We start from the raw sequence: 56373 nt of genomic DNA on the forward strand, positions 1-56373 counted from the left end.
GCCTTGAAGGGAATGGCGGCGGTGGGAATCGGTGAACTGTTCGGAGGGGAGCCGGCTCTCTTGATGGCTACGGGAGTGGCGGCCATCATCGGGCACAACTGGCCCGTGTTCCTCAATTTCCGCGGGGGAAAGGGGATCGCCACCACCATCGGCGTGACCGCCCTGCTCACCTTTAAGGCCGCCCTTTTGTCGGGAATTTTCGCGGTACTCGCCATCTTGTTAACCCGGTATGTTTCAGTGGGGTCCCTGTTGTTCACCGGGCTGTTGCCGATCCTGATCGGATGGATGGACTATCCGCCGGCCTATTTCTGGATCAGTCTGGTCATCACTCTGCTCGCCTATCTCCGGCACCGGGACAACATCAAACGCCTGCTGAACGGGACGGAGAACCGCATCGGAGCAAGGAAATGACGGGAGGGGATGGAGAAGATGAAAGCGGCCGTGTTGGGAGCCGGCAGTTGGGGAACCGTACTGGCCTCTTTGTTGGCGGATAACGGATTTGCGGTGACGATCTATGCCCGGAATCCTTCTGTCGCGGAAGAGATCAACCGGCGCGGGACCAACGCGAAATACCTGCCCGAATTTCACATCCCGGACGGGGTGGGGGCGACCACATCCCTGGAAGAGGCCGTCTCCGACCGGGAGATGATCATCGTGGCGGTCCCTTCCCATTCGGTTCGGGAAGTGGCCCGGGCGGCCGCTCCCCATCTGCGCGGCCGCCCTTTGGTGGTTCACGCGACCAAGGGGTTTGAACCGGTCACCCTCAAACGGATTTCCGAGGTCCTGGAGGAGGAGTTTCCCCCATTCCTCGCCGATCGGATCGCCGTGCTCTCCGGACCCAGCCATGCGGAGGAAGTGGCCCGCCGTTCGCCGACCGCCGTCGTGGTGTCGTCGAAGAGCCGGGAAACGGCGGAAGCCGTCCAATCCCATCTGATCAACAACTATTTCCGGGTATACACCAATCCGGACCTGATCGGCGTCGAGATCGGCGGGGCGTTGAAAAACATCATCGCGTTGGGGGCCGGTCTGTCCGACGGGCTCGGTTTCGGCGACAACGCCAAGGCGGCGCTGATGACCCGCGGTTTGGCGGAAATCGCGCGCTTGGGGATGGCCATGGGAGCCCGGCCGATCACCTTCGCAGGCCTGGCCGGGGTGGGGGATCTGGTGGTCACGTGCACCAGCCGGCACAGCCGCAACTGGCGGGCGGGATACATGCTGAGCCAGGGGAAAGCCCTGGAGGACGTGCTTGCGGAAATGGGAATGGTGGTGGAAGGGGTCAAGACGACCCGGGCCGCCCATCGGTTGGCGCAATCTTACGGGGTGGAGATGCCGATCACGGCGGAACTGCATGCCGTGCTCTTCGAGGGGAAGGACCCGTCGCAGGCGGTGGAGGATCTCATGGGACGGGGAAAAACCCACGAAATGGAGGAAATCGTGGAAGGGTGGCTCAATCTTTTGGGCGGATGATCGGTTACCAAGCAGGGGATGACCTTCATATCCTGAAGTATAACCATTACCCGATGCTCGGCTTGAGGAGTTCGGGGTGGGGATCAGTCACAGCGAGGATCGGGTAATGGATCAGATAAAGGGGTAACGCGCCTGGCGCGTTACCCCTGTTTTTGTTGCAGGTCGTCGCTTGACGGCAGTTGCCGCATCCACTGCGACAGCAGGTTTTGCACCAGCGGGGACTGGAGCAGGGCCATGATCTGATTGAAGTCGATGTTTCCCGGAAAGGACGCCGGCGAGTCGGGGGAATCGCCGCCGGAGGGGGATTCGCCCTGCTGCCACCCGGAAGGGGATTGTTTGTTGCGGGGAGGAAGCAGGCGAAGGAAGGGGCGCTCCGGTGTCCGCCGCCTCTGAACCATCAGCGTCTGGGCGATCTCGAACATCTGATAGAGGGAGTCCAGAATGTTTTCCAATCGCTCCAGGGATGTGCTCAGCTCCTTGATCATCGAGCGGACCGTGAGAAAATGGCTGAGGATGTTGGCCAAATTGAGGGAGGAGAGGGGAGCGGGTCCGACGGCCGGGAGCCGTTCAGATTTTGCCGCCTTTTTTCGCTTCCGTTTCCTGGAGATTGCCGGTTGAATCGGTTTGCTCATGCTGCCACCTCCGCTTGCGGGCTCCTGTCATCCTATCCTATGCGCATCCCCAGGAAAGGGCAGGGCCGCAGCCCGCCCAGCGGGTGGGCGGCTGCGGAATTCCCCTTCAGGGAGATTCGTTTGTCCCGGCCGGGTGTGGTAAACTGAATAAGCAGATGCACAGGGGGAGGATCCGAGATGGTCGATGCGATGATTGCGATCGTGTTTTTGTTTTTGGCCAATTTTTTGATCGCCTGGGCCAGACAGCGAAAAAAGGGGTGGCTGCGGTTCTTTCTTTCCGCCGCCGCTTTTCTGATGCTTCTTCCGGCTTTTTTGTTCGGCCTGCGGGCGCTGCTCTGACCCGGAACCGGAGGAAAGGAGGACGACCGGTGAACGGATGGATGCGGATCCTTGCCGGATGCCTGCCGGCCCTGTTGCTTTTGGCGGCAGGATGCATGTATCCCGAGGAAAGGAGGCTGCAGACGGACCGGCTGCCGGAGCATGTGGCGATGGTCCAATCGGCGGCGGATCAGTACTGGGAGCAGAACAGACGGTTTCCGATCAAGGAGGATCCCGGCCGGGCGAAGGCGTCCCCTTATGAGAAGTATGTCGTCGATTTTTCCAAACTGGAGGGGTACATCGGCCAGATTCCCCCCAGCGCTTTCGAGATGGGAGGCCATTTTCTTTATGTCCTGGTGGTTTCCGAAAACAAGATGCAGGTCCGGCTGGTGGATCTGAGGGTGGCCGACCGCCTGCGCGACCTGCAGGTGGCCGTCGATGCGTTCCGGGATAAAAAGAAACGGCTCCCCACCGCCGCATCCGCGGGGGAGGGCTTTTATGCCGTCGATTTTCAGGCGATGGGGTTGGAGGAGGAAAGAATCCCGAGCCCCTACACGGCGGGATTGTCGCTGCCGCTGGTGATGGACCGACAAGGAAGGCTGTACGTGGATTACCGGCCGGAAATTTTGCGCCTGTTGCAGGAAGGAAAACGGAAAAGGGATGAAGCGGGAGATCTCCGCGAGTGGCTGATCCGGGATTCGATTTTCGTCCCCGCCCGTTCCCCGGCGATGCGACTGAAGGACGGCGAGCCGGTGCTCGTCGAGGAGGGGGCCGGTTGAAAAAGGTCTTGGCATATTTGTCCCGCCCCCCTCATAAAACAGTTAGCAGAAAAGGATTCCACGGGAAGGGAATGGAAGGCCATGGGGGACACGTTGTTCTTGCTGTTGGTGGCCGTCGCCGCTTTTGTGCTGGGGCGCCTTTCCGCCTCCGTCAAAGTGGTGGGCTTCCGGGCGAAACTGGATGATCCGGGGGAGCCGCGCCGAGGGATGTCCCGCTCTTTGAAAGGGGAGTGAACCGCCGGCAGGCGGTTCTGTTTTTATCCGCCGCCGCATTCATAAAGGGGAAGGGACCTCATATATTTATAGTGTCCAAATCGTGCGGAGGAGGCGAAGGGGCAAAGGAGCAGTCGGCGTTTTATTCGCGCATACCTTGAAGGAGGGGAAAGCATGGAAAAAGTTGATATTTTTAAAGATATCGCCGAACGAACCGGCGGCGATATCTACATCGGAGTGGTCGGAGCGGTCCGCACCGGCAAATCGACGTTCATCAAACGGTTTATGGAAAAGGTGGTGATTCCCAATATCAGCGAGGAGGCGGACCGGATCCGGGCCACGGACGAGTTGCCGCAGAGCGGGGCCGGTCGCACCATCACCACCATCGAGCCCAAGTTCATTCCCAACCAGGCCGTCAACATCCATGTCAGCGAAGGGCTTGACATCAACGTCCGGTTGGTGGACTGCGTCGGGTACGCCATCGAAGGAGCCAAAGGATATGAGGATGAAAACGGTCCCCGCATGATCAACACTCCCTGGTTTGATGAGCCGATTCCCTTCCAGGAAGCGGCGGAAGTGGGAACGCGCAAAGTGATTCAGGAGCATTCCACCTTGGGCGTGGTGGTCACGACCGACGGTTCGATCACCGACATTCCGCGGGAAGCCTATGAAGAGGTGGAGGAACGGATCATCGAGGAAATGAAGGAAGTGGGCAAACCCTTCATTGTGCTTTTGAACTCCACCCATCCCCACAGCGAATCGGTCCAGGCCCTGCGCGAGGAACTGGCGGTGAAGTACGATGTGCCGGTCATTGCGCTGAGTGTGGCCACCATGATGGAAGATGACATTTTGAATGTGATGAAGGAAGTGCTGTTTGAGTTTCCGGTTCATGAAGTGAATGTCAACCTGCCCGGCTGGGTGATGGTGCTGGATGAGGAACACTGGCTGCGCAAAGATTTCGAAAATGCCGTGCGCGAGACGGTGAAGGACATCCGCAGGCTCCGCGATGTGGACCATGTGGTGGGGCAGTTTGACGGCTATGAATTCATCGAGCGGGCCGCCTTGTCGGGAATGGACATGGGGCAGGGGGTGGCCGAGATCGATCTGTATGCCCCCGACAATCTGTACGATCAGATTTTGACGGAGATCGTCGGGGTGGAGATCCGCGGCAAGGATCACCTGCTGGAACTGATGCAGGAATTCAGCAAGGCCAAGCGCGAGTACGACAAGGTGGCGGAAGCCCTGAAGATGGTCCGGACCACCGGCTACGGCGTGGCGCCTCCCTCCCTGGAGGAGATGACGCTGGATGAACCCGAGCTGATCAAGCAGGGCCCCCGTTTTGGCGTCAGACTTCGGGCGACGGCTCCGTCCATTCACATGATCCGGGTGAATGTCCATTCCGAGTTTGCCCCGATCATCGGCTCCGAACGGCAGAGCGAAGAGTTGGTCAACTATCTGATGCGGGATTTTGAGCAGGATCCCCTGCGCATCTGGGAGTCGGACATTTTCGGACGTTCCCTTCATTCCATCGTGAGGGAGGGAATCCAGGCGAAACTGTCCATGATTCCGGAAAACGCCCGCTACAAGTTGCAGGAAACCCTTGAGAGAATTGTAAATGAGGGGTCCGGTGGATTGATCGCCATCATCCTTTGAACTTTTTAAAAAGCGCTCATTGAGTGCTTTTTTTGCTGAAAAAAGGCGCCTCCTTCCCTCTTGATAACGCCTTGCGGTCTGTATTACTATAGGTGTGTCCCACGATCGTTTGGCTCGGTGGAAAAGGGTATAGGCCAGCCGCGGAACGGGTAAACATGAGTTAGAGCGATCGTGGAACTCATATGGAGGTGAAGCTTGTGAACAAGGCGGAGTTGGTCGCCCGGGTGGCGGAGAAAACGGAGATGACCAAAAAGGATGCGAGCCAGGCGGTGGAAGCCGTTTTTGAAACGATCAAGGAAGCGCTTCGCGCAGGGGACAAGGTGCAGTTGATCGGATTCGGCAACTTTGAAGTGCGCAAGCGCGCCCCGCGCAAGGGACGCAATCCGCAAACCGGGGAAGAGATTCAGATCGCCGAAAGCAAGGTTCCGGCCTTCAAACCGGGCAAAGCGTTGAAGGAAGAAGTAAACAGCCGGTGAAGATTTCTACATAACGCCCTACTGGAAACGGCCCTTTTAAGGCGGATCCAAAGCACCGCGGCTCCGCGCCCGATTTGAGCCGGATAGGTTTTCCGGCACTTCTCCGCAAAGGCCCCTCGGGGCCTTTTTGTTTTGCGCCGTTCGTTGCTACAATAGGAATGAAGGCCTGCGGCGGGACGCAGGCCCAGGCTTGTCTGTGGTATAATCATCCGGAAAGCCTTTTTGGCGATGCGGCCCGATCGGCCGACAAGTATTGGAGGCGAAGATCGATGGGAGTGGATCATGCAAAAATTGAGCAGGCCGTGCGGATGATCCTGGAGGCTGTGGGAGAGGATCCGGATCGCGAGGGACTGGTGGAGACTCCTGCGCGGGTCGCCCGCATGTACGAGGAGATCTTTTCCGGCCTCGGCCAGGATCCCCGCGATTATTTTTCTGTGATTTTCAGCGAGGATCACGAAGAATTGGTTTTGGTGAAGGATATACCGTTTTTTTCCGTATGCGAGCATCATCTGGTTCCCTTCTTCGGGAAGGCCCATGTCGGATACATCCCCCGGGGGGGACGGGTGACGGGCCTCAGCAAGTTGGCCCGGGCCGTCGAGGCGGTCGCCCGCCGTCCCCAGCTGCAGGAGCGGATTACTTCCACGGTGGCCGATGCGATCATGGAACGGCTGGAGCCGCACGGGGTGGTCGTGGTGGTGGAGGCGGAGCACATGTGCATGACCATGCGCGGAGTGAAGAAGCCCGGTTCCAAGACGGTCACCTCGGCCGTCCGGGGCATCTTCAGCCGGGATGCCGCCGCCCGGGCGGAAGCCTTCAGCCTGATCGGCTACCGGTAAAAGGAAGGAAAAAACTTTTGGCAAACCCCTTGACATCTGAAGTTGAACGCGCTATATTAATAAGCGTCACTCCAATGAAAGATGTCAAGGATGTCGGGCTATGGCGCAGCTTGGTAGCGCGCTTGCATGGGGCGCAAGAGGTCGTCGGTTCAAATCCGGCTAGCCCGACCAAGAAAAGACCCTCCGTTTCGGGAGGGTTTTTTCATGCCGATGTGAAACCATTATTCAGGATCTGCCTGGAGGGAGGTGGGAGCGGTGGAGGGAATGATGTACGGCGATTTTGTGGTGATCAAAGCGAAGGAGAACGGGGTCAATGTCATCGGCCTGACCCGCGGAAAGGATACCCGGTTTCATCATTCGGAAAAGCTGGATAAGGGCGAAGTGATGATCGCTCAATTCACCGAGCACACCTCGGCGATCAAAATCCGCGGCAAGGCGGAGGTCCTGACCCGCCACGGAAGGATCGAGGCGGGAGAGTCCTGAGAAAAGTCATGGCGCGCCGGCTTGGCCATAAAATGTTAATAGAAGGAACAAGGGGAGGGAAATCCGGTGACCCGTTTGGCCCGTCATCTGTTTGCCTCCGTCTTTCTGTCGGCCATGCTGGCGGCGCTGCTCTCCGTTTTGCCGTCGTTGTCCGATCCCGCGGGGAGTCCCTCCGATAAGCCGGTTTTCAGTCCCCTGTCTCCGGTTTGGATTTCGAAGGACACGCTGGTTGATTTTTTGGCGGGTCAGCCGGTGTCCCTGCGGATCCTCCGGGCATCCTGGGAGGACGGTTACCTGTCCCTCGATCTGGAATCGGATAAGGATCTGGATCGGGAGCGCGTCTGCGCCGATCTGTTCACTCTGACCCGAAACTCCTTGGTTGTGGCCAAAAATGTGAAGCAGCTTCGCTTTCGGGTCTACCGTCCCGGGGACGGGTCCCCGTGGCTGACGGTGGAGGCGGATCGTCGGGACCTGTCCCGGGACCCCGGGATGGAGAACAGGGAAGGGCTGTCTTACCGCGAATACTTGGAAGGGACCTTCAAGGTGCGGTATGCGGACCCTTCTTCCGGTTGAGGAAGGCGGTCGCTTCCCGCATAAAGGGGAGTATGGTATACTGGTAAAGGAACTTTTCCTTGTTTCCACCATTTTCAGTTTTCCTGACAATCATGGCCGCGGCGTGCGTGTGGTTTCCGCGACATGATCGGATAGCTCCCGGGGGAAGTGATCAGGGATCCGGCGGGAGGGCCACGGGAGGAAATCGCCGAAGGGGAATCCGTGGAAAGCGATCCGGCGAGGGCCGGGGCTGAGAAACCTTAATGGAGGGCGCGACATGTCCATACATGGCGAGATGGACCGGGTCATCGGTGAAATCGCCGCACGCACCCGGGATCCCTTCGTGGAAAGACATATCGGCCGACCGAAGACTTCGGCCTTTTTCGTTAAGATGCTCTATCTGCTCCTTAAATCCTTTTCTCTTCCAAGCGAGCGCATCCGGCTCCACTGCGTGGCCACCACCTTGCTTCAAATGGGGCTGGATCTTCACGAGCGGGTTTCCGTCGGGCCCGAACGGGCGGAACAGGGGATGCGATCCCGCCAATTGTTCGTGTTGGCGGGCGATTATTTTAGCAGCCTGTTTTACCGGCTTTTGGCCGAGCGAGGGGAGATCCGGACCATTTCCCGGCTGTCGGAAGCGGTTTGTGAAGTGAACGAAGCCAAGATGGAATTGTATGCCCTCTCCGACGGCCGACAGGTGTCACCGCCCACGTATCTCGGCCTCATTCGGCGCATCCGGGGGAATCTGCCTTCCGCCTTGTCCGATCTTTTTCATGATGGGAAAAGATCGGACAACCCGTGGCGGGAGTTGGCTCCCGATCTGACCGTTCTCGATTGGTTGGCCGATGCGGATGCGGAATACCCGGGCGCCGCGCCGGCGTTTGCATCCGGCGAATTGCGGCTGGAGTTGATCCGGTCGCTCCTGGCGAGCGTAAGGCGGGAGGCGGCGGCGGTCGCCCACCCGGAAGTTCGCCGGGAACTGCTCCGAATGATCGGTGAACGCTTTGATTCGTACTTGACAGAGCCGCTGGCGCGAGAGGGATGAGCGAAATGATGCACAAGGAATCTCCTGTCCCGTCCAAGGAACAGTTTGTTTACCGGGTGTTTGAAAGCATCGCCAAAGACTACGACCGGATGAACACGATCTTGAGTTTCGGCCGTCACAAGGCCTGGCGCCGGTTTGCCATGGAGATGATGCGGGTCCGCCCCGGGGATTCCGCCATCGATGTCTGTTGCGGCACTTGCGATTGGGCGATCGCCCTGGCGGATGCGTCGGTGACGGGAGAGGTCGTCGGCTTGGATTTCAGCGGGAACATGCTAAAGGTGGGACAGGAAAAGGTGGAAAGGCGGGGACTGGGGGAAAGAGTCCGTCTGGTCCGGGGAAACGCGATGGAGCTTCCCTTCCCCGACGACACCTTTGACCACGCCACCATCGGCTTTGCGCTCCGGAACGTGCCCGATTTCCGGCACGTGCTGCGGGAGATGACCCGGGTGGTGAAGCCGGGGGGACAGGTGGTTTCCCTGGAGCTGTCCAAGCCGACCTGGCCGCCGTTTCGGGCGGTATACTACGTCTATTTCCGGCGCATTCTCCCCCTGTTGGGCAAGCTGCTGGCCGGCCGCTACGAGCAGTACCGCTGGCTTCCCGAGTCGCTGGTCCATTTTCCCGGTCATCGGGAATTGGCCCGGATCATGGAGGAGGAAGTGGGGCTTGCGGATGTGCGGGTGTATCCCTTGACGGGAGGAATCGCCGCGGTGCATATCGGGCGAAAGAGAGAGAAGGCAGAGGAAGAAGGTAGAGGATGACGATGGGTTGGATCATCAACCGGGTAATAGTGATCCTTAACATGATCAAGTTTGAACATACGGTTTTTGCCCTGCCCTTCGCTTATCTCGGTGCGGTGCTGGGCAGTCTGGTGGTGATGGACCGGCTTCCGTCCTGGGGACAGATCGGATGGGTCACTTTGGCGATGGTGGGCGCCCGCAGTGCGGCGATGGCCCTCAATCGGCTGATCGACCGGCACATCGACGCCAAAAATCCCCGGACGGCCAACCGGGCCATTCCGGCGGGGCAAATTTCCGTTCCGGCGGTTTGGTGGTTTGTGATCGTCTCTTTCCTGATGCTCTTTATCGCCGCCTACAACCTCAACAAGCTGGCCGTTCAGCTGTTTCCCCTGGCGGTGTTTGTGCTGGTGATCTATTCCTACACGAAGCGGTTCACATGGGCTTGTCATCTCGTGCTGGGCGCCGCCCTCGGTCTGGCCCCCCTCGGGGGATGGGTGGCGACGACGGGACAGATCGACGGCGTCGCGCTCTTGCTGTTCGCCACCGTGGCTCTGTGGACCGCCGGTTTTGACGTGATTTACGCTTGCCAGGATGAAGCGTTTGACCGCAGGGAGGGGTTGTATTCCATTCCCGCCCGCTTCGGGCTGAGGCGCGCCCTTCTAATCTCCCGCTGGCTTCACGTGGGAACCGTCCTGGGACTGTTGCTTCTGTGGCTGCTTACCCCGCTCGGCGGATGGTTTTTTGCCGGCGTGCTGGCGGCCGCGGCCATCCTGATCTATGAGCACCGGATCGTCTCGCCGGATGATTTGTCCCGGCTCAATACGGCCTTCTTCACCATGAACGGCGTCATGAGCGTGGTGGTCTTTTTGTTTGCGATGGTGGACGTGATCTGGGGATGAAGCGGCTGGTGATCGGGATGACGGGGGCGAGCGGCGCTCCCTATGCCCTTTGCCTGATGGAGGAACTGCTCCGACAGGGGCACGAGGTTCACGTCACGGTGACGGAGGCGGGATGGCGGGTGCTCAAGGAGGAGCACGGCTGGAGGGTGGAACGGCGGGAGGAAGCGCTTCGGGAGGCTTTAAAGGCCGATTCCGGGCTTCTTCATTATTATCCGGTCCGGGATATCGGTGCGCCGATCGCCTCCGGTTCCTTTCCCTGCGACGCCATGGTGGTGATTCCCTGTTCGATGGGGACCCTGGCGAAGATTGCCCAGGGGATCTCTTCCAATTTGCTGGAACGGGCGGCCGACGTGATGCTGAAGGAGGGGCGGCCGTTGATCGTGGTTCCCCGGGAAACGCCCCTCAGCCTGATTCATCTGGAAAACATGGCCAAATTGGCGAGATGCGGGGCGACGGTGCTTCCGGCGATGCCCGCCTTTTATCACGGCCCCCGCAATTTGGAGGACATGGTTCGATTTGTTGCCGGCAAGGTGCTGGATCAGCTGAACATACCGCACCGGCTGTACAAGCGATGGGAGGGTTCCTGTTGAGACCGATTCGGATTGGGCGCATCGCCTTTACCAACATTCTTCCGATCTATCATTTTTTTGATCCGTCGGGATTGAATGTCGAGATGATTCACCAGGTGCCGAGCCAGTTGAACCGCGGCATGGCTGCGGGAGAGATCGACATGGGCCCCATCTCTTCTTTCGCCTACGGGGAAAATCACACCCGGTACACCCTGGTTCCGCATTTGTCCGTCAGTTCGAGAGGGCCGGTGAGGTCGATCTACCTTTTCACGCGCCAGGCGGAACTGTCCGATCTCCGCTCCGCCCGCATCGCCGTCACCAACACCTCGGCCACGTCCGTCGCTCTTCTGAAGATTCTCCTCCAGTATTTCGAGGGGGGAGATCCCGAATACCTCACCATGCCCCCGTCGCTGGAGGAGATGATGAAAGAGGCGGATGCGGCCCTGCTGATCGGGGACGACGCGGTGCGGGGAGCCTGGGAGAATCCGGGTTATCGGGCGCTGGATCTCGGCGAGGAATGGTACAAGCGGACCGGGTTGGACATGACCTTTGCCGTGTGGGCGGTCCGGGACGAGGTGGCCGAGCGGCTCCGGGATGAAGTGGCGGTGATTGCTTCCCGGTTGATCGGGAGCAAAGAGAAGGGCTTGAAGGATCTGTTCCCGGTGGTGGAGGAGGCCCGCCGGCGTTTGGGGGGCAGCCCCGAATTTTGGTTCCGGTATTACACCGGGCTGTGTTATGATTTGGGTGAAAGGCAGCTGGAAGGATTGAGAGCGTATTATCGGTATGCCGGAGAGCTGGGGTTGCTTCCCGGGGAGGTCAAGATCCGGGTCATGGATCTTCCGGCGGGGACGCCCTGTTAGGAGGGGAGATGCCTCCGGGCCGAACGCTGCGGTCTCTTCATCTTCCGCAAATCGTCAAAGAAGGGATGGAAGGGTGCAACGGCCCCCTCATCGGGGAAGCGGATTTTTTGTGCCCGTTGTGGATGAAGCTCTTGGATATTTATGAAGAACTTCGAAGCGATTTAAAAGTCATCGAAGAAGAGCTGGCCGCCACTCTTGTCACGGACCAGGCCGGGTTGAACCGATCCTCCGGTCACCTTCTGGAGGCCGGGGGAAAGCGGATCCGCCCCCTCTTTGTGCTTTTGTCCGGACACTTCGGCCAATACGACATCAACCGGCTGAAACGGGTGGCCGTTCCGCTGGAATTGATCCACATGGCCACGCTGGTTCACGATGACGTGATCGACGACGCGGATACCCGCCGCGGCCGAAAGACGGTGAAGGCCCAGTGGGACAACCGGGTGGCCATGTACACCGGCGATTACATTTTTGCCCGTTCGCTGCAGGTCGTGACGGAAATTGAAGATCCCGCTGTGCACCGGATTCTTTCCCGCTCGATCATGGATATGTGCCGGGGAGAGATCGATCAGGTCCGGGACTTCTATGACGCCTCCCCGTCCCTCCTCCGCTATTTCCGGCGGATCAAACGGAAGACGGCCCTTTTGATGGCCGTCAGCTGCCAACTGGGAAGCTTGGTCAGCCGTGCCGAAGAGTGGATTGTCCGAAATCTTTATCTCTACGGCTATTATGTGGGCATGGCCTTTCAGCTCACCGATGACGTGCTGGACTTCATCGGCGACGAGTCGGTGTTGGGAAAGCCGGCCGGCAGCGATCTGCGCCAGGGAAACGTGACCCTGCCGGTGATTTATGCCCTTCGCACCTCGGAACCCCGGGAGAAGGAGCGCATATTGACCTATCTGAAGTCCAACGGGAAAAAGATTCCCCTTTCCACCGTGCTGGACATCGTGCGCCGCTCGGGAGGGATCGATTATGCGATGGGCCTTGCGGAACGATACCTCCAAAAGGCGCTTTCGGTTTTAAGCCGTCTCCCTTCTTGCGGAGCGCGGGATTCCCTGGAGCGCATCGCCCGGTTTGTGGGCAGCCGCTCCTATTAGGGTTTGCTTTTCGGCCGGGTTTTTGGTACAATCCGATTGCCCCTGAAGCGACATCCATTACATATGTTGTTGGAAACGGAGGATTCGTGCATGGAAAGGACGTTTCTCATGGTCAAACCCGACGGCGTCCAAAGGGGTTTGATCGGCGAGATCGTTTCCCGGTTTGAGAAGAAGGGTTTCAAACTGATTGCGGCCAAATTGATGACGGTGTCCCGGGAACTGGCCGAGGCCCATTATGCGGAGCACCGGGAAAAGCCCTTTTTTGAGGAATTGGTCGGTTTCATCACCTCCGGACCGGTGTTCGCCATGATCTGGGAAGGGGAGAACGTGATCTCCGTCGCCCGTCAGATGATGGGGAAAACCAATCCCGCCGACGCGGCCCCCGGGACGATCCGCGGCGATTACGGCATCAGCGTGGGGATGAACATCATCCACGGTTCCGATTCGCCGGAAAGTGCGGAACGGGAGATCAAGCTCTGGTTTCGGGAGCAGGATCAGATTTCCTATGAGAAAACCATCGACCGCTGGATCTACTGAGGGTCTGCGATAGCCCGGCGAAAGCCGGGTTTTTTGTTTTGTGAAGGAATGGGATGCGAGGATGCGGACGTGCGGGAGGATGCGGTGGACGTTTTCTGCAGAAACGGGGAGTCTGCATCGGAGAAGGCTCGGGTTTTTGCCGTGTCATTAATTTAAACAAGTTTGCTACGCAAACCTTTTTTATTCCTATGAAAACGCCTAAAGGCGATTCCGCTTCGCCCGTTTGTGTGATAAGATACTAAGAAAATTTGTGGCGAAGTTTTTTCGGGAGAGGGGAGAAGTCGTGCGCTATTTGACGGCGGGAGAATCCCACGGTCCCCAGTTGACGGTGATTATCGAGGGCCTGCCCAGCCAGCTGCCCTTTTCCAGGGAAAAGGTGGATGAACAGCTGGCCCGCAGGCAGAAGGGATACGGCCGTGGGCGCAGGATGCAGATCGAGTCGGACCGGGTCCAGGTGCTGTCGGGGGTGCGGTTTGGAAAAACCACCGGCGCGCCGGTGACGCTGGTGATTGAAAATAAGGATTGGACTCACTGGAAAAAGGTGATGGGAACGGATCCGATCCCGGAGTACGCGGAAAAGCGGAGGGTGACCCGCCCCCGCCCGGGACATGCGGATTTGAACGGAGCATTGAAGTACGGGCACCGGGACATGCGGGATGTGCTGGAGCGCTCCAGCGCGCGGGAGACGGCCGCCCGGGTGGCCGCCGGGGCCGTGGCGCGCCAGCTGCTGGAGCTGTGCGGAATCCGCGTGGCGGGTCACGTGGTGCGGATCGGGACGGCGGAGGCGGAGGCGACGCCGGATCTGCCTCTGGACGAAATCCTCCGCCGGGCGGAGGCTTCCCCCGTTCGCTGCCTCGATCCGCAGGCGGAAAAGGAAATGATGCGTCTGATCGATGAGGCGAAAAAGGAAGGGGACAGCCTGGGCGGGATCGTGGAAGTGATCGTGGAGGGGGCGCCGGCGGGACTCGGCAGCCACGTGCATTGGGACCGGAAGCTGGATGCCCGCATCGCCCGGGCGGTGGTGAGCATCCAGGCGTTCAAGGGAGTGGAGATCGGGATCGGTTTCGAGGCGGCCCGGAGAAAGGGATCGGAGGTGCATGACGAGATCCTTTGGGCCGAAGACAGGGGCTTTTACCGGGCGACCAACCGGGCCGGCGGCTTTGAGGGCGGGATGACCACCGGCGAGCGGATTGTGGTGCGGGGGGTGATGAAGCCGATTCCCACCCTGTACAAACCCCTCCGCAGCGTGGATATCGAGACGAAGAAGCCCTTTGCGGCGAGCATCGAGCGCTCCGACAGCTGCGCGGTTCCCGCCGCCTGCGTGGTGGCCGAAAATGTGGTGGCCTGGGAAGTGGCGCAGGCGCTGACGGAGAAGTTTCCCGCCGACACGATGCCGGAGCTGATCGAACAGGTCGAGCAATACCGGAAACGGATTGCGAGGTTTTGACCATGCGGACGCTGAAGGTTTCCACAGGCGAGCAAACCTACCCGATCCTGATCGGACGGGATCTGTACGCCCGGCTGCCCGAATGGCTCCGGAGTCGGGGGATCGGTCCGGATCGCCCCTTGATGCTGGTGACGGACACCCATGTGGGTCCGCTGTACGGGGAGAAGGTGGCCGGCCCCTTGCGGGCGGCGGGTTACCGGGTGGGAGAGGCGTCGGTGCCCGCCGGGGAATCCTCCAAATCCCTGGAACAGCTTTCCCGGCTGGTGGAGGAAGGACTCCGATTCGGACTGGATCGCCAGGGGGTGGTGCTGGCCCTCGGAGGCGGTGTTGTCGGGGATTTGGCCGGTTTTTTGGCGGCTTCTTACATGCGCGGGATTCCCTTTGTCCAGTTGCCCACGACCCTTCTGGCCCACGACAGCAGTGTCGGCGGAAAGGTGGGAGTGAATCACCCCCTCGGGAAAAATGTCATCGGCGCGTTTCACCAGCCGCTCATGGTGGTGTTCGACGTCAGCACCCTCCGCACCCTGCCCAGGCGGGAGGTGGTCTCCGGCTATGCGGAGGTGGTCAAGCACGCCCTGATCGCCGATGCTTCCTTCGCGGACTGGCTGCTCCGAAACAGCGAACGCCTTCTGCGCCTGGAGCCTTCCCTGGTGGAGGAGGCGATCTGGAACGGTTGCCGGATCAAGGCGGAGGTGGTGTCGCAGGATGAGCGGGAAGCGGGCCTCCGGGCGATTCTCAATTACGGTCACACGATCGGGCACGCGTTGGAGGCGGCTTCGGGATATGCGGGACTGACCCACGGTGAAGGGGTCGCCATCGGCATGGTGGGAGCGGCGATGCTGGCGGAAGCGCTGGGGACGGCGCGGGATGTGGTGGAACCGACGAAACGGTTGCTCCAGGCCTTTCACCTGCCGGTCCATCTCGCGGGCGAGTGGCCTGAAGAGAAGCTGTTGGAACTGATGCGCCGGGACAAGAAGGCGAGGGGCGGCGTATACGCCTTTGTGCTTCCGGAACGCATCGGCTCGGTGCGGTTGGTGCGGGGCATTCCGGAGGAGGCAATCCGGCGGGTGCTCCGCCGGTTGAAGTCAGGGTGAGGTCTCAAAAAGGATTGACAGAAACGGCAAACTCGATTAAAGTGATGATAATCCAATGAATTTTTGAGCAGAGCCCAGCTGAGCAAAGAGAGCAGAGGAGAGCAGAGCGGAGCGGAGCCAAAGGACGGGTACTCCGATCAAAGCTTTCCATGCTTTGATCTTTTTATTTTCCTCTTTCCCCCTTTTTTCCCCTTGGTTTTCCCCTTTCCGTTCTGCCCTCCCGGAAGGAGGGAGAAGGTGATTTACCCCCCGTTTGCCGAAGTGAAGCGGCTTGCCAAGACCTATTCGTCCATTCCCCTGTGCAAGACGATTTATGCCGACACGGAAACGCCGGTGTCTTTGTACGACCGGTTGCGCGACCGGCCCTATTCGTTTCTGCTGGAGAGCGTGGAAGGAGGAGAGAAGTGGGCCCGATACTCCTTCATCGGGGCCGATCCGTTCTTGATCGTCACCTGCCGGGAGGGTCAGGTGACCCTGTCCGGGAGGGAGGGGACCAGGCGCCTGGCGGCCGATCCCTTCGATGTGGTGCAGGATTTGCTGAAACGGTACCACACTCCCGACTATCCCGGTCATCCCCCCTTTTTGGGAGGGGCGGTGGGGTATATCGCCTACGAGGCGGTTCGCTACATGGAATCCCTGCCTCCCTTTCCCCACGCGGGGAAAGGGACCGGGGCCCGGGATCTCCACCTGATGTTTTGCGACCGGGTGCTGATTTTTGACCATTTGAGGCAACAGGTGACGCTGGTTCACCATCTCCACGTCCCCGGGGAAGCGGGGGAAGCGGCGCTTATGGAACTTTACCTGCGGGCCGTGGAGGAGCTGGAGGAAAGGGCGGGAAGGATCCGCTCCCGCCGTCCTGAACTGGCTTTCTTTCTCGACGCGCCCTTTGAGGCGGGGGGAGAGCCGGATCTTTTCCGGGCTTCCTCCAACATGAGCCGCCACCAGTACGAAGCGATGGTGAAAAGGGCCCAGGAACACATCCGGGCGGGCGACATTTTTCAGCTGGTTCCCTCCCAGCGGTGGACCTGGCATCCCGCTCCGCCCCCCTTTGACGTGTACCGCGTGTTGCGGATCCTGAACCCCTCCCCCTACATGTTTTACCTGAAGATGGGGGATGAGGTGGTCACCGGTTCCTCACCGGAGTTGCTGGTCCGCGTCAACGGCGGGAAAGCGGAGACGCGTCCCATTGCGGGGACCCGCCCCCGCGGGAGGACGGCCGAGGAGGATGAGAGACTTGCGGCCGAGCTTCTGCAAGACGAAAAGGAGCGGGCCGAACATGTCATGCTGATCGACCTGGGGCGAAACGACCTGGGACGCGTCTGCCGCTACGGGACGGTGCGCGTGACCCAGCAGATGGCGATCGAGCGCTATTCCCACGTGATGCACATGGTTTCCCACGTGACCGGCGAGTTGGCCCCCGGCCGCACGCCGATCGACGCCTTGCGCGCCGTCTTCCCGGCGGGAACCGTCTCCGGCGCCCCGAAGGTCCGGGCCATGGAATTGATCGGAGAGATGGAGCCGGAGCCGCGCGGGGTGTACGCGGGGGCGGTGGGGTACTTCAGCTTTGCGGGCAATCTCGACACCTGCATCGCCATCCGCACCCTTCATTTTCGCGACGGCAAGGCGTATGTCCAGGCCGGAGGGGGAGTGGTGATCGATTCCTCCCCGGCGGGGGAATATGAAGAATCCCTCAATAAAGCCAAAGGGATGTTTCGGGCGCTGGAGCTGGCGGAAACCTTGTTCAAACCGATCGGATCCTGACAGGGAGGGAGAGGCGGATGATCCGGGAATGCTTGTCCAAGTTGGTGCAGGGGGAAAGCCTGACGAGGGAAGAGGCGCGTCAGCTGATGATCCGGATGATGGAAGGGAAGCTTTCCCCTTCGCAGATGGGCGGGGTGCTGACGGCCCTGCGCATGAAGGGGGAAACGGCGGAGGAATTGACGGGATTGGCGGAAGGGATGCGGAGCAAAGCCGCCTCCGTATACCCGCGGGTTCCCGGGGCGGTGGACACCTGCGGCACCGGCGGCGACGGAGGGAAAACCTTCAACATTTCCACCGGGGCGGCGATTGTGGCCGCGGCGGCGGGCATTCCCGTCGCCAAGCACGGAAACCGGGCGGTATCCGGCAGGAGCGGAAGCGCGGATGTGCTGGAGGCCCTCGGCATCCGCATCCAGATGTCGCCGAAGGAAGCGGAAAAGGCGCTGGACCGTCTGGGAATCTGTTTCATGTTTGCCCCGCTGTTTCATCCCGCGATGAAGCAGGTGATGCCGACCCGCAAGGAGCTGGGATTCCGCACCTGTTTCAATCTGCTGGGGCCCTTGGTGAACCCCGCGGGCGTCAAGAGGCAACTGATGGGCGTGTTTGATCCGGCCCTCACGGAAACGGTGGCCCGCGTCCTGTTGACGCTCGGCGCCGAACGGGCCTTGGTGGTGGCCGGCCTGGACGGAATCGATGAGATCTCCATCAGCGCGCCGACGCGAATCAGCGAGGTGAAGGACGGGCAGATCAGAACCTACACGGTGATCCCGGAGGATTTGGGGGTTCATCCGGCCCCGCAGGAGGCGGTGTCCGGCGGCGATGCCCGGACCAACGCGCGGATCCTGCGGGAGGTATTCCGGGGAGAAAAGGGGCCTTGCCGGGATGTCGTTCTGGTCAACGCCGGAGCCGTCCTGTATGTGGCCGGCCGGGCGAAGAGCATTGCCGAGGGGGTCCGGAAGGCCGCCGATGCGGTGGACAGCGGTAGGGCGTCCGAAAAACTGGAGACCATGATCCGGTATTCACGGGAGGTCAGCCATGTTTCTTGAGAAAATCGTCGCGGAGAAGCGCAGGGAAATCGAGGAGCTGAAACATCTCCTCCCCGAGGGGAGCGGGGAGTCCGGGATGAAGACGCTCTCCCTGTCGGAGGCGATTCAAGCCCGCCGGGACGGACCGGCCCTGATCGCCGAGGTGAAGCCGGCTTCCCCCTCCAGGGGGGTCATCCGAAAACAGGTGGATCCCGTGGAGATGGCGACCGCTTATCAGCGGGGCGGAGCGAGCGCCGTTTCCGTCCTGACGGACCGGCGCTTTTTCGGAGGGGAAGGCGCTTTCCTCCAAAGGGTGAAAAAAGCGGTGTCCCTTCCCGTCTTGCGCAAGGATTTCATCCTGGATCCGCTCCAGGTGAAGGAAAGCCGGATGCTGGGAGCAGACGCCATTTTGCTGATCGCCGCCCTGCTGGATCGCGAGCAATTGAGGCGCTTGAGCGAAGCCGCCCACCGCCTCGGCCTCGAGGTGCTGGTGGAGATTCACCGGGAGGAGGAGATCGAACGGGCTTTGGCGTGCGAGCCGGATGTGATCGGAATCAACAACCGGGATCTGGTCACTTTCCAAACCGATCTCGGCACCACGGAGCGGCTCAGGCCGCTGCTTCCGGACACGATTCCGGTAATCGGGGAAAGCGGCGTCACCTCCCCCGAAGATGTGCGGCGAATGGCCCGGGCGGGGGTGGACGGCGTGTTGGTGGGCGAGTTCCTCATGCGGCAGGAGAATCCGGAAAGCGCCGTGCGCGCGTTGATCGGGGGTGGGGCAGCTTGAGACGAACCTTTGTGAAGATTTGCGGGCTTCGGACGACGTCGGACATGGAGGCCCTCCAGGGCGTCGATCTGGACGCCGCCGGATTCATTCTGGTTCCCGGGCGGCGGCGATTTGTGCCGCCGGAACAGCTGAAGGTTCTCCTCCGGATGCTTCCGCCGGGTGCCATGGCCGTGGGCGTGATGATGAATCCGACACGGGATGAAGTGATGGACTGGTTTTTCCGAGCCGATCTGGACGCGGTGCAGCTGCACGGGGAAGAATCCCCCGAGTTTTGCCGGTGGGTCAAAAAGACCCTGTCGGTGCAAGTGATCAAGGCGTTCACCCCGGATGAAGCGGCGGAAAAAGGGACCGCGGAAGCCTACGCCCCCTGGGTGGACAGTGTCTTGCTGGATTCCGCCTCCGGCGGGCAAAAGGGGGGGACCGGCATCCGCTTTTCCTGGGAACGGATCGTCGAGATCAGGAAAAAGTGGCACGCGGCCAAGCGTCCGGTTTGGGTGGCCGGCGGACTCAATCCCGAAAACGTGGGGGAGCTTGTGGCGCGTTTTGCTCCGGACGGAGTCGACGTGTCCAGCGGAGTGGAGACGGACGGATGCAAGGACCGGGAAAAGGTCCGTTCCTTTGTGGAGAGGGTGAGAATATATGATCAAAAACCAGTTTGCAACCCAAACTAAGCGTTTTTCCTCCCATTTCGGCCCCTACGGGGGCCGCTACGTCCCGGAAACATTGATGAACGCCCTCTTTGAACTGGAAAAGGGGTTTTGCGAAGCGGTGGAAGACCCCCGGTTTCTCAGAAGGCTCAAGGAGCTGAGGGAGGAATATTCCGGACGGCCCACGCCCCTTACCTTTGCCGAAGGATTGACGCGCAAGGTCGGAGGCGCCCGGATTTACCTGAAGCGGGAGGATTTGAACCACACCGGCGCCCACAAGATCAACAACACCCTGGGGCAGGCGCTTTTGGCCCTCAGGATGGGGAAGAAGCGCCTGGTGGCCGAAACCGGCGCGGGTCAGCACGGAGTGGCTTCCGCCACGGTGGCGGCTCTGCTGGGAATGGAGTGCGTCGTGTTCATGGGGGAGGAGGATGTTCAAAGGCAGAAGTTGAACGTCTTCCGGATGAAGTTGTTGGGGGCGGAGGTCGTGCCCGTCCGTTCGGGGACGCGCACTCTCAAGGATGCCACCAATGAGGCGATCCGTCATTGGGTCACCCACGTGGAGGACACCTTTTACATGTTGGGGTCGGCGGTGGGCCCCCATCCCTATCCGCAGATGGTCCGGTATTTTCAGCGGGTGATCGGGGATGAGGCGCGGAAGCAGATCCTCGAAAAGGAGAAGCGTCTGCCGGACCATGTGGTGGCCTGTGTCGGCGGGGGCAGCAACGCGATCGGCATGTTTGCCGCCTTTTTGGAAGACCGGGAAGTCCAGCTGCACGGTGTGGAAGCGGCGGGGAAAGGCCTGTCCACGGGGAAACACGCGGCGACGCTGTGCAAGGGAAGGCCCGGTGTGCTGCACGGCTCCTACAGTTATCTCCTGCAGGACGAACACGGACAAGTGCTTCCGGCCCATTCGATCTCCGCAGGATTGGATTACCCCGGGGTGGGTCCCGAACATTCCCATCTGAAGGACACGGGACGGGTCCGGTACACGGCGGTGACGGACGGGGAAGCGCTGGAGGCGGTTCGCCTGCTGTGCCGGACGGAGGGCATTTTGCCGGCGCTGGAGTCGGCTCACGCCGTCGCGGAAGCGGTGAAAATCGCCAAAGCGGCCGGAAGGGACCGGATCGTTCTGATCTGTTTGTCCGGCCGGGGAGACAAGGACGTGGAGACGATGGCGGCGCATATGGGAGGGTCGGCGGATGGAGCGGATTAGGGAAGCGTTTCAAAGGAGCCGGGCTCCCCGGCTGATCCCCTTTATCATGGCGGGGGATCCCGACATGGAAACGACGGTGTCCCTGCTGCGGCTGCTGGATCAAGAGGGAGCGACGGCGGTGGAAGTGGGGTTTCCCTTTTCGGATCCGCTGGCCGACGGTCCGGTGATCCAGCAGGCGGCCTGGCGGGCCCTGGGCCAGGGAGTGACACTGCACCGCTTGTGGGAGATGGTCTCCATCGCCCGGGAGCGGGGAGTACAGGTGCCGCTGATCTTGTTTTCCTATTACAACCCGCTGCTTTCCTACGGCCTTCGCCCGCTGGTCACCGATGCCAAGCGGGCGGGATTCAACGGCCTCATCGTTCCCGACCTGCCCGTGGAAGAGAGCGAGGGACTGCGCGAACTGTGCGACCAGGCGGGACTGGCCCTGATTCCGCTGGTGGCTCCCACTTCCCGGGAGCGGATCGGGAAAATCGCGTCCCGGGCCAGGGGGTTCGTCTATTGCGTTTCGTCCCTGGGGACGACGGGGCGGAGGGAACGCTTTTCCCATGGGGTGGAGCGCTTCCTTCAGGAAGTACGGAGCCGCTCTCCGGTTCCCATCGTGGTGGGGTTCGGCATCTCCCGGGGGGAGCATGTCCGCCACTTTTCCCGGTTTGCCGACGGTGTGGTGGTCGGAAGCGCCCTTGTCGAACAAATTGCTTCCGTTTCGGAGAAGCTGCGGCGTGAGGAAGATCGGCCGCAGGCCCTGGAGGATATCCGGAGGTTTGTCAGGAGGCTGAAAACGGAGTAAGATAAAGAGAAAAACAGCGGGGAGGAACCATATGAAACCGAAGGCAGCCATTCGCGGCTTGCCGGTCTATGAGCCGGGCAAGCCCTTGGAAGAAGTGAAGCGGGAGCTGGGGCTCGATGACGTGATCAAGCTGGCTTCCAACGAGAACCCCTTTGGGTGCTCTCCAAAGGTGAAAGAACGCCTTGCATCCGAATTTTCCTCGCTTCCCCTCTATCCGGAGGGAACGGCCCCGGAACTGCGCCGGGCGCTTTCGGAGCGGCTCAAGGTGGATCCCGAGGGGATCATCCTCGGAAACGGTTCGGATGAGATCATTCAAATGGTTTCCCGAGCTTATCTCGAAACGGGCGATGAAGCGGTGATGGCGGACAAGACCTTTCCCCGGTACAAGACCCAGACGTTGATCGAAGGGGCCAAACCGGTGGAGGTTCCCCTGCGGGAGGGGGTGCATGATCTTTCCGGAATGCTGCGGCGGGTGACGGACAGGACCAAGATCCTGTGGATCTGCAATCCCAACAACCCGACGGGAACCATTGTCGATGCGCCGTCCCTCACCGGATTCCTGGAGGAACTTCCCGATCACGTGTTGGTGGTGATCGACGAAGCCTACGCCGAATATGTGACGGATCCCGCCTATCCCGATTCGGTTCGGCTCCTGGAGAAACATCCGAGGCTGATCGTTCTCCGGACCTTTTCTAAAATCCACGGGCTGGCTTCGCTCCGGATCGGCTACGGGCTGGCCCACCCCGACATCGTGCGGGAACTGAACCGGGTGCGGGAGCCCTTCAACGTGAACCGTCTGGCGCAACGGGCGGCGCTCGCCGCCCTGGAGGACGAAGCCTTCGTCCGAACATGCCGGGAACAAAACCGGCGGGGGATCGAGCAGATCTTACGCCGGCTTGAGGAGTGGAATCTGTTTTATTATCCCCCTCACGGGAATTTCATTCTGCTGGACACGGGCCGTCCCGCGGATGAAGCCTTTGAATTTCTGCTGAAACGAGGGGTGATCGTTCGTTCCGGAAAGGCTTTGGGTTATCCCACCTTCATCCGGGTGACGGTGGGAACGCCGGAACAGAACCGGCGCTTTTTGGATGCGCTCGGGGAGTTTGTGGCGGAAAAGGAAGCGGATCGGCCATGAAGGCGGCGGTGCTGGGAGTCGGCCTGATCGGCGGTTCGCTGGCTCTCTGCCTGAAAGAGCGGACGAATTGCCGCGTCTTTGGTTATGACCATTCCCAGGAAACCCTGGACTGGGCCGTCGCCGCCGGTGTCATCGACGAAGGAAGCCGCCGGCTGGAAGAGGCGGTGAAGGATGCGGAGTTCATTTTTTTGGCGGTCCCCGTGGGAACGATTCCCGAACTTTTGTCCCGCCTGGAACGGCAACCCCTTTCTCCCGGGTGCATCATCTCGGACGTGGGCAGCACCAAAGGAAAATTGGTCCGTTGGTTCGAGGAATTTCGAAAGCGGGGAGTGACATACATCGGCGGACACCCGATGGCAGGCTCCCACCGTTCCGGTGTGGAGGCCGCCCATTCCTTGCTGTTTGAAAACGCCTATTACATTTTGACTCCCTCGCCGGAGACGCCGCTTTCTGAAGTGCAAAAATTGAGCAGTCTTCTCCAGCAAGCGACAAAGGCCAAAATGGTGATCATGGATCCCCATCACCACGACCGGCTGGTGGGGGCGATCAGCCATCTGCCCCACATCATCGCCGCCGGTTTGGTCAATCAGGTGGGGCGTTACAACGAGGAAAACGAATGGTTTCACCGCCTGGCCGCGGGGGGATTCCGGGACTTGACCCGGATCGCCGCCAGCCATCCCGTCATGTGGCGGGACATTCTGATGAGCAACCGCGGGGAACTGCTCAGGCTGATGGAGGATTGGCTGTCGGTGATGGAGGAGGTGCGGGACGCCATCGAGCGGGGAGATGCGGAGGAGATCGAAAATTTTTTCCGCCGGGCGCGATTCCTTCGACAACAGCTCCCCGAACGGAAAAAGGACATGTTGCTCCCCTCCTTCGAGTGTTACGTGGATGTGCCGGACCAACCCGGCGTGATCGGCTGGGTGGCCATGTTGCTCGGGAACGAGGGCATCAACCTGAGCAACATCGGCATCATGGAGAACCGGGAGGATGCCGCCGGCGTGCTCCGGCTCGTGTTCCAAAAGGAAGAGGATTTGAAACGGGCGATCCGCATTCTGAGCGATGCGGGCTATCGGGTGTTTTCGTTTGATTGAAAATCGGCCCGGGGCTCCGGGCTTTCGGCATGGCGGAAATCCCGCGGCTTGATGTGATTTGCGCGATTTAACCCTGCTTTACCGGCGGACGCTTTTCAACAAGGGAAGACGGAAAGGAAAGGGTGCAGATGCTGAAAATCGGCAAAGGAAAAGCCTTCGACAAGGTGCTTCAGGTTCCGGGGGACAAGTCGATTTCCCACCGGGCGGTGATGTTCGGGGCCATCGCCGAAGGGACGACCCGGATCGAAAATTTTTTGCCCGGGGAGGATTGCCTCCATACCATCGAATGTTTTCGGCGCTTGGGCGTGAAGATCGATCGGGAGGGTCCCACCACCCTGACCGTTCACGGCCGAGGATGGCAGGGGCTGCGGGAACCGGACCAATGCCTCGATGTGGGCAATTCCGGCACGACGATCCGGCTGCTGCTGGGCATTCTGGCCGGCAGCCCCTTCTTTTCCATCGTCCACGGGGACGCATCGATTGCCCGCCGGCCGATGGACCGGGTGGTGGAACCCCTGCGCCGGATGGGGGCGCGGATCGACGGCCGGGACGGCGGAAGATTTGCTCCCCTCGCGGTACGCGGTGGAGAACTGAGAGGAATTGAACACCACAGCCCTGTGGCGAGCGCCCAGGTGAAATCCTGTCTCCTGCTCGCAGGACTTCGGGCGGAAGGGTGGACCCGGGTGCGGGAGCCCCACCCATCCCGGGACCATTCCGAACGGATGCTGACGGCCTTTGGGGCGAAGCTTTCCCTGGAGGAAGGAACGATATCCGTCCGGGGAGGCCAAGGCCTTTCCGGCCGACACGTCCGGGTGCCGGGGGACATCTCCTCGGCGGCCTTTCTTTTCGCCGCCGCGCTGCTGGTTCCCGGCAGCCGGGTGACGGTCCGGGACGTGGGAATCAATCCCACCCGAACAGGCATTCTTGATGTGTTCCGATCCATGGGGGCGGAGGTGACCGTCACCCCGAAGGACCAATGGTGCGGGGAGCCGGTGGGAGATGTCACCGTGACCGGCGGACCGCTACGGGGCGTCGAAGTGGGCGGTTCATTGATTCCCCGCCTGATCGACGAGATTCCCGTGCTGGCGGTGGTGGCCACCCGGGCGGAGGGAAGAACGGTGATCCGCGACGCCGCCGAGCTGAAGGTGAAGGAAAGCAACCGGATCGCCACGGTGGCGGAGGAACTTCGCAAATTGGGGGCGCGGGTGGAAGAGACGCCGGACGGGATGGTGATCGAAGGCCCCACTCCTCTGCGGGGAGGCCTGCTGGACAGCCACGGCGACCATCGGATCGGAATGGCCATGGCCGTCGCCGGACTGGCCGCCGACGGGGGTGTGGGCGTGAACGGGGAGGAAGCCATCGCCGTTTCCTTTCCCAATTTCGCGGCGATCCTCAAGGAATTGGAATGAATATATAAAGGAATATTCGCGAAAAACAGTCAGAGGGAATCCATCTGAAAATTGAGAATTACCTGTTGACACGCTGTCCGGGCCCTTGTATAATGAAACTACAGTATGGTTTCTCTCCACTCCTATCCATATCGTGCACGTTCTGTGCATCCGCCTGCTCGACGGGCGGTTCTTTTTTTTGCGGAAGGGACATACCCTGTCAGAAGAGGGAGGGGGGAACATGAAGGGAAGGATCCGGCCGCTGATGGCGGAGATGGCATTTGTCCTGGTTTCCGTCGCTTTGCTCAAGGAATGGCTGTTTCCCCTTTTCATCGGATACTGGTTCACCGATGCGGAGCTTGCGGCGGCGCAACTGGAGCGGACGGCGATTCTCACCGGAACGGTCACCGCGATCATTTATGCGGGGCTGGGTTCGTCGGCCAAATACGGCCACGGCCTTTCCTACACCCGGTCCCTGGGAGCCTTTGCGGCGGTGCATGCGCCGGTGCTGCTCAGCTGGATCCCCGCGCTGGATTCCCTTTCCCTCCTTCGCTTCATCCGCCTCACCTGGGAAGGACTGCTGGGGGATGCGCTGGGCCTTTTTCGTCTCGTGAATCCCGATGCCCTGCCCGTTGCGACGCTTCTCCTGGCGCTGCTGCTGTACACGGCGGGGCGGGGGCTTCGAATCGAGGACCAAAAGCGGCGGGAAGAACCGGACAGGCGCCGCGTTCGAATTCCTTACCGCCACCGGGGTTGACGGCAACGTCCTGTCTTGCGCTTTACCACCGCTGGCGGAGGCCAAAGGCAGCAAAAGCATGCATATAGCCGCCGATCGGCGGGGCGGCCGTCGCCCGGGGATCCAGCCGGCTGATCGTCGGAGACATCTTTCGGAGGGAACGCGAAGGCCGGAGGATCACAGCCGACGGATTGATCCGGGCAAGCTGAAGGACCCGAAAAGCGCGGCCGGCCTTGCGGGAGCCCTGCGAGGCCGGCGACCTGCCGCCGATGCGCCGGAAGAAGGGGCGGCGTAAGGAGTTCGTGCCGGCGGCCATGGCCGGACAAGGCGGGAAGTGCGGCCGGCAATTGATCTTTCCCCCCGGACGGCCAAACGGCGGGATGCAAAGGGGGAAGCGCGCCGGAAAAGCCGTTTCGATTCCGGAAGGGCCTAAGGCATGATGGACGGTTTCGTTTCAGCGGCGCTCGGCGTGCGCTTGTTGCGCGGGCGCGGCCTAAGGACGGCGCGCCGAAAACAGCCATCGAAGGGCATCAGGGACGCTTGCGGCCGCCGAAGATGGATGGGCCGCCCCGGATGCATGGGCCGGAACGGAGTCCGAACGGATTGCCTCCAAGGAGTATGTGGACAGAGAGCGGTTGCGCGTTTTCCAAGGAAAAACTGATCGGCCGGGGAGATGAATGGAGCTTCCGCCCTTTCTTTGCGGAGTTCATGCATCATCCCGGGAACAGGATGTTTCTTCGGGGATGGCGGGTGGGATCAGCGGAGGCCGGATTCCGCCGCACCCAAATCAACAGGCAGATCCCCTCCGAATCGGGGCTGAAACCCGTTCGGCACTTATGGCCAAACAGGTCACCGTGATTTCGCCGCTTTTGCATTGAAGGGCGCGCGGGATGTTTAAAGAACGTTGCTCTTTACGGAAAGTCGTCCCCATTTTCCGGGAATGAAGGGGCCGGTCCATGGACGATTCCCGCGCGCGGGCGGACGACAAAGATTCCAACGGTGACGGCCGCTTGGGATCGCTGGGAAAGGAAAGCTAAGCCACGCAGCCGGCCTAAACCCAGACGGGGAATCAAACAGGCCGGTTTTTTGGTGTCCGGAAAAGCCCTCTTTTTCAGCGGAAGGGGGCTCACATGGGGATGCAGCGCCCGAACCTTAGACCATTGAAACGCCTGTTTGAGATGAGGGGTGTGGGCGTCGCACCGACCGCCGGACGCCGCATTTTTGAAATCCGGCGGAAAAGCGATTGGTTCCGTGATATCCGATCATGGGAATACTCCTTTTCCCGGGATTGAAAAAACGGCCTCCGAAAGGCACGGACCGAGCAAGTCATATTTTCCCTGTTTTTGTACACGCTAACAAAAAACGATGCGGAAACGGGGAGATGCGCGGTGAACATCGCCGAGCTGTTGACCTACACGGACATCGATCAGCTGAACCGCATCCGGAGAACCTACGGCTTTGAAGGAAGCGTTCATTCCAAGAACGAATTGATCCGAACACTCCTTTTCCACCTCGGTGGAAGGCGGGAACTGTCGGAACAGATCCGAAGCTGCGATGCGGTCCAGAACCGCTTTTTGCAATTGGTTTTTTTTGACTTGCGGGATGTATTCAGCATGGAGGAGCTCCTCGGGAAGGCGAAGGCCGCCTTCGGAAAGGAAGAGGGGGATTTGCGCAGCCTGATCCTTTGGCTCCTGAAGCGGGGATGGCTCTTTCCGGGGGTGACTCCGCGCACGCGCCATCTGTACCAGGTGCCCGGGGATTTGAAGGAGAAGATCAACCGCCTGTTTGCGGAAGAATATTTGGAGGATGCGGTCGAGGAACCGGTGGTCTACCGCGATGAACAGGGCATGCTGGCGCGGGATCTCCACCGCTTCCTGTCCTTTGTGATGCACAACGACGTTCCGCTCACGGCGGAGGGAGCCATTTATCGCCAGCACCAGCGGAAACTGTTTAAATCCTTCATCGTGCCGGAAAAACCGGTCGACAAGAAAGGATGGCGGTTCGGCTTCGGACGCAGGTATCACCTGTATCCCGACCGGTTTTCCCTGATCTATGATTATGCCTATTATCAGGGCTACATCACCGAAGAAGAGACGGGATGGATCCGTTTAACGGAGAAGGGAGCGGGGAAAATATTAAATGACGAAACGGAGTCCAGCCAAGAGATTTACCGCTTTTGGCTGCGCCTTTACCGAAAGCCTGTTCCCCATCTTCCGGTCGTGGTCCGTTGGATCGATCTCCTCGCGCGGGGAAGGTGGACCTCGGTCGGGGTGATTTCAAAGGCTGTCGCCGATTGGATCGAATCCTATTATTACGAGACGGAAGAAACCCTTCTGCGGCGCATTTTGAAAATGATGATGCATCTCGGAGTCGTCCGGATGGGGGAAGGAGCGGACGGGAAGGAGCTGGTGTCCGTCACCGAGGAGGGACATGCGCTGATCACCGGCGTTTCGGGCTTTTCCGAAGAGGGGTTGGACGACCGCTTTTCAAATCCTTTATTTGGAAAACGACTGGTGTAAGGAGGAAATTCTGCCTGCCGTGTGGAATGAATAAAAATACCGGCATCCGGCGGAAAATCGCTGAATATTCAATCGTCGAAGGGAGGATCGCGATGGGCGATGTAAGCATATCCGACAAGAAGGATTTCATCCAGTGGTTTTTAAACCGCTACGAACTGCGGAAGCGGGAGTCGGCCTGGCTGCTCAGTTACCTCTCCTCCGACGATGAATTGCTCAAACGCGTTCATTTTGTTGAAAACTTAAGAAATTTGCCAAAAACGATCATGATGTCAACGCGCTGCGTCCGAATGACTTCCTTCAAATTCACCAAGCACAACCGGGTGAGCACGGACGTCGAGACGGCGTTTTACGATATTCGTTCCTGTCCCCATGAAGACATCTATATCGGCCTGTACTTCAAGGACCGTTCAACTTGTCCGGAATACGCCGCAGTATTGGAGGTTAATCCCATGGAGAGACAAGATCTTGTTCAAGACACTCTGTTGGGGCTGTTGGCGGAGATCGTCCTCGACCGGGCGATCAGGGACTTTCGTGAACGCGAGTTGTACCGGCAGATCGATCAGGCCTTGGCGGAAGGGGACGAAGCGAAATTTTTACAATTAACCGAAGAATGGCGGAACCTGGTGGAACAAAAGAAGTGATTTGGGGTATAATGCTCGGAAAAGGCCGGGCATTTTTTTTGTGAAAGGTGTTTTCGATGCGATTGACTGAGATGCGTCAAGATGAATGGACAAAGGTTGCCCCGTATGTCGACACGCTCTGCCTTCCGGTTTACCGCACCGCTTTTTCGGAGAAGCGGATCCGCCTGGAGGAGAGGAGAGTCGTCGAAGCGGTGGCGGACCGGGTGGAGAGGGCGCTTACGGGACGATTGCTCCTGTTGCCCGCGATCGCTTACGAAGGGGGGGACCGGGAAGCCTTCCGCGCCTATCTGGGCAATGTCTTGGCGGAATTGGCCCGTTCGGCCTTTCATCATCTCGTGATCGTCGTGCCGGAGGATCTGGCGGAAGCGGCCGAGGCCCGCGGAAAGATCGCGGTTCATCCGCTTCCTTCCCGAAATGAGGCGACGGAGGAGGAGATCGAGGAGTGGGCCGAGGCGCTGCGGGAGCGGATTGTCCGCCTGTGGCAGGGGGCGGATGATGAAAACGCCTCCGACGAGGAAAGCTAAGAGAGATCCGTTTTCGCCCTTTCGACGCTTTTCTTGACATGCGGTGAGACGGTTGGCTATCATGGATATGTCCTAGCGCTGATGGTTCCGGTCCGGTGGACGTTTAACCCGTATAGAGGGAGGTCGGATGCGTCGTGAGTGAAGAGGAGAAAGAGCGGCGAAAGCAGGGGATCTCCCGCCGTAAATTCCTCACTTACACCTTGGGGGGAACGGGCGGATTTCTCGCTTCGGTGATGCTCTACCCCATGGTTCGCTTTGCCGTCGATCCCGTGACGAAGGGCGGGGCGGAGGCGGAATTTGTCGACGTCGGTCCCGTCGACGAATTCAACGAAACCTACAAGTCCGTCCAGTTCTCCGTCAAGCAGGAGGACGGTTGGTACACCCCCAAAGAGGGGACGAAGCTGACCGCCTGGGTGCGGAAAAACCCCGACGGGAAAATCATCGCCCTCTCTCCCGTCTGCAAGCATCTGGGATGCACGGTGACGTGGGAGGGCAATCCCCAGTTCAAGAACGAGTTTTTCTGTCCGTGCCACTTCGGTCGGTACGACGAAAACGGGGTGAACATTCCCGGTTCTCCGCCTACGGCTCCCCTGGACATGTACGAGACGAAGGTGGAGAACGGAAGGCTCCTCCTGGGCAAGATCGTGCCGCGAACGGGGGTGTAATGGGATGCTGCGAAAGATCTACGATTGGTTGGACCACCGGTTGGACATCACGCCGATGTGGCGGGGTTTGGCCGACCACGAGGTGCCCGAGCACGTCAACCCGGCCCACTATTTTTCCGCGTTCATTTATTGTTTCGGCGGTCTGACCTTTTTCATCGTGGTGATTCAGATTTTGTCCGGGATGTTTTTGACCATGTACTACGTTCCGGACATCGTTCACGCCCACGCCAGCGTGAAATACCTGCAGAACGAAGTGGCCTTCGGCCAAATCGTCCGGGGGATGCACCACTGGGGCGCCAGCGTGGCGATCGTCATGCTGTTCCTCCACACCCTGCGCGTCTTCTTCACCGGTGCCTACAAACACCCCCGGGAGTTCAACTGGGTGATCGGCATCCTGCTCTTTTTTGTGATGTTGGGGCTCGGCTTCACCGGTTACCTGCTGCCGTGGGACAACAAGGCGTACTTCGCCACCAAGGTTGGGGTTGAAATCGCGGCGTCCGTTCCGGTCATCGGTCCGTACATCGCCTCTTTCCTACTGGGAGGGGATATCGTCGGAGCGCGGACGTTGGCCCGATTCTTTGCCCTCCACGTGTTCTTCCTCCCGGCACTCTTGTTGGGGCTGTTAGGAGTTCACTTCTTCCTGATCCGGAGACAGGGCATCTCCGGGCCGCTATAAGGCGAACGCGTTAGGGGGGAGATCGCTTGGCACAGGATAATGGAAACAACAAGGAAATTATCTATGTCGGGGATTCGAAGGTTCGCGCCAACGGACCCAAGCCGGCTCCGAAGGATTATTCCGAGTTTCCCGGCAGGACGGAGCCGTTTTTCCCCAACTTCCTGCTGAAAGAGTGGATGGTGGCTGTCGTCGTTCTCGTCGGATTCATGACGCTGGTGATGGCGGAAGAGCCGCCCCTTGAAAAGATGGCCGATCCGAACGACACCAGCTACATTCCCGTTCCCGACTGGTACTTCCTGTTTTTGTACCAGCTGCTCAAGTTCAAGTGGGCTTCGGGGCCCTTCGTGGTGATCGGCACGGTGGTGATTCCGGGGATCGCCCTGACCGCCCTCCTTTTGGCCCCTTGGCTGGACCGGAGCAAGGAACGGCGTCCTCTCAAGCGGCCGGTTGCCACGGGCTTGATGCTGCTGACGCTTGTGGCCATGGTGATCCTTACCTGGGAAGCCGTGGACGAGCACGAGAAACAGATGGCATCCGCCCCCTCGGGTGGCGGGGATGGCGGCGGTGAAATCGTCGCCGCCGACGATCCCGCCTATACGGAGATCTACAAAAATCAATCCTGCGCCCAATGTCACGGCGAAAACCTGGAAGGGGTGAACGGACCGTCCCTCCTCGGTGTCGGGAAGAAATTGAAGGCCGAGGACATCATCCAGATCATCGACAACGGCCGGGGAGCGATGCCCCCCGGAACCTTCCAGGGAACGGACGAGGAAAAGAAAAAGCTGGCCGAATGGCTGGCCAAGCAGAAATAACCGCTCATCGCCCGGGCCGCTCGGCCCGGGCCTTTTTGTCTGAAGGGGGATGGCCGATTGATTTCGCTGCGCGGGCTCTTGATGGGCAACCTGGATCGTCCCTGGATGTTGTGGTCGCTCTTTGCGGTCAACCTGCTCGGGTCCATCTACGGGTTTTACTGGTACAAGGAGCAACTGGCGGCGACCGCAAGCTGGCTCAATCTGTTCGTTCCGGACAGTCCCACGGCCAGCAGCGCCTTCACCCTGGTGCTTCTGCTGTACGCTCTCCGGAGGAGAAGCCCCCTCATCGAGGCCTTTGCCGCCGTCACGCTGTTCAAGTACGGCGTTTGGGCGGTGGCCGTCATTCTCCTGGGGGGGATGGCGGCGCCCGTACCCTTTCCGGATTCCCTGCGCTGGACGGACTGGATGCTGATGGCCTCCCACACGGGGATGGCGGTGGAGGCGATCCTGTACAGCCGCTTTTTCACTTATCAGCAGCGTCACTTGATGCTGGTCGGGGCATGGACCCTGCTGAACGACGGGATGGACTATCTCTTGGACATCCACCCCTGGCTTCCGGCATCCATCAGCCATCTGGACGGGGTCATCGGACTGTTCACCCTGGGGCTTTCCCTCGTCAGCCTGCTCCTGTTTGCCCTGCTGGGGCTCTCTCCCCGAAAAGAGCGGAAATGGGAGTATCGACCGATCGGAATATGAGCTTTGAAAGACGCCTTGCGGGAGGGATTACCGCAACATGCGGGCCCTCCCGTTTTTCCATGTCCGCCTGAGGCGGGAAGCCGCAGCACTCCGGAAGAAGCCCGGAAAAATCCCGGTGAGTGGTGCAAGGAAGCTTCGCCGGAAGGGTGCGGAAATTTGCGCCGCCGGGGGCCGGAAGCCGCATCTGTCCCTCGCCTTAAGCGGGGTTGTTTCATCCTCTCCGGTGAGCGCGGGGTAGGCTTTTGGGCGGCCCTTTCTTTTTTCGGGCCCGGAATCCGATGTCTGCGGACGTCTAAAATCCCTTTCATACCCGGGACATGCACCCCATATGATGATAAAAGAAAGATCCTTTGCGGATCAGATCGCGAAAGGGAGACGGAAATTGTGTACAAGCCCAGGATATTGCGATGGATGGCCATCGTTGTGATCGGCGCCTTCGTCCTTTCTTCCGCGGCGGGGAACGCGGATCGGGCCGAAGCGGAGGCGTGGGCGAAACAGGCGGAAGAGATCCATCGGCTGGTAAAGGAGAAAAAATGGGCGGAGGCCCGGAAACCGCTGGCCGAGTTGGCGGCCGGCTTTTCCCGGGCGGATTTTTCCGATGAAGAGGTGTCCACCGAGGCGATCCATGCCCTGGCCGAATGCCTGCTCGACCTGGAGGGGAAGCTGAATCAGATCCGGCCCGAACAGGACGTGCTCCTCACTTCGGCGATCCGCCTCCGCTTGGCCTTCGACGCCCTTTCCCACCCGAACCAGCCGCTGTGGCAGGAACGTTACCCGGAAATGGTGCGGAACATCCGGCAATTGGAGCGGGCGGTGCAATCGGGAAGCCGGGAAGAGGTGCGGGAGGCGGTCGATAAGCTGTTCGGCGAGTACCAGTTGATCCGCCCCGCCCTCGCGGTGTCCAAATCGCCCCAGACGACGGCCAAGGTGGATTCGGTGATCGCCTTTATCCGCAGCAGGTCCGACGGCGCCCCGCTGGATCGCCGGGAGATTGCGGAAGGGGTGAAGCGGCTTGAGAAGATGATGGAACCGCTCTTTTACGGAACGGAGGAAGAGGTGATCGCCTTGGCCCGGCGGACCCATCCGCCGGAGGTTCTCCCGCTTCTGTGGGTGGGGGGAGTGATCGCCGCGGTGCTCGCCTATGTGGGGTGGAGAATGTATCGGGCGGAACAGGCGGCGGCGAAGGATGGAAGGGAGCGTCAGGCCTTTTCGGACGATTCCTTTTCGTAGGTAAACCCTTCCCCCAACACATCCCGCACATCGTGCACGGTCACGAAGGCATAGGGGTCCACCGAATGCACCAGCTGTTTCAGGCGGGGAAGTTCCGGACGGCTGAGGACGACGAAGAGAACCTCCTTCTCGGTCCCGGTGTATCCTCCCTTTCCTTTCAAGAGGGTCACCCCCCGGTTCATCTCGCGGGTGATCCGCTCGGAGATGGCCACGGCGGAGTTGGAGATGATGGTGACGCCCTTGGCGGCGTTCAGGCCCTCCACGACGAAATCGACCACCCGGGCGCCGACGAACACGGCCACCAGCGTGTACATCGCCTTTTCCCTGCCGATGTGGAAGGCGGACAGGGTGATGACGACAAAGTCGAAGATCATGAAGGTGCGTCCTATGCTCCAGTCCAAATATTTTTGGGCCAAGCGGGCGAGGATGTCCACTCCTCCGGTGGTGCCGCCGGTGCGGAAGATCAGGCCGAGGCCGACGCCCACCAGCACGCCGGTGTAGAGGGAGGCAAGCAGCAGGTCACCGGGCAGGGGATCGCCCCATCCTTCGGTGAGCCACAAAAAAAAGGAGACGGCGTTGGTGCCGATGATGGTGTAGATCAGCGTCTGTTTGCCGAACACCTTGTAACCGATAAAATACAGGGGGATGTTCAGCGCGAAGATCACCAGCCCGGGGGAGAGGCCGAACAGGTAGTGGGCGAGCAGGGCGATCCCGGTAAACCCGCCCTCCCCCAGCTTGTTGGGCACCGCAAAATAGTTGATGCCCAGGGAGAAGATGAAGGCCCCCACGAGGATCATCAGGATGTTTTTCGCGTGTTTCTTGATCTGCTTCTTCAACGCAATCGCCTCCGAGCATTCCAATGGAAGAAACGGCCGGCATGTCCGGCCGTTTCTGATTTCAATCCCGCTTTATTATACATACCCCCGGAGGCCGAGGCAATACGGAAGGGTTTGTTTTCGGGGGACAATTGAGTTACCATGAAGGAGAAATCGGAGGGATGCAGCAGATGGACGGGAAAACCCTGAGACAGTTGCAGCAGGAAGTGGATGCGTACATCGGCCAATTCCGCGAGGGGTATTTCCGGCCCCTCTCCATGCTGGCGCGGATGGCCGAGGAAGTGGGCGAGCTGGCCCGCGAAGTGAATCACCGTTACGGGGAAAAACCGAAAAAGCCCGGGGAGGCCGAGGGAGATATCGCATTGGAGCTGGCGGACATCCTGTTCATCGTGATCTGTTTCGCCAATTCCATGGGCATCGACCTCGAAGAGGCCTTCGATCGGGTGATGCACAAATACAATACCCGGGACGCCGACCGTTGGACCCGGGTGAACAAAGAGTAAGCGGAAGGGAGGGGAGCGTTTCGGCGCCGGCTGCCGAAACGCGCAGGCCGTGAAACCGATCAGGGTCGCCGTTGCGGGGGCAAGCGGCCGGATGGGCCGGGAAGTGGTCAGGATGTTGGTTCGGGAGGAGGCCTTTGAATTTGTCCGGGGCATTTCCCGCTCGCAGGCGGGAAAAGATGTCGGGGAAGTGATCGGCCTCGGTCCCTTGGGAGTCACTTTTTCCGATTCCCTGGAGACGGCGCTTCTGGAGGACCGGCCGGACGTGCTGGTGGATTTCACCGTTCCCGCGGTCGTCAAGCGCCATGTGGAGATCGCCCTGGAGATGGGGGTTCGCCCGGTGGTGGGGACCACCGGCCTGACGGAGGAGGAGATCGCGGAACTCGCCCGCTTGAGCGAAGAGCGCCGGGTGGGGGCGGTGATCGCGCCGAACTTCGCCATCGGCGCGGTGCTCATGATGATGTTCGCCGCCCGGGCCGCCAAATACTTTCCCCACGTGGAAATCATCGAGATGCATCACGACCGGAAACTGGACGCTCCTTCGGGGACGTCCCTCAAAACGGCGGAGATGATCGCCCGAAACCGGCCCGAGATCCGTCAGGGCCATCCCGAAGAAAAGGAAACCCTGGAGGGAGCCCGGGGCGGATACCGGCACGGGTTCCGCATTCACAGCATCCGGCTGCCGGGGATGGTGGCCCACCAGGAAGTGATCTTCGGGGGGCCGGGACAGACGCTGACGCTGCGCCACGATTCGATTCACCGGGAATCGTTCATGCCGGGGGTCAAGCTGGCCATCCAGAAAGTGATGGATCTGGACCGCCTGGTCTACGGCTTGGAACATCTCCTGGAGGAGTAAGGTGAGAAGCGTGAAGCCATTATCCCGCGTTTCGCTGTTGTGGGGGGAGACGCCGGTCCACCCCCTCCCCCGGTTTGCGGAGGCGGTCGGGCTCAAGAGTTGCTGGATCAAACGGGACGATTTGACGGGAATCGCCTTCGGCGGCAACAAGCTGCGCAAATTGGAATACCTGCTCGGGGACGCCCTGTCCAAGGGATGCGACCTGCTCATCACCGGCGGGAGCCCCCAATCGAATCACGCCCGGCTGACCGCGGCGGTGGCGCGGAAGGCGGGCATGGACGCATGGCTCTGTTTTTCCGGAAAAGATCCGGGGGAAGTGCAGGGCAATTTGCTGCTCGACAAGCTTTTCGGGGCCACCATCCACATGACGGGCCGGTACGGCTCGGAGGCCCTGCTGTCCGCGATGGAGGAGCTGGCGCGGGAAGCGGAGAAACAGGGGCGAAAGCCCTACGTGATTCCCGTGGGCGGTTCCACCCCGATCGGCGACTACGGATACACGCGGGCTTGGGAGGAGTGGCGCCGCCAGGCGGACCGGCTGGGTCTTTCGCCGGTCGACTACCTCGTGGTTCCCGTGGGAACGGGCGGCACGCTGGCGGGCCTGGCCGTGGGCAAGCGGCTCTCGCCGGCGCCGGTTCGGCTTGTCGGGTTCAGCGTGTGGCTGAAGGCGTCGGAGGCGCGGGCGGAAACCCTGCGCCTGGAGCGGTCTTTGCTTTCGACTTTGGGGGTCGGCGGCGGGGAAGAGGGCGATTACCTTGTTCTCGACGAGTATGCCGGGCCCAAGTACGGCGTTCCGTCCCGGGAGGGGATGGAGGCGATCCGCCTTTTGGCCAGGACGGAAGGGATTCTGGTCGATCCCGTGTACACGGCCAAGGCCCTGGCGGGGGTGATCGATCTGGCCCGCCGGGGGGAATGGAGGGGCAAACGGGTCCTCTTTTGGCACACCGGCGGCACGCCGGCCCTCTTCACCCATGCCAAAACCCTTGCGGACGGGGGGAAGGAAAATGAACATCGCTCTGATCGCCCACGATCGGAAAAAGGATGAAATGGTTCGCTTCGCCATCGCCTACAAACACCTGCTGAAAAATCACCGCCTCTATGCCACGGGAACCACGGGAAAGCGGATCGCCGAAGCGACCGGGCTGCCGGTGCACCGTTTTTTGTCGGGCCCGCTGGGGGGCGATCAGCAGATCGGGGCCAAGGTGGCGGAAAATGAAATGGACTGCATTATTTTTTTGCGGGATCCTTTAACCGCCCAGCCCCATGAACCGGACATCCTCGCCCTTTTGCGCCTGGCCGACGTGCACCAGATTCCCCTGGCCACCAATCTCGCCACGGCGGAAGTGCTGATCCGCTCAATCGAACAGGGGGATTTCGGCTGGAGGGAAGTCGTCCGAAGCGAAAGGAGGCGAGAGGAGTGACGTCGCTGAAAAAGGCCTCCCCGGTGGCGATCCTCGCCTTCGGGGCGCATCCCGATGACGTGGAGATCGGAGCGGGGGGAATCCTGGCCAAACATGCGAAGGCCGGCCGCCAAGCGGTCATCTGCGATTTGACGGAGGCGGAACTTTCCTCCAACGGCACGGTGGAGACCCGTCGGGAGGAAGCCCGCAGAGCGGCCGAAATCCTGGGAATCGCGGACCGGATCAACCTGGGCTTTCCCGACCGGGGGCTGGGCGGCCGGGAACAGATCAGACAGATGGCCCGGGTGATCCGACGCCTCAGGCCCCGGGTGGTGCTGGCCCCTTATCCGAGGGACCGCCATCCGGACCATGTCGCCGCCGGACAGATGGTGAAGGAAGCCGTCTTCGACGCGGGCATCCGCAAACTGGACGTGGGGGAGGATGCGCCCGCCCACCGGGTGGAGCGGCTGTACTACTATTTCATCAACGACGCCGACCGGCCGCATCTGCTCATCGACATCAGCGAGGTCTACGAGCAGAAGGAAGCGGCCCTCCTGGCCTACCGGAGCCAGTTTCTCCGGAAGGAGGGGGAAGTGGACACCCCCCTCAACCAGCCCCGGTACCTGGAAATGGTGAAGGGACGCGCGCGGCTTTGGGGGCAACAGATCGGCGCGGACTACGCGGAAGGGCTCGCATCGGAATATCCGCCTTCCGTGGGATGGCTCGTATGAGAAGAAAAGAACGGCTGCACATCGGCATCACCTGCTATCCGACCCACGGGGGGTCCGGCGTGATCGCCACGGAGCTGGGCAAGTGGATGGCCGAGAGGGGACACGAAGTTCATTTCATCACCTACGACATGCCTTTCCGCCTTGGGCGGTTTGACCGGAACATCTTTTATCACGGGGTGGAAGCCAACCAATATGCGGTCTTCAAATACCCGCCCTACGACCTGGCGCTGGCCAGCCGGATGGCCCAGGTGGCCAAGGTGCACCATTTGGATCTGCTTCATGTGCACTACGCGGTTCCCCACGCCCTCTGCGCCTACCTGGCCAAACAGATGGTCGGGCCCGAACTGAAGGTGGTGACCACGCTGCACGGGACGGACATCACCGTGCTGGGAGAGGACTCCACCCTTCGGGACATCATCTGTTTCGGCATTCGCGAAAGCGATGCGGTGACCGCCGTCTCCAGGGACTTGGTCAAACAGACCCGGGAGTTGTTCCGGATCGAACGCCAGATCGATCTCGTCCACAATTTCGTCGATTGCCGGGTCTACTATCCCCGGGAGGTCTCCGGTTGGCGCCGGGAGATTGCTCTCCCCGGCGAAAAAATTTTGCTTCACATCTCCAATTTCCGGCCCGTCAAACGGGTGGAGGACGTGATTCGCATCTTTGACCGGGTCCTGAAGCAGGTGCCCGCCCGCCTCCTGATGATCGGAGAGGGCCCGGAATGGTCGCGGGCGGTGCAGCTCGTGCAGGAGCTCAATATTGAATCCCATGTGGAGTTTCTGGGGAAAAAAGACGAAGTGGCCCACTGGATTTCCCTGGCCGATCTCCTGCTCCTCCCCTCGGAGAAAGAGAGCTTTGGCTTGGTGGCCCTGGAGGCGATGGCCTGCGGCGTCCCCACGGTCGGATCAAAGACCGGCGGGCTGCCGGAGGTGGTTATCCACGGGGAGACGGGCTATCTGGCCGAGGTGGGCGATGTGGAGGCCATGGCGCGCTATGCGGTCCGGTTGCTGACCGATCCGGACCTCCACCGGAGGTTTTCGGAAAACGGCATCGCCCGCGCCCGGGAGTTTTTCTGCGTGGATCGGGTCGCGGAGCAGTATGAGGCCATCTATCGCCGCGTGCTCGGGGAGGGATGAGGCGGATGGATCCCTGCCAGGCCGCCCTTTCGATCGTCAAAGAGCTCCGGGAAGCCGGATTTCAGGCCTATCTGGTGGGCGGATGCGTTCGCGACCGGCTGCTGGGAAAGGAGCCGGAGGACTATGATGTCTGCACCGACGCCCGCCCGGACCAGGTTGAAGCCCTGTTTCCCCGGACGATTGCCACGGGCATCCGCCACGGGACCGTGACCGTCATCGCCGCGGGACATCCCGTCGAGGTGACCACCTTTCGCGTCGAAGGCGCCTACCGGGACGGGAGAAGGCCCGATCACGTCCGCTTTGTCGGGCGGGTGGAGGAGGATTTGGCCCGGAGGGATTTCACCATCAATGCGATGGCGCAGGATCCGGAGGGCGCCATCATCGATCCCTTCGGCGGGCGCCGGGATCTGGAGAGGCGGGTGATCCGGACGGTCGGTGCGGCGGAAGACCGCTTTCGGGAAGACGCCCTCCGGATGGTGCGGGCGGTCCGTTTGGCGGCGCAGCTCGAATTTTCCCTCCATCCGGAGACGGAAGCGGCCATCCGGCGCATGGCTCCCGACCTGGCCCGGCTGTCGGTGGAACGAGTCACCCAGGAGCTGGAAAAAGTATGGAAGGCCCGCCGGCCGTCCCGGGCCGTCGCCTCTCTGTTCCGGCTGGGAATGATGAAACATCTCCCCCCCTTCCACCGCTGGGACCTGCCCTCCTTCCCCCGTCCGCCCGCCCTGGACGCCCTGGACGGGGCCGCATCCCGCCGGATGCGCTGGGCGCTTTTGCTCCATCTGTGCGGGCAAAAGCCGGAGGAGGCGGCCGGGCGGCTGAAGGAACTGCGTCTTCCGAGGCGGGATGCGGAGGAAATCGGCCGGTTGTATCGCTCCGCCGCCGCCTGGCCTTCCTCCCTCGCGGAGGAGGAGGGAAAGCGGAGAATCTTCCGCGACGGAATCGGGTTTTGCCGGGAGGCCCTGGAGCTGTCCCGCCGGATGGGGGTGATCGATGAGGCGGCCCGCCTGCGCCAGGTTGAGGCGCTGAACCGGTGGAACGGGGAAATGCCGATCCGCCGGTGGGAGGAACTGGCCGTGAACGGAAAAGATCTGATCGATGCGGCGGGCCGCCCTGCCGGGCCCTGGGTGGGACGCACCCTGCGGATCCTGGCGGATGCGGTCATCCTGGGAAGGCTGCCCAACAATCATCAACTGTTGATAAAGGAAGGTGTTCGGATTGGGAGGGACGCGACAGCAGATCCTGGCGATGATGATTGAAAAAGGGGACGGTTATGTATCCGGGGAAGAGATCAGCCGGAAGCTCGGCCTCAGCCGGACCGCCGTCTGGAAGCACATCGAGGAACTGCGGCGGGAGGGGTATCAGATCGAGGCCCGCCAGAGAAGCGGATACAGACTGGTTTTCCGGCCGGACCGCATACTGCAAGAGGAAATCGCCTGTCATCTTTCCACCCGCTCTTTCGGGCGCGTCCTTCGCACCCTGAAGACCGTCGATTCCACGCAAAAGGTCGCTCACCAGTGGGCCCGGGAGGGTGCCCCCGAGGGGGCGGCGGTCATCGCCGAAGAGCAGACGGCCGGGCGGGGACGGCTGGGCCGGTCCTGGCATTCTCCGCCGGGTTCGGGCATCTGGATGAGCCTCATTCTCCGCCCTCCCATTCCGATCGCCCGCGCTCCCCAGCTGACGCTGATGGCGTCGGTCGGGATCGCCCGCGCCCTCATCGACATGACCCATCTTCCGGTTCGGATCAAATGGCCGAACGATTTGCTGATCCGGGACAAAAAAGTGTGCGGCATCCTGACGGAACTCCGCGGGGAGCAGGACCGGGTCCACTATGCGGTGCTCGGCGCGGGGATCAACGTGAACATCGACGGGGAGGCGTGGCCGCCGGACCTTAAGGGAAAGGTGACTTCCCTGTCGGCGGAGGCGGGACGGGCCTTTCGGCGTTCTCCCTTGATCGCCGCCATGTTGAAGGAACTGGAAGCCATTTATGAAAAGTACCTGGAGCAGGGCTTTTCGGCAGTCCACAAGGAGTGGGAACGGCTGTCGGGAATCCTCGGCCGCCCCGTCAAGGTCCGGAACGCAAGCGGAGAAGTGTCGGGGATCGCCCGGGGCCTGAACGGGGACGGCGCTTTGCTCCTGGATACGGAAGAAGGCCTCATCCCGATCTACTCGGCGGAAATCATCGAAGGTTGCCAATCCCGATCTTTTTGATTAACCTAAAAGAGAAGGCGGCATCCGCGCGGAGCCGCACTGACGGATTTTCACTCAATTGAAAAGATTCTGCTTCGAGCCCGAGGGACGGAGACAGAGGACGGATAAAAAAAAGAGCGCCTTTGGTCCTTATGGGCTGAAGGCGTTTTTTCTTCTCCTCCCCGGAGCCGCGAACAGGGGGGAAACACATGGGCAAATCTTCAAAGGTGACGACGCGTACCCTTTCCCGGATGAAGCAAAAGGGAGAGCCCATCGCCATGCTGACGGCCTATGATTACCCGTCGGCCAAGCTGGCGGAGGCGGCCGGCGTCGATGTGATTCTGGTCGGGGATTCCCTCGGCATGGTCGTTTTGGGCTACGACTCGACCGTCCCCGTCACCCTGGACGACATGACCCATCACACCAAGGCGGTGGTGCGGGGAGCCGAGCGGGCCATGGTGGTGGCCGATCTTCCTTTCCTGACGGCCCATCTGGGAAAGGAGGAGGTTCTTCGGGCCGCCGGCCGCCTGATGCAGGAGGGCGGTGCCCAGGGAGTGAAAATGGAGGGCGGCGAGGCGATCGTTGACGCGGTGCGGGCCTGCACCGCCGCCGGCATTCCGGTGATGGGGCATCTGGGCCTTACGCCCCAGTCGGTGCACCAGCTTGGGGGATACCGGATTCAGGGGAAGGATGCGGAGATGGCCCGGCGCATCCTCCGGGAGGCCCGGATGCTGGAGGAGGCGGGCATCTTCGCCCTGGTGCTGGAATGCGTTCCGGAGGAACTGGCCCGGGAAATCACCGGGGCGGTCAGCGTCCCCACCATCGGAATCGGGGCGGGCCGCCATTGCGACGGACAGGTGCTCGTCTATCACGACGTGTTGCAGATGGCCAGCGACATCCGGCCTTCTTTCGTCAAGACCTACGCCGAGGTGGGCAAGCAGATCGTGGATGCCCTTCGCCGCTATGTGGAGGATGTCCGCGAAAGGCGCTTTCCGGAGGAGGAGCACGTTTTTCACTCTCCCGAGGTGCAGGCGGCCCTGTACGGCGGCAGGGGGGGAGAAAACGGATGAAAACCGTGACGACCGTCAAGGATTTGCGCGCTTTCCTGCGCCCCCTGCGGGACCGGCGGATCGGCCTGGTTCCCACCATGGGATACCTGCATGAGGGGCATGTTTCCCTGATCCGGAAAGCCCGGGAAGAATGCGATGTCGTGGTGCTTTCCGTCTTTGTCAATCCCCTCCAGTTCGGCCCCGGGGAGGATTATGAGCGATACCCCCGGGATCTGGAGCGGGATGCCAAGATCGCCGAACAGGCGGGCGTCGATTTTCTCTTCGCCCCGTCCGTGGAAGAGATGTATCCCCAAACGCCCCTCACCAAAGTGACCGTTTCGCGGCTGACCGACCGGCTGTGCGGCGCTTCCCGTCCCGGTCACTTCGACGGCGTGGCCACGGTGGTGACCAAGTTGTTCCACATCGTCGAGCCGGACCGCGCCTATTTCGGGATGAAGGATGCCCAGCAGGTGGCCGTGGTGGAACAAATGGTCCGGGACCTCCATTTTCCGGTCACGGTGGTTCCCTGTCCCACGGTGCGGGAAAAGGACGGATTGGCCGTCAGTTCCCGAAATGTTTATCTGTCCGAGGAGGAGCGGAAGCAGGCGACGGTTTTGTCCGCGGGCCTGCGCGAAGTGGCCGAAAAGGTGAAACGGGGGGAAATGACCCGGGCCAGCCAAGCGATCGAATACCTGAAGCGGAGGATTTCCTCCAAACCCCTGGCCCGGATCGACTATGTGGACGTGCTCGCCTATCCCGAACTGACTCCGGTGGAGGAACTCAAGGGGCGGCGGGTGATCGTCGCCGTCGCCGTCCGATTCGGCTCCACCCGCCTGATCGACAACACCATCCTGGACGAAAAGGAGGAAACTCCATGCTCCGCACGATGATGAAGGCCAAAATTCACCGGGCCACCGTGACCGAAGCCAATCTCAACTATGTGGGGAGCGTCACCATCGACGAAGAACTGCTCGAGCGGGTGGACATCCTGCCGGGTGAAAAGGTGCAAATCGTCAACAACAACAACGGGGCCCGCCTGGAAACCTACGTGATCCCCGGTCCCCGGGGCAGCCGGACCGTCTGCCTGAACGGCGCGGCGGCCCGATTGGTGCAGCCGGGCGACAAAGTGATCATCATCGCCTACGCCCTGATGGACGAGGAGGAAATCAAACGCCACCGCCCGCGGATCGCCATCATGGGCGACCAAAACGAAATTCTCGAAGTGATCGGCGAAGAGGTGCACGGAACGGCGCTCTGATCCGGTCGCTTTGATCCGCCGGGAATACCTGGCGGAGGCTGCTGACAAAACTCCCGGCTTGGGAATCGGGAGGCGATTTTTCGTCTCGACTCCACGCGGTGGCGAGTCGCTCGACGAAAAATCGCTCCCTCCTGATACGTTGTCAACAGCCTGAATCCGTCGGGAATACCCGGCGGATTTTTTTATTTCCGCTGGACATAATGCCCTGTAGCATCCCTTGACGGTCGAGGAGGATTTCAATGTTTCATCAGTGGACAGAAACGGTGAAGCGAGCGCTGAAGGAGATCGAAAAGCGGTATCCCGCCGGCTCGCCGGAAGAAAGGAAGAGGCTGCGGGAACGGTTTGTCCAGATCAAGCGGGCTTGCGACAACCTGCTGGAGGCCTGGGCGGACATCGAAGATCGCATCGTCCGCCTGGTCCATGCATATCCGGAATTGGCGGAGGAAGGGGAGGAGCTGGAGGGGGAATTTGAACTGGATGAGATGGTGGTGCGCCGATTTCGCCAGGGGCAGGGTTTTTACCGTTTGAACATGTTCGTCGAGGCGGAAGAAGCCTTCCGGGAGGTCGTCGAAGAAGAGCCGGAATTTCTGCTGGGACGGGTGTACCTGGCCTTGAGCCACTTCCAGAAGGGGAACACGGATGAAGCTTACCGGCACTTTCAATTGATCGCTTCCACGACGAATCACGATGTCTTCATCGCCTTCGCCCGCCACATGATGGGGTGTGTCCGCGTCCGGGAGGGGGACGAGCGGGGAGCGATCCGCCAGTTCCGGAAGGCCCTCTCCCACCGGCAGAACGAGGCGGACACCTGGTTCAATCTGGGTGCCTGCCACTACCGGCTGGGCGAGTATCACGAAGCGATTCCCTGCTTTTATCAAGCCCTATTGTTGGATGAGAACGACGAGGAAGCGATGTGGATGCTGGCCAATTGCCATCGGAAATTGAAGCAGTGGGACAGCGTCGCCTACTGGCGGATGCTGGCCTTTGAAAAGACCGACAGCCTGCAGGCGATGGAAACCATCGCCCGGGATTACGAAGAGATGGGGGAGACGGAAAAGGCCCTCTCCTGGTATCGAAAAATCCTCAGCCGGGATGCGCGGCGGATCGGTGCTTATCAGGGAATGGGCTGGAATACCTGGGTCGCCGGAAGGGGGCAGGAAGCCCTGGCCTGGCTGAAAAAGGGGTTGTCCCTGGCGCCCGGGGATCCGGACCTCCTGTTCACCTATGCCTGGATTTTGCTGGAGATGGGGGATGTCGAAAAGGTGGAGGCGATCATCCGCCGCATTCCCGTGGAATGGACGGACCAGCCCCTGTGGCTGGTGATCCGCTCCCGGGTGTTCACCCGCCGGACCAACTTCGAAGAGGCGCAGCTGGCGGCGGAGCGGGTGATCGAACAGGAAAAACCCCGGATTCGGGCGCTGGGGCATTATCAGCTGGGCCGGGTGTTGCTGGAGAAGGGGGATGCGGCGCGGGCGGCGGGACATTTCCGAAAAGCCCGCGAACTGGACGCCGGTTGGAAAGAACCCCTTTTTTACGAAGGGGTATGTCACATGCTGGAAGGGCGTCCCGAAGAGACCCGCAACTGCTGGCGGGAATTGGTCAAAGGGTGATGTCCCCCTGTTTTTTCCGCGGTGAATCACCTTCTGGGCGCCCATCCTAAGAATGGAGGTGATCGGGTTGCACACCATATGGAAGGGATCGATCAGCTTCGGACTGGTGAACATTCCGGTGCGCATGTACGCGGCGACGGACGAAAAACAGGTCTCGTTCCGCCATCTCCACCGGCCGTGCAAAACGCCGATCCGTTATGCCCGCACCTGCCCCACATGCAACAAGGAGGTTCCCTGGGACGAGGTGGTCAAGGGATACGAATACGCCGACGGGCGGTTCGTCCTGATGGAAAAGGAGGAACTGGAGTCGATCCTCCCGGACAATCGCCGCACCATCGAAATCCTGGATTTCGTGGACCTCAAGGAGATCGACCCGATCTATTTCGACCGGTCCTACTATCTCGGCCCCGGGGATACCGGGGAGAGGGCCTACGCCCTCCTGCGGGAAGCGATTGAATCGACGGGAAAGATCGGCGTCGCTCAACTGACGATCCGGTCCAAACAGTCGCTGGCGGTGGTCCGCTCCTACCGGCGCGCGCTGGTGATGGAGACCATTTTTTACCCCGACGAGGTGCGGAGCGCCGACCGGGTGCCCGGCTTGCCGGAGGAGGCGGAACTGCCGGCGAAGGAACTGGAAATGGCCCGTCAATTGATCGAGAACTTGTCCACTTCCTTTGATCCGCAAAAATATAAGGACCATTATCGCGAATCCCTCGAGGCGGTCATCGACAAGAAGATTCGCGGGGAGGAGATCGTGGAAGCGCCCGAATCCCGCCCGGAGAAGGTGGTCGATCTGATGGAAGCCCTCAAGGCCAGCCTGGAAGCGACCCAGCCCAAGGGAAAAGGGAAGCGGAAGAAGAGGACGACGGGATGAGGGATTATTTTCCGATCCAGTACCGGATATGGGTCACATCCTGCGTCGGCCTTTCCTTCACCACGCGGCCTTCTTCGTCGGTGATCACTTCGATTTGCCGGTAATGATCCACCCTCCAGCCGTCGTGAACACTGGAGCCCTCGTACTGTTCCAGGTATTCCGAGCGGTAGGACGGGGCCTCCGGTTTGGCCATCGACGGAACCTCGACGGGGGGCGCCCATGCGTGGCGCACCAGAAGGAGGGCGGCCAGCATGAGATTCACGGCCGCGGCCGTGTACAGAAAAGCGTTTTTCCAAGGGTTTTTCCCGGACCAGGGCATGGAAATCCCCCTCGCGAAGGGTTTGTACCAGTATATGGGGCCCCAAGGCGGCTTAGAATCTTTTTCTGAAGAATCCGGGGGGCGAAGAGGATGGGGTGGGAAAGAAAGCCGGGGCCGATCCAACCGATGGAGCCGGTTCTTTCGGACCGGGTGATCCAAGGGGCGGATCGGTTGTATCAGGTCAAGTGGGACGGCGTCCGGGTGCTGGCCCACGTGGAAAAGGGACAGGTTCGCCTGTGGAACCGGCGCCGGCGGGAACGGACGGAAACGTATCCGGAACTGGTGGCGGCGCTGGGAGATACGGCCGCGAAGGAAGCTTTGATGGATGGGGAAGTGATCGCCCTTCATCCCGGCACCGGAAAACCCGACTTTTTTCGGGTGCTGAAAAGGGACCTTTCCCGCCGCATCGGTCCGGGTCTGATGGAAAGGATTCCCGTTTTTTACGTGGTATTTGATCTGATCTTTCTGGATGGAAAATGGCTGCTCGATCATCCCCTCGAAAAACGGCTTGAGCAGCTGGCCCGCATTCTCCCCGGTTCGGAGCGGATTCATTTCTGCGACAGCTACGAGGACGGAATGGCCTTGTGGGAGCGCACCGGCAAAGAAGGAATGGAAGGGATCGTGATCAAGGAAAGAAAGGGACGCTACCACATCGGGAGAAAACATCCCACCTGGCTCAAGGTGAAACATTTCCGGCAGCTGGAGGCGGTCGTCGTCGGCGTCACGCTCCGCCAGGGACGGGTCAATTCGCTGCTTCTGGCCCGGGAGGAAGATGGGGGGCTTGCTTACATCGGGCGGGCCTCCTCCGGATTGGACCAGGAACGCATCGAGGCCCTCACGAGGGCGCTTCCCCTGATCCGCCGGGAAAGTCCCCCGCCGTCTCTCGCTCCCGTCCCGCCTTCGGCGGTCTGGGTGGAGCCCTTGATTAAGGCCCAGATCCGTTATTTGGAGTGGACTCCCGACGGAACCCTGCGCAGCCCGTCCATCCTTTCCGTGGGAGTGAAAAATTCAACTCCCGGCACCGGCTGACGGTTTCGGGAGTTGAAGAAAGTCACCAGTATAAACGGCGGCGCGGGAAGAACGGCGGCGGAAAGAAGAAGGGCGGAAAAAGGGGAACGGGGACGGGAATTACCGGGAAAAAGGGATAGATGCTGACCCGGGGATCGTATCCGGGATAGGATTCCGGATAACCCGTGACCCCGTCATCGCCGAAGGGGGCATATCCGGAATCCACGTACGTTTCCCAGATTTCCGCTTGAGAATCAGGCGAGGGAATCATTTTCCTTTCCTTCACGCTGGTTCCTCCTCATTGGCAAGGGTTCTGTCTCAATGTATGTCACGGCCCCTTCGTCAGACATTTGTCCTGCCCGATTTGGGCGGGTGTCCGGCCGGAAAAAGGGGGGACTTGAGGTGGCGTCCCGGCGAATGGTGTCGGTGGAGGGAAAAGAGATCGCAATTTCCAATCCGGAAAAGATGTTGTACCCGGCGGCGGGAATCACCAAATGGGATTATGTGCTGCACCTTGCCCGACTGGCCCCTTTTCTGCTGGCCCACTCCCGGCGTCGGTTGCTGACCACCATCCGGTATCCGCACGGCGTCGGCGACACCTTTTTTTATCAGAAAAACGTCCCTCCCAATGCCCCCGATTGGATTGCCACGGTCCGGGAGGGACAAGTCACGTACGTTCTTTTGGAGAACACGCCCACTTTGATTTGGCTGGCCAATCTGGCCTGCCTGGAGTTTCACCTTTCCTTCCACTACGCGGATGACCCCGATCACCCGCCGGAGCTGGTTTTCGATCTGGACCCCTCCGTGGAGGGGTTTGACCGGGTGATGGAGGCGGCCCTTCTGACCCGGGAGGTGCTGAACCAACTGGAGCTGGATGCCTGGGTGAAGACCTCCGGGGCGACCGGGCTGCAGCTGTATATCCCCATCCAGGGGAGGCTCTCGTTTGAACAGACGCGCCGGGTGAGCCGGTTCATCGCCCGATACCTGGAGGAAAAACACCCGCGGCTCATCACGCTGGAACGGCTCAAAAAGAACCGCGGCGACAAAGTGTATTTCGACTATCTGCAGCACTGGAGGGGCAAATCCCTGATCGCCCCTTACTCGCCCCGGGCCAGGGCGCGGGCGACGGTTTCCACCCCCCTGAGGTGGTCGGAGCTGAAGCCGGGGCTTGTCCCGGAAAAGTTCACCCTTCCGACGATTCACCGCCGCCTGGACGAGACGGGAGATCTGTTTCAGCCCCTCTTGTCCCGGGAAAACCGCTTTGATTTGACTCCAATCCTGGATTTTGTGGAGAGGAAGCGGAAGTGACTTGTCTCTCCGCGAGGTTTGCGATATGGTGGGGATGTGTCGAAGCTGCCAAGGGAGGGAAGGCGGTTGAAGCGCCTGTTTGTGCATGCGACCATCTTGACGATGAAGGAGGGGGAGAAGCCCCTGGCGGATGCGGCGCTGGCCGTGGAGGACGACCGGATCGCCTATGTCGGACCGGTGCCGTCGGAGACCGACGGGTACGATGAAGTGGTGAACATGGCCGGGAGGGCGATTTTGCCGGGGTTTGTGAATACCCACGGACACGCGGCCATGTCCCTGCTCAGGGGATATGCCGACGACGATCCGCTGAAAACCTGGCTGGAAGAAAAAATTTGGCCGATGGAAGCCCGTTTCGGCCCCGAACAGGTCCGTTGGGGATCGGCCCTGTCCGTGCTGGAGATGATCAAGGGCGGGACCACCTGCTTCCTGGACATGTATGACCACATGGATCAGGTGGGACAAGTGGTGGAGGAGGCGGGAATCCGCGCCGTTTTGTGCCGGGGAGCCATCGGCCTTTGTTCCGAGGAGGAACGTCGGGCCAAGCTGGAAGAGGCGGTCCGGTTCGCCCGCGAGTGGAACGGGGCGGCGCAGGGAAGGATCACAACGATGATGGCCCCCCACGCCCCCTACACCTGTCCCCCCGACTACATCGCCCGGTTTGTGGACAAGGCCCGGGAGTTGGGGCTTCCCCTTCACACCCACATGTCGGAGACGGAGGCGGAAGTCCGGCAAAATGTGGAGCAGTACGGCCTCCGTCCCGTGGAACACCTGCGCCGGCTGGGCGTCTTCGACGGACCGGCCCTGGTGGCCCACGCGGTTCACCTGACGCCGGAAGAGATCGCGATTCTGGCGGAATGCGGGGTGAAAGTCTCCCACAACCCGGGGAGCAATCTGAAATTGGGCAGCGGCATCGCCCCCATCCCGCAGATGCTCGAAGCGGGCATTCGCCCCGCGCTGGGCACGGACGGCCCGGCGAGCAACAATAATCTGGACATGTTGGAGGAGATCCGGCTGGCGGCCCTCATCCACAAGGGCGTCCATCGGGATCCCCAGGCCGTGCCCGCTCCCGTCGCCCTCCGGATGGGAACGTTGTACGGAGCCGAAGCCCTGTTCCTGGAGGATCGGATCGGGACCCTGGAACCGGGCAAAAAGGCGGACTTCATCACGATCGATCTGACGGGGCCCCACATGCAGCCCCTGCACGACGTTGAATCCCACCTGGTCTATTCCGCCTCCCGGGATGACGTGCTGGATGTGTATGTGGACGGGCGCCCCCTTCTCCGGAACCGGCAATGCCTCACCCTGGACGAGGAGAAGATCCGGTATCACGCGCAAAAAGCCTTTGACGCGATCCGTCCCTGAAAAAACCTGCCGCGCGGGCAGGTAAATGATGGGGGAGGCGAATAGGCAGGAGAAGGTTTGTTAAACTAACGACAGGTTAAACTTTCAGTTCGATGTTCAGCCGAAAACGGAGGGGGATTTCTTCGTCTTCGACTTCAAGCAGTTGATTTCGCCGGGCGGGGGAAGCCCAGGATTCCGCGTGCAAAAAGGGGCGGATTTTTTCCATTTCCTCCCCGGAAAGATGCGTTTCCAGGGTTCCGATCAGCCATCCCGGGGAAAGGGAAGCGGTCACCTCATCACCTCCTCCGCGTGAATTATTATCTCCGGCGGGACTGTCCACAATGAGTTCACATTTTTTCATGTATGCCCATCGGATGGGCATTTTTCTTTTGAAAGGTGATAAGGGAAAGGCCGGTTGCGTACATATGGAAGGAAATCCTGGACCTAAGGGGAGAGCCGTGTCATGCGCAATCTGTGGTGGCTGTTGGTTTTGCTCTTTCTCTTCGGATGCAAAGCGCACCCGGAGCCGGCGCCAACCGCCCCCCCGTCCGATCAGAGGTCCCTTCGGGAAGGGTTGCATCAGATTGTGGAACGCCAATTGGCGCGTGAGCCCTTATCTTTTTCGATCATCCTCGGAGAACCTTCCGATCTTCGCTTCGTCGGCGAACAGAAGGGGGCGGACTGGACACTGAAAAGCGAGGGGACCGACGAGCCGATTGAGGTGACCAAGAAAGGGGACCAAATCGAGCTCGTCCGGAGCGAAAACCGGGAAACATTGTCCGAACGCCAATTCGGACTGATTTCCCCCCGGGACCATCTCCTGTTGCTCCGGGAGGCGGCCGGGCGGATCACGCCCCTTCCCTCACGGGAGCAGGGGATCGAGGGGATGGAAATCGTACTGGACCGGGAAAAGATCGGAAAGATCGTGGAGAAGCAGATGGGCTCCCAAAAAGCGGCGCGGGAGATCGCCCTGAGCGCCAGCCGAAAGATCCGGGTGCTCTACCGTCTGTGGTACCGAAGCGGCGACGGTGAACTGGTGCGTATGGAAATCCGGCTGGATACCACCCATCCGTCTCCGGATCGGAAGAAGCAGATCCGCTACATTTTTCGCACGTCCTAGTCCGCGGCCATCGCCGCAATTTTTTTATTCCATAAATTCCTATCATCTACCAATATGTTATATATGATATAATTCAATTGAATTTTTATTGTGGGAGAGGAGCGTGACATCGGTGAATATCCGCGCCATGCCCGCGGTGTTGAGCTTGCTTGTCACGCTGATCGTCTTGTTTGGAGGCTATTTCGCTCACCAGTGGTTCAACCTTGAAAAGCCCATGGAAAAAGCGATTCAATCGACGCCCCATGTGACACTGGAAGCGTTGCGGATAAAACCGGATGAAATTGAGATTCGATTGCGCACGGATGAAAATTTTTCATTGGCTGCCGATTACATCCCCCTTCAGGAAAAGCTTCGATCCCTTTCCGGGGGGCGTGAGCTCCACATCCGACTGGTTGACCGGGCGGATGCCGTCCTGGAAAAAGCCTGGAGCCAAATGGCCTTCGGCGTGACCGAGGCCGTGGTCCGAAAGCGGTACACCCGGATTCCCGAAACCGTCGAAAGGGTGGCCGAAGCGGCAAAGGTCCGGCACGAGGTGGCGATGGATGACCGGTTCATCTATGTGGCCCTTCATCACGAAGGTCATTCCCTCTACCGCGTGCTCCCCCTGGAGGCCGGCAGGGGAGGTGAGGGGGCATGATTTGGGGAATTTTGGCCGGGGCGCTGATCGGAGTCCTCCTGTTTGCCCTGTATCTCGGTTATGACCCGCTTCCCCTCATCCTCCTTTTGGTCGCGGCAGGGGCGATCGTTGCCTATTTCCGCACCCGCTCGGGCAAAGGGATCAGTTTGGCGGGAACGGAGAGGAAGCATCGGGACCTCAGCATCCCGGACATTTCCTTTGACGATATCGGCGGGCAGGAGCGGGCCAAAAAGGAACTGAAGGAGGCCCTGGATTTCCTGATCCACCGGAAACAGATCGACTCCTACGGCATCCGGCCCATCAAGGGCATTCTGCTGGCGGGCCCGCCGGGCACCGGAAAAACCCTGATGGCCAAGGCCGCCGCCCGCTACACCGATTCGGTGTTCGTGTCCGCATCGGGAAGCGAGTTTGTGGAAATGTACGTGGGAGTCGGAGCGCAGCGCATCCGGCAGCTCTTTCGGGAGGCCCGCAGGCGGGCGAAAAGGAGCGGAAAAAAGAGCGGAGTGGTTTTCATCGACGAAATCGACGCCATCGGGGGAAAGCGCGAAGGAGGCACCCAGCACCGGGAATACGACCAGACCCTGAACCAGCTCTTGACGGAGATGGACGGCATCTCCTCGGACCAGGAAATCCAGCTTCTGGTGATCGCCGCCACCAACCGCAAGGAGCTCCTGGATCCGGCGCTGCTGCGTCCCGGGCGCTTTGACCGGCATATCGAGGTGGACCTGCCGGACAAGCGGGCCCGAAAACAGATTCTTCAGCTGCACATGCGGAACAAGCCCCTGGATGAAAAGGTGGATTTGGACAAGGTTGCCGCGGAGACCTTCGGCTTTTCCGGGGCCCAATTGGAGAGCCTGGCCAATGAGGCGGCCATTTACGCCCTCCGGGACGGGGAAAAGAAAATCGGTCCCCAACACCTGTCCGCGGCCATCGACAAGGTGATGATGGGCGAGATGACCGACAGGAAGGCGACGCGGGAAGAAAGGGAGCGGGTTGCCGTTCACGAGTTGGGACACGCCATCGTGGCGGAAATCGTCCAACCCGGTTCCGTTTCCCGGGTTTCCCTGTCCCCCCGGGGCCAGGCCCTGGGATATGTGCGGCAACATCCCGGTGAAGACCGTTACCTGTATACCCGGGAAGAGATCGAAGGGCGGATCATGGTCTGCCTTGCCGGGGCCGCGGCGGAGCGGGAATTTTACGGAAACCGCAGCACCGGCGCCCAAAACGATTTCCAACAGGCTCACCGCCATGTCCGGACGCTGATCCGGACCGGTCTGTCGGATCTGGGGATCGTCGACCCGGAGCTAATGAGCAAAGAAAAAATGCACGAGGAATCCCTCCGCATTCTGAAGGAACTGGAAGAGCGGACGAGCCGCATCCTCTCCAGCCACAGGCGGGTGATGGAACAGTCCTTGGAGATTCTGCTTTCGGAAGAGGTGCTGTCCGGCGACGAATTCCGCCGGCTGCTTCGCGCGCAAACACCGGAGAAGGCCCGGATCTGATCCGGGTTTTTTTGTGCGAACATCTTCTTAAACGGAGATCTTTTTGGGATAATAGACCGTGAGCAGAGTATGGGGGGAGAGAGAAAGTGAAACTGTCCAAGCGGGTTCAGCAACTTGCGCCGTCAACCACTCTGGCCATCACGGCAAAGGCAAAAGAGTTGAAAAAACAGGGGCGCGATGTGATCGGACTCGGCGCCGGGGAGCCCGATTTCAACACGCCCGAACCGATTCTCCGGGCCGCCGAGGAGGCCATGCGCGCCGGTCATACCAAATACACGCCCTCCGGAGGCATTCCCGAGCTGAAGCAGGCGATCGTCGAGAAGTTCCGGCGGGACAACGGCCTGACCTATCGACCGGAACAGATCGTCGTGACCTCGGGGGCCAAACACGCCCTGTACAATCTGTTTCAGGTGCTCATCGATCCGGGAGACGAAGTGATCATTCCCGCCCCGTACTGGGTGAGCTATGTCGAGCAGGTGAAATTGGCCGGAGGGACGCCGGTCATCATCCGGGGGGAAGAAGAGCGATCCTTCAAGGTCACGCCGGAGCAGCTTCGCGGTGCGATCACCGGGCGCACCCGGGCTTTTCTCATCAACAGCCCGTCCAACCCCACCGGGATGGTTTACAGCCGGGAAGAACTGGAGGCTTTGGGCCGGGTTTGCCTGGAGCACGGACTGGTGATCATTTCCGATGAAATCTATGAACACCTGATTTACGGGGACCAGGCCCACGTCAGCATTGCCCGGTTGGGACCGCAATTTTATGAGCAAACCATCGTGATCAACGGGGTGTCCAAAACCTACTCCATGACCGGGTGGCGCATCGGCTATGCCGCGGGCAATGCCGAGGTGATCCGGGCCATGACCAGTTTGTCCAGCCATTCCACCTCCAATCCGACATCGGTGGCCCAGTACGCGGCCCTGGCGGCGCTCAACGGATCGCAGGAACCGGTCCGGGAGATGAAAAAAGCCTTCAAGGAGCGAAGGGATTACGTCGTAAAGCGGATCCGAAACATCGAGGGGCTGCGCTGTCTGGAGCCCCAGGGGGCTTTTTACGCCTTTGTCAACGTCCGGGATGTTGTCGAAGCATCGGGGCGGTTCCGGGATGTGGACGAATGGGCGAAGGCGCTGTTGGAGGAAGAGCTCGTCGCTGTGGTTCCCGGGTCCGGTTTTGGTTCCCCCGATCACATCCGCATTTCCTACGCCACCTCGATGAATCAGCTGGAAAAGGCGATGGATCGGATCGAGCGGTTTGTGAAAAAGTATCGGTAAATGAACCGGCGGCCTTCCCGCGAGGGAAGGCCGTTTTTGTCCCGCGAAACCCGAACATGGGTTTGTATTTCGTCAGCATATGGATGCATGCGGCCTGAAACGGAAGGATTTGTGAAGGCCCGGCTTCTTACCCCCGGCCATCGGGACTGTCTCTTGCAGGTCCGAAATGTCCCCCCTCTCTCCTTTTTGACCTCCTTTGTCCGAAAACGATAAAATGAACGGCGAAATTGGCGGTTGTCCCAAATTCAAAAGGGTGGAATGGGGGGAACAATTTGAAGCTTTCCATTCGGTTCGCCTTGGTCTCCCTCTTGGTCGCAGTCGCCGCCGGGTGCGGCGCCCTGGACCCGGGAGGAGGCTCTTCCCTGGAAAAGGCCAGGGAAGAGGGGGTGATCAAGGTCGGCTTTGCCAATGAAAAACCTTATGCGTACCGGACAGAGGACGGCGAGGTCACCGGCGAGGCGGTGGAGATCGCCCGCCATGTGTTCAAGCAGATGGGCATCGAAAAGATCGAGCCGATCCTCACGGATTTCGGACAGCTGATTCCGGGACTGAAGGCGAAACGGTTCGACGCCATCACCGCCGGCATGTATATCACCCCGGAACGGTGCCGGGAAGTGGCCTTTGCCCATCCGGAGTATCGGATCGGCGAGGCGCTGGCGGTGAAGAAAGGAAATCCAAAGAATCTTCGCAGTTATGAGGATATTGCGAATAATCCAGATGTCACCGTGGCCGTGATGCAGGGAGCCATTGAGAAGCAATATTTGAAGCAGGTGGGTGTAAAGGAACAGCAGATCAAAAGCGTGCAGGATCAGCCCGCCGCCTTGGCCATGCTGAAGACGGGACGGGTGGATGCCATCACCATGACCGGTCCCTCGCTCCGGGAAGTGCTGGAGGCCGAGGGGGATGACGGAGTCGAAACGGTGGAGGATTTCCGGCAACCGGTGATTGACGGCGAGAGCATCGTGGGATACGGTGCGACCGCCTTCCGGAAGGATGACAGGGATTTGCTAGAGGCTTACAACCGGGAGCTTCAAAGGATGAAGGAGAGCGGCAAACTGCTGGAGATCCTTCAGCGATTCAACTTCTCCGAAGAGAATTTGCCCGGAGAAAAAACCGCCGAGGAACTCTGCCGGGGCTGAGAAGCGGGGCCTTTCGGCCCCTCAACAGTTTTCGCTGAAAGGTTGTGGTAGCCATCGACGTTTGGTTTCAGGTATTGCCTTCCCTCGTTCAAGGGATGGTCGTCACTCTGCAAGTGCTGTGCTATTCCGCGATTCTGGCCTTCATTTTTTCCTTTTTGGCCGGCTTCGCCCGCCTGTCCCGGTGGCGCCCCCTGCGTTGGGCGGCCGGTGCCGTGGTGGAGTTTTTCCGCGGGACTTCGCTGCTCGTCCAGTTGTACTGGCTGTATT

At 60.5% G+C, this 56373-nt stretch carries 64 protein-coding genes and 1 tRNA gene (2 of these 65 running past the window's edge); 60 read left to right on the forward strand and 5 right to left on the reverse strand.

The features are described 5' to 3' along the window. Both plsY and BM063_RS03520 read left to right on the forward strand, forming a co-directional pair. Positions 1–411 carry the 3' portion of a glycerol-3-phosphate 1-O-acyltransferase PlsY gene (gene plsY / locus BM063_RS03515; RefSeq protein ID WP_092035933.1) on the forward strand. 177 nt of this gene lie to the left of the window's left edge, so 411 of the gene's 588 nt are visible here — the last part of the coding sequence; the start codon falls outside the window, past its left edge; the stop codon is at positions 409–411. A gap of 9 nt (positions 412–420) precedes the next feature. After that, positions 421–1467: an NAD(P)H-dependent glycerol-3-phosphate dehydrogenase gene (locus BM063_RS03520; RefSeq protein WP_092035934.1), complete on the forward strand. Its 1047-nt coding sequence runs from the start codon at positions 421–423 to the stop codon at positions 1465–1467. Between the two features lie 140 nt (positions 1468–1607). Here the strand turns inward: BM063_RS03520 and BM063_RS03525 are convergent, their stop codons facing one another. After that, positions 1608–2099: a hypothetical protein gene (locus BM063_RS03525; protein WP_092035935.1), complete on the reverse strand. Its 492-nt coding sequence runs from the start codon at positions 2097–2099 to the stop codon at positions 1608–1610. 177 nt (positions 2100–2276) lie between these two features. On the opposite strand from BM063_RS03525, the gene BM063_RS17180 reads away from it, so the two are divergent. The 36 genes from BM063_RS17180 to BM063_RS03710 all read left to right on the forward strand — a co-directional run bounded on the left by BM063_RS17180 (position 2277) and on the right by BM063_RS03710 (position 34027). Then, positions 2277–2438: a DUF2768 family protein gene (locus tag BM063_RS17180; RefSeq protein ID WP_143085219.1), complete on the forward strand. Its 162-nt coding sequence runs from the start codon at positions 2277–2279 to the stop codon at positions 2436–2438. Positions 2439–2467: 29 nt separating this feature from the next. Then, positions 2468–3196 (forward strand): hypothetical protein, encoded by a 729-nt coding sequence (locus BM063_RS03530; RefSeq protein ID WP_092035936.1) that lies wholly within the window; start codon positions 2468–2470, stop codon positions 3194–3196. Between the two features lie 81 nt (positions 3197–3277). Further along, positions 3278–3430 (forward strand): hypothetical protein, encoded by a 153-nt coding sequence (locus BM063_RS17550; RefSeq protein WP_177198960.1) that lies wholly within the window; start codon positions 3278–3280, stop codon positions 3428–3430. A gap of 153 nt (positions 3431–3583) precedes the next feature. Beyond that, positions 3584–5062, forward strand: a complete 1479-nt coding sequence (gene spoIVA / locus BM063_RS03535; protein ID WP_092035937.1) for a stage IV sporulation protein A — start codon at positions 3584–3586, stop codon at positions 5060–5062. A gap of 197 nt (positions 5063–5259) precedes the next feature. Next, the gene (locus BM063_RS03540) at positions 5260–5538 is read left to right on the forward strand and encodes an HU family DNA-binding protein (RefSeq protein WP_092035938.1); all 279 of its coding nucleotides are present in this window, start codon (positions 5260–5262) and stop codon (positions 5536–5538) included. A 269-nt stretch (positions 5539–5807) separates the two neighbouring features. After that, on the forward strand, positions 5808–6374 hold the full coding sequence (gene folE, locus BM063_RS03545; protein WP_092035939.1) for a GTP cyclohydrolase I FolE: 567 nt from the start codon (positions 5808–5810) through the stop codon (positions 6372–6374). Between the two features lie 94 nt (positions 6375–6468). Continuing rightward, positions 6469–6545 (forward strand) — tRNA-Pro (locus tag BM063_RS03550). Between the two features lie 93 nt (positions 6546–6638). Beyond that, positions 6639–6857, forward strand: a complete 219-nt coding sequence (mtrB, locus tag BM063_RS03555; protein WP_092036005.1) for a trp RNA-binding attenuation protein MtrB — start codon at positions 6639–6641, stop codon at positions 6855–6857. Positions 6858–6923: 66 nt separating this feature from the next. After that, positions 6924–7430 carry a hypothetical protein gene (locus BM063_RS03560; protein WP_092035940.1) on the forward strand — a complete coding sequence of 169 codons (507 nt, stop codon included), beginning with the start codon at positions 6924–6926 and terminating at the stop codon, positions 7428–7430. A 256-nt stretch (positions 7431–7686) separates the two neighbouring features. Next, positions 7687–8454 (forward strand): heptaprenyl diphosphate synthase component 1, encoded by a 768-nt coding sequence (locus tag BM063_RS03565; protein WP_092035941.1) that lies wholly within the window; start codon positions 7687–7689, stop codon positions 8452–8454. Between the two features lie 8 nt (positions 8455–8462). Beyond that, positions 8463–9212: a demethylmenaquinone methyltransferase gene (locus tag BM063_RS03570; protein ID WP_092036006.1), complete on the forward strand. Its 750-nt coding sequence runs from the start codon at positions 8463–8465 to the stop codon at positions 9210–9212. Between the two features lie 2 nt (positions 9213–9214). Continuing rightward, positions 9215–10090 carry a UbiA-like polyprenyltransferase gene (locus tag BM063_RS03575; RefSeq protein ID WP_092036008.1) on the forward strand — a complete coding sequence of 292 codons (876 nt, stop codon included), beginning with the start codon at positions 9215–9217 and terminating at the stop codon, positions 10088–10090. Further along, complete coding sequence (locus tag BM063_RS03580) at positions 10087–10680, forward strand: UbiX family flavin prenyltransferase (RefSeq protein ID WP_092035942.1); 594 nt, start codon at positions 10087–10089, stop codon at positions 10678–10680. The genes BM063_RS03575 and BM063_RS03580 overlap by 4 nt, the downstream gene beginning before the upstream one ends. Continuing rightward, a complete protein-coding gene (locus BM063_RS03585; protein ID WP_245751998.1) occupies positions 10677–11519 on the forward strand; it encodes a menaquinone biosynthesis protein in 843 nt (280 codons plus the stop codon). Before BM063_RS03580 ends, BM063_RS03585 begins: the two co-directional genes overlap by 4 nt. Positions 11520–11527: 8 nt before the next feature. Continuing rightward, positions 11528–12613: a polyprenyl synthetase family protein gene (locus tag BM063_RS03590; RefSeq protein WP_342713736.1), complete on the forward strand. Its 1086-nt coding sequence runs from the start codon at positions 11528–11530 to the stop codon at positions 12611–12613. Positions 12614–12703: 90 nt separating this feature from the next. Next, positions 12704–13150 (forward strand): nucleoside-diphosphate kinase, encoded by a 447-nt coding sequence (gene ndk, locus BM063_RS03595; protein WP_092035944.1) that lies wholly within the window; start codon positions 12704–12706, stop codon positions 13148–13150. Between the two features lie 283 nt (positions 13151–13433). After that, positions 13434–14597: a chorismate synthase gene (gene aroC / locus BM063_RS03600; protein WP_092035945.1), complete on the forward strand. Its 1164-nt coding sequence runs from the start codon at positions 13434–13436 to the stop codon at positions 14595–14597. 2 nt (positions 14598–14599) lie between these two features. Continuing rightward, on the forward strand, positions 14600–15691 hold the full coding sequence (aroB, locus tag BM063_RS03605; RefSeq protein WP_092035946.1) for a 3-dehydroquinate synthase: 1092 nt from the start codon (positions 14600–14602) through the stop codon (positions 15689–15691). A gap of 237 nt (positions 15692–15928) precedes the next feature. After that, positions 15929–17452, forward strand: a complete 1524-nt coding sequence (gene trpE / locus BM063_RS03610) for an anthranilate synthase component I (protein WP_245751999.1) — start codon at positions 15929–15931, stop codon at positions 17450–17452. A 17-nt stretch (positions 17453–17469) separates the two neighbouring features. Then, the gene (gene trpD / locus BM063_RS03615) at positions 17470–18495 is read left to right on the forward strand and encodes an anthranilate phosphoribosyltransferase (RefSeq protein ID WP_092035947.1); all 1026 of its coding nucleotides are present in this window, start codon (positions 17470–17472) and stop codon (positions 18493–18495) included. Then, on the forward strand, positions 18485–19261 hold the full coding sequence (gene trpC, locus BM063_RS03620) for an indole-3-glycerol phosphate synthase TrpC (RefSeq protein ID WP_092035948.1): 777 nt from the start codon (positions 18485–18487) through the stop codon (positions 19259–19261). Before trpD ends, trpC begins: the two co-directional genes overlap by 11 nt. After that, entirely contained in the window at positions 19258–19932 is a 675-nt protein-coding gene (locus BM063_RS03625) for a phosphoribosylanthranilate isomerase (RefSeq protein ID WP_092035949.1), read from the forward strand. Before trpC ends, BM063_RS03625 begins: the two co-directional genes overlap by 4 nt. After that, positions 19901–21124, forward strand: coding sequence for a tryptophan synthase subunit beta (gene trpB, locus BM063_RS03630; RefSeq protein ID WP_092035950.1), 1224 nt, complete (start codon positions 19901–19903; stop codon positions 21122–21124). Before BM063_RS03625 ends, trpB begins: the two co-directional genes overlap by 32 nt. Beyond that, a complete protein-coding gene (trpA, locus tag BM063_RS03635; RefSeq protein ID WP_092035951.1) occupies positions 21111–21911 on the forward strand; it encodes a tryptophan synthase subunit alpha in 801 nt (266 codons plus the stop codon). Before trpB ends, trpA begins: the two co-directional genes overlap by 14 nt. A 31-nt stretch (positions 21912–21942) precedes the next feature. After that, the gene (gene hisC / locus BM063_RS03640) at positions 21943–23046 is read left to right on the forward strand and encodes a histidinol-phosphate transaminase (RefSeq protein WP_092035952.1); all 1104 of its coding nucleotides are present in this window, start codon (positions 21943–21945) and stop codon (positions 23044–23046) included. Next, a complete protein-coding gene (locus BM063_RS03645) occupies positions 23043–24140 on the forward strand; it encodes a prephenate dehydrogenase (protein ID WP_092035953.1) in 1098 nt (365 codons plus the stop codon). Before hisC ends, BM063_RS03645 begins: the two co-directional genes overlap by 4 nt. A 128-nt stretch (positions 24141–24268) precedes the next feature. After that, positions 24269–25549, forward strand: coding sequence for a 3-phosphoshikimate 1-carboxyvinyltransferase (aroA, locus tag BM063_RS03650; protein WP_092035954.1), 1281 nt, complete (start codon positions 24269–24271; stop codon positions 25547–25549). 220 nt (positions 25550–25769) lie between these two features. Next, positions 25770–26285, forward strand: coding sequence for a hypothetical protein (locus BM063_RS03655; protein ID WP_092035955.1), 516 nt, complete (start codon positions 25770–25772; stop codon positions 26283–26285). A gap of 1367 nt (positions 26286–27652) precedes the next feature. Then, positions 27653–28783 (forward strand): hypothetical protein, encoded by a 1131-nt coding sequence (locus tag BM063_RS03670; protein ID WP_092035958.1) that lies wholly within the window; start codon positions 27653–27655, stop codon positions 28781–28783. A gap of 92 nt (positions 28784–28875) precedes the next feature. Continuing rightward, complete coding sequence (locus BM063_RS03675; RefSeq protein WP_092036014.1) at positions 28876–29424, forward strand: ReoY family proteolytic degradation factor; 549 nt, start codon at positions 28876–28878, stop codon at positions 29422–29424. Positions 29425–29480: 56 nt separating this feature from the next. Next, positions 29481–29948: a DUF2487 family protein gene (locus BM063_RS03680; protein WP_092035959.1), complete on the forward strand. Its 468-nt coding sequence runs from the start codon at positions 29481–29483 to the stop codon at positions 29946–29948. Positions 29949–30082: 134 nt separating this feature from the next. Continuing rightward, positions 30083–30613 carry a Rieske (2Fe-2S) protein gene (locus BM063_RS03685; RefSeq protein ID WP_245752000.1) on the forward strand — a complete coding sequence of 177 codons (531 nt, stop codon included), beginning with the start codon at positions 30083–30085 and terminating at the stop codon, positions 30611–30613. 4 nt (positions 30614–30617) lie between these two features. Beyond that, on the forward strand, positions 30618–31289 hold the full coding sequence (gene qcrB, locus BM063_RS03690; protein WP_092035960.1) for a menaquinol-cytochrome c reductase cytochrome b subunit: 672 nt from the start codon (positions 30618–30620) through the stop codon (positions 31287–31289). Positions 31290–31315: 26 nt separating this feature from the next. After that, the gene (locus tag BM063_RS03695; RefSeq protein WP_092035961.1) at positions 31316–32101 is read left to right on the forward strand and encodes a menaquinol-cytochrome c reductase cytochrome b/c subunit; all 786 of its coding nucleotides are present in this window, start codon (positions 31316–31318) and stop codon (positions 32099–32101) included. Positions 32102–32158: 57 nt separating this feature from the next. Continuing rightward, positions 32159–32797 carry a DUF1405 domain-containing protein gene (locus tag BM063_RS03700; protein WP_425439114.1) on the forward strand — a complete coding sequence of 213 codons (639 nt, stop codon included), beginning with the start codon at positions 32159–32161 and terminating at the stop codon, positions 32795–32797. A gap of 384 nt (positions 32798–33181) precedes the next feature. Continuing rightward, a complete protein-coding gene (locus BM063_RS03710; protein WP_092035963.1) occupies positions 33182–34027 on the forward strand; it encodes a sporulation protein YpjB in 846 nt (281 codons plus the stop codon). Here the strand turns inward: BM063_RS03710 and BM063_RS03715 are convergent. Beyond that, entirely contained in the window at positions 33997–34824 is an 828-nt protein-coding gene (locus BM063_RS03715) for a YitT family protein (RefSeq protein ID WP_092036020.1), read from the reverse strand. The genes BM063_RS03710 and BM063_RS03715 overlap by 31 nt on opposite strands. Before the next feature lie 209 nt (positions 34825–35033). Here BM063_RS03715 and BM063_RS03720 point away from each other — a divergent pair, with 209 nt between their 5' ends. The 13 genes from BM063_RS03720 to ku all read left to right on the forward strand — a co-directional run bounded on the left by BM063_RS03720 (position 35034) and on the right by ku (position 46461). After that, a complete protein-coding gene (locus BM063_RS03720) occupies positions 35034–35366 on the forward strand; it encodes a nucleotide pyrophosphohydrolase (RefSeq protein WP_425439116.1) in 333 nt (110 codons plus the stop codon). Between the two features lie 49 nt (positions 35367–35415). Then, complete coding sequence (gene dapB / locus BM063_RS03725) at positions 35416–36219, forward strand: 4-hydroxy-tetrahydrodipicolinate reductase (protein ID WP_092035964.1); 804 nt, start codon at positions 35416–35418, stop codon at positions 36217–36219. A gap of 1 nt (position 36220) precedes the next feature. Next, complete coding sequence (locus BM063_RS03730; RefSeq protein WP_177198961.1) at positions 36221–37261, forward strand: 1-aminocyclopropane-1-carboxylate deaminase/D-cysteine desulfhydrase; 1041 nt, start codon at positions 36221–36223, stop codon at positions 37259–37261. Beyond that, entirely contained in the window at positions 37221–37637 is a 417-nt protein-coding gene (locus BM063_RS03735; protein ID WP_092035966.1) for a methylglyoxal synthase, read from the forward strand. Before BM063_RS03730 ends, BM063_RS03735 begins: the two co-directional genes overlap by 41 nt. After that, positions 37634–38347, forward strand: a complete 714-nt coding sequence (gene bshB1, locus BM063_RS03740) for a bacillithiol biosynthesis deacetylase BshB1 (protein ID WP_092035967.1) — start codon at positions 37634–37636, stop codon at positions 38345–38347. Before BM063_RS03735 ends, bshB1 begins: the two co-directional genes overlap by 4 nt. Next, positions 38344–39483: an N-acetyl-alpha-D-glucosaminyl L-malate synthase BshA gene (gene bshA, locus BM063_RS03745; RefSeq protein WP_092035968.1), complete on the forward strand. Its 1140-nt coding sequence runs from the start codon at positions 38344–38346 to the stop codon at positions 39481–39483. The genes bshB1 and bshA overlap by 4 nt, the downstream gene beginning before the upstream one ends. 5 nt (positions 39484–39488) lie before the next feature. After that, a complete protein-coding gene (locus tag BM063_RS03750) occupies positions 39489–40739 on the forward strand; it encodes a CCA tRNA nucleotidyltransferase (protein ID WP_177198962.1) in 1251 nt (416 codons plus the stop codon). Further along, positions 40699–41691: a biotin--[acetyl-CoA-carboxylase] ligase gene (locus BM063_RS03755; protein WP_092036024.1), complete on the forward strand. Its 993-nt coding sequence runs from the start codon at positions 40699–40701 to the stop codon at positions 41689–41691. The genes BM063_RS03750 and BM063_RS03755 overlap by 41 nt, the downstream gene beginning before the upstream one ends. Positions 41692–41879: 188 nt before the next feature. Further along, positions 41880–42740: a 3-methyl-2-oxobutanoate hydroxymethyltransferase gene (gene panB, locus BM063_RS03765; RefSeq protein ID WP_092035971.1), complete on the forward strand. Its 861-nt coding sequence runs from the start codon at positions 41880–41882 to the stop codon at positions 42738–42740. Continuing rightward, positions 42737–43609 carry a pantoate--beta-alanine ligase gene (gene panC / locus BM063_RS03770; RefSeq protein ID WP_092035972.1) on the forward strand — a complete coding sequence of 291 codons (873 nt, stop codon included), beginning with the start codon at positions 42737–42739 and terminating at the stop codon, positions 43607–43609. Before panB ends, panC begins: the two co-directional genes overlap by 4 nt. After that, positions 43594–43977, forward strand: coding sequence for an aspartate 1-decarboxylase (panD, locus tag BM063_RS03775; protein WP_092035973.1), 384 nt, complete (start codon positions 43594–43596; stop codon positions 43975–43977). The genes panC and panD overlap by 16 nt, the downstream gene beginning before the upstream one ends. Before the next feature lie 239 nt (positions 43978–44216). Beyond that, positions 44217–45587, forward strand: a complete 1371-nt coding sequence (locus BM063_RS03780) for a tetratricopeptide repeat protein (protein WP_092035974.1) — start codon at positions 44217–44219, stop codon at positions 45585–45587. A gap of 67 nt (positions 45588–45654) precedes the next feature. Beyond that, positions 45655–46461 carry a non-homologous end joining protein Ku gene (ku, locus tag BM063_RS03785; RefSeq protein ID WP_092035975.1) on the forward strand — a complete coding sequence of 269 codons (807 nt, stop codon included), beginning with the start codon at positions 45655–45657 and terminating at the stop codon, positions 46459–46461. A 4-nt stretch (positions 46462–46465) separates the two neighbouring features. Here ku and BM063_RS03790 read toward each other — a convergent pair whose 3' ends face one another. After that, positions 46466–46780: a hypothetical protein gene (locus BM063_RS03790; protein ID WP_092035976.1), complete on the reverse strand. Its 315-nt coding sequence runs from the start codon at positions 46778–46780 to the stop codon at positions 46466–46468. 90 nt (positions 46781–46870) lie between these two features. On the opposite strand from BM063_RS03790, the gene BM063_RS03795 reads away from it, so the two are divergent. Next, on the forward strand, positions 46871–47809 hold the full coding sequence (locus BM063_RS03795) for an ATP-dependent DNA ligase (protein WP_092035977.1): 939 nt from the start codon (positions 46871–46873) through the stop codon (positions 47807–47809). Between the two features lie 22 nt (positions 47810–47831). Here the strand turns inward: BM063_RS03795 and BM063_RS03800 are convergent, their stop codons facing one another. Then, positions 47832–48074 (reverse strand): hypothetical protein, encoded by a 243-nt coding sequence (locus BM063_RS03800; RefSeq protein ID WP_092035978.1) that lies wholly within the window; start codon positions 48072–48074, stop codon positions 47832–47834. Positions 48075–48190: 116 nt separating this feature from the next. Here BM063_RS03800 and ligD point away from each other — a divergent pair, with 116 nt between their 5' ends. Further along, entirely contained in the window at positions 48191–49096 is a 906-nt protein-coding gene (ligD, locus tag BM063_RS03805; RefSeq protein WP_245752001.1) for a non-homologous end-joining DNA ligase, read from the forward strand. A gap of 102 nt (positions 49097–49198) precedes the next feature. Further along, complete coding sequence (locus tag BM063_RS03810) at positions 49199–50458, forward strand: amidohydrolase (RefSeq protein WP_092036026.1); 1260 nt, start codon at positions 49199–49201, stop codon at positions 50456–50458. A 76-nt stretch (positions 50459–50534) separates the two neighbouring features. Here the strand turns inward: BM063_RS03810 and BM063_RS03815 are convergent, their stop codons facing one another. Next, positions 50535–50729: a hypothetical protein gene (locus BM063_RS03815; RefSeq protein ID WP_092035980.1), complete on the reverse strand. Its 195-nt coding sequence runs from the start codon at positions 50727–50729 to the stop codon at positions 50535–50537. A 171-nt stretch (positions 50730–50900) separates the two neighbouring features. Between BM063_RS03815 and BM063_RS03820 the strand changes: the two genes are divergently transcribed. The 6 genes from BM063_RS03820 to ehuC form a co-directional block, all read left to right on the forward strand. Then, a complete protein-coding gene (locus BM063_RS03820) occupies positions 50901–51557 on the forward strand; it encodes a hypothetical protein (RefSeq protein ID WP_092035981.1) in 657 nt (218 codons plus the stop codon). A 112-nt stretch (positions 51558–51669) separates the two neighbouring features. After that, positions 51670–52194: a hypothetical protein gene (locus BM063_RS03825; protein ID WP_092035982.1), complete on the forward strand. Its 525-nt coding sequence runs from the start codon at positions 51670–51672 to the stop codon at positions 52192–52194. Further along, on the forward strand, positions 52191–53696 hold the full coding sequence (locus tag BM063_RS03830) for an AAA family ATPase (protein ID WP_092035983.1): 1506 nt from the start codon (positions 52191–52193) through the stop codon (positions 53694–53696). The genes BM063_RS03825 and BM063_RS03830 overlap by 4 nt, the downstream gene beginning before the upstream one ends. An 86-nt stretch (positions 53697–53782) precedes the next feature. Continuing rightward, positions 53783–54967: a pyridoxal phosphate-dependent aminotransferase gene (locus tag BM063_RS03835; protein ID WP_092035984.1), complete on the forward strand. Its 1185-nt coding sequence runs from the start codon at positions 53783–53785 to the stop codon at positions 54965–54967. A gap of 272 nt (positions 54968–55239) precedes the next feature. Then, positions 55240–56106, forward strand: coding sequence for an ectoine/hydroxyectoine ABC transporter substrate-binding protein EhuB (gene ehuB, locus BM063_RS03840; protein ID WP_092035985.1), 867 nt, complete (start codon positions 55240–55242; stop codon positions 56104–56106). 44 nt (positions 56107–56150) lie between these two features. Further along, a protein-coding gene (gene ehuC, locus BM063_RS03845; RefSeq protein WP_245752002.1) for an ectoine/hydroxyectoine ABC transporter permease subunit EhuC crosses the window boundary here: on the forward strand, positions 56151–56373 show its 5' portion. The gene runs 443 nt beyond the window's last position; the window shows 223 of its 666 coding nt (coding positions 1–223); its start codon is at positions 56151–56153; the stop codon falls past the right edge of the window.

It is taken from the genome of Planifilum fulgidum, assembly GCF_900113175.1.
GTDB classification, from domain to species: domain Bacteria; phylum Bacillota; class Bacilli; order Thermoactinomycetales; family DSM-44946; genus Planifilum; species Planifilum fulgidum.

Excerpts from the sequence above, each read along its gene's own strand:
- BM063_RS03520 (WP_092035934.1), top strand. The coding sequence starts at position 421 with ATGGAGAAGATGAAAGCGGCCGTGTTGGGAGCCGGCAGTTGGGGAACC.
- BM063_RS03525 (WP_092035935.1), bottom strand. The coding sequence starts at position 2,099 with ATGAGCAAACCGATTCAACCGGCAATCTCCAGGAAACGGAAGCGAAAA.
- BM063_RS17180 (WP_143085219.1), top strand. The coding sequence starts at position 2,277 with ATGGTCGATGCGATGATTGCGATCGTGTTTTTGTTTTTGGCCAATTTT.
- BM063_RS17550 (WP_177198960.1), top strand. The coding sequence starts at position 3,278 with ATGGGGGACACGTTGTTCTTGCTGTTGGTGGCCGTCGCCGCTTTTGTG.
- spoIVA (WP_092035937.1), top strand. The coding sequence starts at position 3,584 with ATGGAAAAAGTTGATATTTTTAAAGATATCGCCGAACGAACCGGCGGC.
- folE (WP_092035939.1), top strand. The coding sequence starts at position 5,808 with ATGGGAGTGGATCATGCAAAAATTGAGCAGGCCGTGCGGATGATCCTG.
- mtrB (WP_092036005.1), top strand. The coding sequence starts at position 6,639 with ATGATGTACGGCGATTTTGTGGTGATCAAAGCGAAGGAGAACGGGGTC.
- BM063_RS03565 (WP_092035941.1), top strand. The coding sequence starts at position 7,687 with ATGTCCATACATGGCGAGATGGACCGGGTCATCGGTGAAATCGCCGCA.
- BM063_RS03570 (WP_092036006.1), top strand. The coding sequence starts at position 8,463 with ATGCACAAGGAATCTCCTGTCCCGTCCAAGGAACAGTTTGTTTACCGG.
- BM063_RS03575 (WP_092036008.1), top strand. The coding sequence starts at position 9,215 with ATGGGTTGGATCATCAACCGGGTAATAGTGATCCTTAACATGATCAAG.
- BM063_RS03580 (WP_092035942.1), top strand. The coding sequence starts at position 10,087 with ATGAAGCGGCTGGTGATCGGGATGACGGGGGCGAGCGGCGCTCCCTAT.
- BM063_RS03590 (WP_342713736.1), top strand. The coding sequence starts at position 11,528 with ATGCCTCCGGGCCGAACGCTGCGGTCTCTTCATCTTCCGCAAATCGTC.
- ndk (WP_092035944.1), top strand. The coding sequence starts at position 12,704 with ATGGAAAGGACGTTTCTCATGGTCAAACCCGACGGCGTCCAAAGGGGT.
- aroB (WP_092035946.1), top strand. The coding sequence starts at position 14,600 with ATGCGGACGCTGAAGGTTTCCACAGGCGAGCAAACCTACCCGATCCTG.
- trpD (WP_092035947.1), top strand. The coding sequence starts at position 17,470 with ATGATCCGGGAATGCTTGTCCAAGTTGGTGCAGGGGGAAAGCCTGACG.
- trpC (WP_092035948.1), top strand. The coding sequence starts at position 18,485 with ATGTTTCTTGAGAAAATCGTCGCGGAGAAGCGCAGGGAAATCGAGGAG.
- trpB (WP_092035950.1), top strand. The coding sequence starts at position 19,901 with ATGATCAAAAACCAGTTTGCAACCCAAACTAAGCGTTTTTCCTCCCAT.
- trpA (WP_092035951.1), top strand. The coding sequence starts at position 21,111 with ATGGAGCGGATTAGGGAAGCGTTTCAAAGGAGCCGGGCTCCCCGGCTG.
- hisC (WP_092035952.1), top strand. The coding sequence starts at position 21,943 with ATGAAACCGAAGGCAGCCATTCGCGGCTTGCCGGTCTATGAGCCGGGC.
- BM063_RS03645 (WP_092035953.1), top strand. The coding sequence starts at position 23,043 with ATGAAGGCGGCGGTGCTGGGAGTCGGCCTGATCGGCGGTTCGCTGGCT.
- aroA (WP_092035954.1), top strand. The coding sequence starts at position 24,269 with ATGCTGAAAATCGGCAAAGGAAAAGCCTTCGACAAGGTGCTTCAGGTT.
- BM063_RS03655 (WP_092035955.1), top strand. The coding sequence starts at position 25,770 with ATGAAGGGAAGGATCCGGCCGCTGATGGCGGAGATGGCATTTGTCCTG.
- BM063_RS03675 (WP_092036014.1), top strand. The coding sequence starts at position 28,876 with ATGGGCGATGTAAGCATATCCGACAAGAAGGATTTCATCCAGTGGTTT.
- BM063_RS03680 (WP_092035959.1), top strand. The coding sequence starts at position 29,481 with ATGCGATTGACTGAGATGCGTCAAGATGAATGGACAAAGGTTGCCCCG.
- qcrB (WP_092035960.1), top strand. The coding sequence starts at position 30,618 with ATGCTGCGAAAGATCTACGATTGGTTGGACCACCGGTTGGACATCACG.
- BM063_RS03715 (WP_092036020.1), bottom strand. The coding sequence starts at position 34,824 with ATGATCCTCGTGGGGGCCTTCATCTTCTCCCTGGGCATCAACTATTTT.
- BM063_RS03720 (WP_425439116.1), top strand. The coding sequence starts at position 35,034 with ATGGACGGGAAAACCCTGAGACAGTTGCAGCAGGAAGTGGATGCGTAC.
- BM063_RS03735 (WP_092035966.1), top strand. The coding sequence starts at position 37,221 with ATGAACATCGCTCTGATCGCCCACGATCGGAAAAAGGATGAAATGGTT.
- bshA (WP_092035968.1), top strand. The coding sequence starts at position 38,344 with ATGAGAAGAAAAGAACGGCTGCACATCGGCATCACCTGCTATCCGACC.
- BM063_RS03750 (WP_177198962.1), top strand. The coding sequence starts at position 39,489 with ATGGATCCCTGCCAGGCCGCCCTTTCGATCGTCAAAGAGCTCCGGGAA.
- panB (WP_092035971.1), top strand. The coding sequence starts at position 41,880 with ATGGGCAAATCTTCAAAGGTGACGACGCGTACCCTTTCCCGGATGAAG.
- panC (WP_092035972.1), top strand. The coding sequence starts at position 42,737 with ATGAAAACCGTGACGACCGTCAAGGATTTGCGCGCTTTCCTGCGCCCC.
- panD (WP_092035973.1), top strand. The coding sequence starts at position 43,594 with ATGCTCCGCACGATGATGAAGGCCAAAATTCACCGGGCCACCGTGACC.
- BM063_RS03780 (WP_092035974.1), top strand. The coding sequence starts at position 44,217 with ATGTTTCATCAGTGGACAGAAACGGTGAAGCGAGCGCTGAAGGAGATC.
- BM063_RS03790 (WP_092035976.1), bottom strand. The coding sequence starts at position 46,780 with ATGCCCTGGTCCGGGAAAAACCCTTGGAAAAACGCTTTTCTGTACACG.
- BM063_RS03795 (WP_092035977.1), top strand. The coding sequence starts at position 46,871 with ATGGGGTGGGAAAGAAAGCCGGGGCCGATCCAACCGATGGAGCCGGTT.
- BM063_RS03810 (WP_092036026.1), top strand. The coding sequence starts at position 49,199 with ATGAAGGAGGGGGAGAAGCCCCTGGCGGATGCGGCGCTGGCCGTGGAG.
- BM063_RS03820 (WP_092035981.1), top strand. The coding sequence starts at position 50,901 with ATGCGCAATCTGTGGTGGCTGTTGGTTTTGCTCTTTCTCTTCGGATGC.
- BM063_RS03830 (WP_092035983.1), top strand. The coding sequence starts at position 52,191 with ATGATTTGGGGAATTTTGGCCGGGGCGCTGATCGGAGTCCTCCTGTTT.